This window comes from Colwellia sp. E150_009, assembly GCF_053543955.1.
On the sequence record NZ_JBHFOM010000012.1, the window covers coordinates 57672 to 115342 of the forward strand.

The window sequence follows — 57671 nt, forward strand, 5'->3', positions numbered from 1 at the left end:
CCGAACCATTAAAGAAGATATTACAGCGGCATTCTTTCAACTTGATCTTTCAGGTGAATTAGGTGGGCGTCCATATAATATCTCTGCAGGCCTACGTTTTGAAAGTACAGACATTACCTCTTCAGCAAATGTTGCACTACCTAATGCTGTAGCATGGGAAGGTAACCAAGACTTTAACGTACGTTTTGGTGAGGGTATGCAAAATTTTTCAGAAAGCTCTAGTTATGACCACATCTTACCAAGCTTTGACTTTGATATTGAGGTTATTGATAACGTTGTAACGCGTTTTTCTTACAGCAAAACCATTGCTCGACCAACCTATGATCAATTAAGTGCAGCAGCAGCAGATGTGAGTGGACCTTCTGGCCCAACAACATTAGCTGGTGTTCAATTAGGTACAGCCTCAAACGGCAATCCAGCTTTAGTACCACTTGAGTCAGACAATATTGATTTATCAGCAGAATGGTATTTTGCTGATACAAGCTATGTTTCCGTAGGTTACTATGAAAAGCGTGTCAATAACTTTGCTGGACGTGAGCCAATTGTAGAAAATGTTTATGGTTTACGCGATGCAACTGCAGGCCCTCGTGCTCAAGCCGCAATAGCAGCTTTAACAGCATTAGGGGAAGAAATAACAGATACCAACTTATTTGCCATGGTTGCAGCAACGGAAAACAACGTAGATTACTACTCAATTCCTGCTGAGCAATTTGAAGTAGATTACGATGTGTTACCTAACAGTGATGATCCTTTAATGGACTTTACCGTAACGAAATTTGTAAACAATAAAGAAGCTAAAATTAACGGTTTTGAACTTGCTATACAACACTTCTTTGGGGAGTCTGGCTTTGGTTTTCAAGCTAATTATACCACTGTTTCGGGTGATGTAGGTTTTGATAATAATGCTGATCCAAAAGTAACCCAATTTGCACTTATAGGGTTAAGTGATACAGCCAACCTTGTTCTCATGTATGAAAAAGATGATTTTCAAGCGCGTGTTGCCTACAACTGGCGTGATGACTTTTTAAATTCACAAGCGAAATATATTAATGAACCAGCTTATACTGAAGCTTATGCACAAATTGACTTTAATGTGGCATATCAAGTTAATGAGCAATTATCAGTATTTTTAGAGGGCATTAATATCACAGGTGAAGACACTCGTATTCATGGCCGTACCTCTGTGCAATTATGGAATTTAGCAGACCAAGAAGCACGTTATGCTTTAGGGGCTCGTTATACTTTTTAAGTATAATTAGATAGACAACCTCCTTGATAAATGCTGTGCACACGCACAGCATTTATCATTTTACCTATAAATTCATACGCAATTAATTAGTTTCCTTAGTAAAAATACTGATAAGGGTAAATTATGAATAATAAAATACAGAATATTGTTATTGCTGGCGGTGGAACAGCTGGCTGGATGGCGGCGGCCGCTTTCTCAAAGCTACTCGGTAAAAATTTGAATATTACCTTAGTTGAATCAGATGAAATTGCCACGATAGGTGTGGGTGAAGCCACTATTCCTCCCATAAGAACATTTCATAAGTTACTCGGTATTGACGAACAAGAATTAATGCGGATTACAAATGCCACTTTTAAACTCGGAGTCGGCTTTGAAAACTGGGGGCAAGAAGGTAAAAACTACATTCACTCATTTGGCGCCACAGGAAAAGAATGCTGGGCAGGTGAATTTCATCACTTTTGGTTACATGGTTTACGCAATGGTATTAATGCTGACTTTGGTGATTATTGCTACGAACTGCAGGCCGCAAAAGCACAAAAGTTTGCCTTATCAAAGAATACACCAATCAATTATGCGTATCACCTTGATGCCACTATCTATGCTAAATATTTACGAGAATTTAGTGAAAATCTTGGCGTAACCCGCATTGAAGGTAAAATTCAACAGGTAAGCAAAGATCATAAATCAGGTAACATTAGTTCGCTTACCTTGATATCAGGACAAGTTATTGACGGCGATTTCTTTATTGATTGCACTGGGTTTAGAGGGCTTTTAATTGAGCAAGCTCTGCATACAGGGTTCGATGATTGGTCGCATTGGTTGCCTTGCGATAGTGCCATTGCAGTGCAAACCAAAACAATATCTGATCCAATTCCTTATACACGTTCAATTGCCCATAAAAATGGCTGGCAGTGGAAAATCCCTCTACAAAATCGTGTTGGTAACGGCTTAGTATTCTGCAGTAAGTATTGCAGTGACGAAGAGGCTCTTGATACGTTAACAAAAAATATTGAAGGTGACATACTGACAGAGCCTCGAGTCATTAAATTTAACACAGGTAGACGCCGTAAGGGTTGGAACAAAAATTGTGTCGCTTTAGGTTTATCTGCTGGCTTTATTGAACCACTTGAGTCAACAAGTATTCATTTAATTATGTCAGGCATTATCAGATTATTACGTTTATTCCCGTTTGATGGCATCTATCAATCAGCTATCGATGAATATAATACCAAGCTTGATTCAGAATTAAATGCCGTTCGCGATTTTATTATATTGCATTATAAAGCGACGCAGCGAGAGGACAGTGATTTTTGGTTACATTGTAAGAATATGGAAATTCCTCCTTCTCTTGCACATAAGATACAATTATTTAAAGAAACAGGACGAGTATTTTTAGACGATGGTGATATTTTCCGTGTTGATTCATGGACTCAGGTCATGCTGGGTCAAGGCATTATGCCAACACAGTACCATAAAATTGCAGATATCATGAACGAGAAAGAGCTAAATCACTTTATGAGTAGCTTAAAAGCATCTATTGCTAATGCGGTAGAAAAGCTACCAAGTCATGCCGACTTCATACAACAATATTGCAAATCATAGCTTCCGGCATGCTTTTTAATATCTGAAATTTACGCCATTATTAACTCTCAAAGGTGAGAGCTAATAATGGCGTTTCGCTCAATAAAAACAATGGCACCAACAGTTTAGTGTTGCAGAGTTCACGCTATTAGGTTTTATAACAACACCTGAAAAATCAATAATTAAAGATTCAATTGACGATAAAACAAAGGAGCTTTTTACTTTAGTAATATCTACGCCACTTTTTTCGAAACACTGTAAATCTATGTTCAACGTCTGCCATTCATCCTTTTTTAATTAAGCATTGCATGTTTATCGTGAGTAGGAAAAGAGCCAAAACCATACTTACACATATCATCAACGGTAATATCACGAATTTCAGGTTGAATCATTTGTGCTACCTTTTGTTCTAACGTCATAGTTGCAAGTAACTTTGCTATCTTGCTTTCAATGCTTGCATCCTTTTTTACCGCTATCTCGAACTTTGGCCAAACATCAATAGTAGATTGCACTCTAGAGTCACTCTCAGTTGCATTAATGCTAATCAAGGTTTGAACTGAGTTTTTGTCATAACGAACCTCATTACAGCCCAAAGTTACCATTGAGAAAGAAAAACACAATAACCCTGTATTGATTGTTTTATTGAGGCTATTTTTAGCATTTAGTTGAATTAAATGATTATATTTTATTATTTGACTTCTTATCGTTTCATTATTAACTGGAGGATTAACTAAAAATGCGGCTAGTTTTTAACTTTACTGCCTATCAAGCCGTAATAAGTGATAAATAGATAACATAAAATAGGTAAGAAAAAAGAATGCTGAATGCCAATATTGTCAGCCAAAAAACCTTGAAAAATTGGAATGATTGCACCACCGACAATCGCTAAACATAAAATCCCCGCTCCTTGACTGGTATGTTTTCCTAAGCCATTAATGGCAAGGCTAAAGATAGTTGGGAACATAATTGAATTACACAATCCCACCACTAAAATGGCAATCATAGCAACACTGCCTGAAGATAAAGTAGCCACTAAAATTAACAAGCAAGCAACTGTTGCATTAAAAGATAATAATTTACCCGCATCAACCTTCTGCATAACAACAGCACCAATAAATCGTCCAGTCATCGCGCCGCCCCAATAATATGCAATATATTTTGCAGCCTCAGATTCTGCTAAACCCGCAATGGATGGTTCAGCAAAAAAACTGACTATAAAACTACCAATAGAGACTTCAGCTCCAACATAAACAAAAATACCAATAGCCCCCAACACTAAATGGCTATACCCCCAAGCACTACCTAGATTAATCTTATTATCGTTATGATGAATATCAGTTTCCTCTATATTAGGGAGTTTTAATCTGGCAAAAATTACGGCTAGTACAACGAGCATTGCAGCTAAATATATATATGGAAGTTGTACAGCTTCAGCAGAAGCTTGAACAGACATTGACTCTGCTGCATGATTCAAAATTAAAAACGCACCGAAAAAAGGCGCAATTGTTGTTCCTAATGAATTAAATGCTTGTGTCATGGTTAAACGTGATGAAGCAGTTTTTGCTTCACCCAATATGCTGACATAAGGATTAGCAGACACTTGCAATAAAGTAATGCCGCTAGCTAGAATAAACAACGCCATTAAAAATATAGGGTAACTATGCAAAGCTGCGGCAGGATAAAAACATAAACAGCCTAGTGCCGCAATAGACAAACCAATAACAATACCTTTTTGGTAACCCAGTTTTTTGACCATAACACCAGCAGGTAAAGACACTAGAAAGTAAGCACCAAAAAAACAAAATTGCACTAACATGGCTTGACTGTACGATAAATCAAACACACCTTTTAAATGAGGAATTAATATATCATTTAAACAAGTAATAAAACCCCACATAAAAAACAATGACGTTAAAGACGTCAATGCAAAACGGTAATTCCCCTGCGCTTGATTATTTGCTAATCGCTCGATGGTGCCTGAACTTGAATGTATTGCCATATGAGCCTCTTTACGTTTATTTTATTACTAATTTAATACGCTATACCTACATGCTTGATTAATCAGCACAGCTTAGTAGCTATTTATGCCCCATAGCAGCGAATTAAAACAGCTGAAATGAAAAACTGATGAAATTAGTTGACCTAGGTTAGAGAAAACACTAACCTTAACAATGTAAGCGCTTACATATCTATATTAAAGACTATCTTACCTCTTTAATCAACATTTATTGAAAGCGCTTTTAATAAATAATTAAAACAAGTTTTAAGTAATAGGTATATTCAATGACAGCCAAACTTTCTTTGCCCCAAAACTCTACTATGCTAAAAGATAATTTCATTTATGGCGTCGCCACTGCCTCATTTCAAATTGAAGGTGGGGCAAAAACTAGATTACCCTGCATTTGGGACACTTTTTGTAATACTCCGAATAAAGTTGTTGATGGCTCCCATGGATTAATTGCCTGTGATCACTATCATTTATGGAAAGAAGATATTGCATTAATCGAATCATTAGGTGTTGATGCTTATCGTTTATCTATTTCATGGCCAAGAGTTATGACACAATCAGGAACCCTGAATCCTGATGGCGTTAACTTTTACATCAACATTCTTGATGAACTAAAAAGCAAAAACATTAAAGCTTTTGTCACCCTGTATCACTGGGATCTTCCCCAACACTTAGAAGATAAAGGTGGCTGGTTAAACAGAGAAACTGCCTACAAATTCCAAGACTACGTAAACCTAATCACCCAAGCTTTTGGTAATCGTGTATACTCTTATGCAACACTAAATGAACCCTTTTGCAGCTCATTTTTAGGGTATGAAATAGGTATTCATGCCCCTGGAAAAGTTGGGGAAGAATATGGCAGAAAAGCAGCTCATCACCTATTACTCGCCCATGGTTTAGCAATGAAAGTACTTGCAAAAAATAGCCCTAATACTAAAAATGGCATAGTACTAAACTTCACACCTTGCTATCCTTCATCAGATTCACCAGCAGACAAAGTTGCTAGCGATTTTGCAGATAATTATTTTAACCAATGGTATATTAAGCCAATTTTTGACGGCGCCTACCCTAACATATTAGCTCAATTACCTGCAGAACATCACCCTGAAATACAAGAGGGTGATATGGAAATAATATCCCACCCCATTGATTTTTTAGGTATTAATTTTTACACTCGAGCCATCTACAAAGCAGATAGTGAAGCCCGATTTGTTCAAATCCCCCCCCCTGAACCACGTACAGATATTGGCTGGGAAATATACCCTAAAGCTTTCAGTGAATTACTTGTTTCATTAAATGAAAAATATACATTACCCCCTATTTATATTACCGAAAATGGTGCTGCAACCGACGACAAACTTATTGATGGTGTTGTTAATGACAATGTTCGCATAGAATATTATCAACAGCACCTTAATGCCGTTAATGACGCAATAGAACAAGGCGTTAATATAAAAGGCTATTTTGCTTGGAGTTTAATGGACAACTTTGAATGGGCGGAAGGTTATTTAAAACGCTTCGGTATTGTTTATGTTGATTATGAAAGCCAAGTTAGAACAATAAAAAATAGTGGCCACGCCTATAAAGCATTAATTAGCAATCGATAGCATTAGCCGATAATACAGTTAAATAACGAAGATTTTAATATCAAAAATTAAGATGGGAAACACAATGAATAAACTACCTTTTTATGAAAAAGTGGGGTATGCCATGGGGGATGCTGCCGCCAATTTAGTATGGCGCGGTGCCTTAGCTTATTTAGCTGTTTTTTATACTGATACTTTTGGTTTAACTGCAGCTGCCGCCGCCATGCTGTTTTTAGTGGTACGTTTATCTGATGGTGTTACCGATATAATCATGGGAATGATAGCTGATAGAACCAATACACCTTGGGGTAAGTTTCGTCCTTGGGTTCTATGGTCAACCCCTTTTTTAGCGCTGTTTATGGTACTTTGTTTTACAACGCCTGAACTTAGTTACAGCAGTAAACTCGTCTACGCTTATATTACTTACATAGGTTTAACACTCGCATACACTCTAAATAATGTACCTTACTCGGCTTTAATGGGAGTTATAACCCCTTGTGACACTGAGCGTACTAGCTTATCTGGTTTTCGTTTTGCTGGTGCATTTGCAGGAGGTTTGTTGGTTATGGGTTTTTTACCCGACCTAGTTGCCTACTTTGGCCAAGGTGATGATGCTCAAGGCTACCAGTACACTATGTATCTCTTTGCTGCTTTGCTCACAGTGCTAATGTTAATTACTTTCTTCACAACAAAAGAACGCGTTATTCCAACAATTGATGAAACAACCACATTGAAGTCAGATCTAATCGATTTGAGTAAAAATTTGCCCTTTATTATTTTACCTTTGCTAGCTGCCACCTTGTTTTTCTATTACCGCAATTTATATAGTGGGCTATTTTTCTTTGCCATAGCATTTTTTATGTGGCTACTTATCAAACGATTAACAAATACAGCAACGAATCAAGAAAGTAATCAAAAAAACAATGGCATTAGTGGTACTCAACAAGACATGCTGGACTTACTTACTAATAAACCTTGGTTAATACTATTGGGCATGGGTTTTTTAACCATGATGTTCAATGGTATAAAATATGGTGTTATCGCTTATTATTTTAAATACCAAGTAGGTGATGAGCTAATGGCAGGTAAATATTTTATCGCTTTACTATTAGTGTCAATTTTGGGTGCATTATGCACGGGATATTTATCTAAAAAAATGGGAAAACCAAACCTATTTATTGTCTCGTTATTATGTAGCGGCTTATTAACTGTCGGTTTTTATTGGGTTCCGTCTGGAAACATTCCAGCTATTTTTATTTTAGGTTGCTCTGCTGAATTTTTTGCCGCTATGATGCCAACTTTATTCTTTAGCATGCTAGGAGATTCTGCAGATTATTCAGAATGGAAAAATGGTCGACGAGCGACTGGCTTGATATATTCGGCTGGCACTTTTGTTCAAAAAACGGGAGGTGGTTTTGCAGGTGCGCTTGTTTTAGTTGTACTAGCCAATTACGGTTATAACGGTATGGATAAAAGTACCATTGAAGGTGCGTTACCAGGCATGCAACTACTCATGAGTTGGATCCCTGCTGCCTTTGCCTTTGCTGGTGCAACACTCATGGTATTTTATCCTCTGTCGAGCCATAAAAATCAACAAATTAGTAACGCTTTAAACCAAAGACGTACACCAATAGGTGGAAATTAACCCACTATTGAATAATATCATTTAGTTTTCATACTATCGATAATCAACTAGTTTAGTAAAACTAAATTATGATAAAATGATGGTTTGTCTGACGTTATAATCTATTCAAATAATGGGATAACGGCTCGCACACTACAGGATAAATATGGCAACAATTTATGAGGTATCAAGTTTGGCTGGTGTTTCACTAGCAACCGTTTCACGCGTTATTAACAACAATGCGCGTGTTAGTGACAAAACACGTCAAAAAGTTGAAAAAGCCATGGATGAACTAGGCTACCGTCCTAACTCAATCGCGCAGTCATTAGCTTCAAATTGTACAAATAGTGTTGGTATTTTAGTTTCTGAATTACATGGTCCTTTCTTCGGTCAAATGATGGCTGGTATTGAAGCTGAGTTAAGAGCTGCAGGAAAACACGTTATTATTACCCCTGGGCATAGTGAAGAAGATAAAGAAAAAGAAGGCATTGATTTTCTAATCTCTCGTAATTGTGATGCTTTAATAATACATGTTGAAGGTTTAACTGATGAGTATTTGATTGAGTTAAGTAAAGGTAAAACGCCTATTTACTTTATGAGCCGAATAATTCCAGCCTTAAAAGAAAATTGTATTTATCTTGATAATGAACTAGGTGGCTATCTTGCAACAAAAGCCCTTATTGAGCATGGACATACCAATATAGCCTATATTGGTGGCCCTCAATTTAAACCTGATTCACAAAACAGATTAACAGGACACAAACGGGCATTATCTGAGTACAAAATACCTTTCAATGATGCCCTCTATTTTGAAGGTGACTTTAAAGAAACAGGTGGTAAAAAAGGCTTTAAATACTTCTTAAATAAAAAAATTCATTTTACTGCACTCGTATGTGCCAACGATGAAATGGCATCAGGAGCAATGACTTATGCCCGTGAGCATGATTTTTCATTGCCTGAAGATCTATCAACAATAGGCTTTGATAACATTATTTTTTCTCGTCATATCTACCCTAAACTAACCACGATAAATAACCCAGTTGACGAAATGGGGAAAATGGCAGCCAAATTGGTATTAAAAAATGTTTATCGTCATGAAGATTTGATTATTAATCACTCTTTTGATCCTGCGCTTATCGAACGAGACTCTATTGCTTATTTAGCAAAGTAATCACTAAACATAGATTATCTAGATGATTTAATTGAATACTTCTTAATAATAAGCTCAATAAATACTAATAATGCCCCCAAGGTAAAACCAACGACAAGATCGATAGAAAGTGGGGTAATAGCCGTGAGAATATTGCCAATAACAGGTGCCTCTGCCGTAAATTCAGAGGCCATTGTAATAAAATCATGTAGGCTGTGCACACCATGAGTAATTAATGAACCACCGACCAACCACATAGCTACGGTACCAGCAACAGCAAGAAACTTCATTAGTTTAGGGGCAAAACCAATCATAAATTGACCTAAACCACGCTTAAACTTACCCCCTACTGATAAGGACTTATCTTTTATAAGCGCTAAACCGCCATCGTCAATTTTCACTATACCTGCAACTAAACCATACACTCCAACAGTCATAACAACAGCAATAAAAGCTAATACAGGAATTTGCGTTGTGATTTCCTTATCTGAAATAGTGCCTAGCGCAATAATAATGATTTCTGCCGATAAAATAAAATCAGTTCTAATTGCCCCGTTTATCTTGTCTTTTTCAAATTGCTGTAAATCAACCGTAGGATCTTGTAATGCTGATTTCAACAGCTGTTTATGATGCTCAACCGCCGCTTTATCAGTAAAGTTATGCCACACTTTCTCAAAACCTTCATAACACAAATAAGCCCCTCCAAGCATGAGTAATGGCATAATGACAATTGGTAGAAAATAACTAAGTAATAAAGCAATAGGCACCAAAATAGCTTTATTTATCATTGAACCTTTAAAAACGGCCCATACAACGGGTAGCTCTCTATCGGCACGTATACCTCCCGAGAGCTGCTCTGCATTGACCGCAAGATCATCACCGAGAACACCCGCTGTTTTTTTTGCTGCAACTTTCGATAACACCGCTATATCATCAAGTAACATCGCAATATCATCGAGTAAGGTAAGTAAACTAGCACCAGCCATAATGAGCCTTTAATAAAAAATTAGTAACAGTATCATCATATTTTTCTCGATATTATTCAATAACCTTTGTCATTCAAATAATACATTTCAAAACAGGCACTAAGAAAACCTCTATAAAATGAAATTTTATTCAACTTTTATTATGTGTAGTAGCACACAATGTTGTTATGTTATAACATAACAACATTGTCAGATTGAAATAGTGAATACATAGCATGGTTATGCAAAAATTACCTGTCACGGTACTATCGGGCTTTTTAGGCGCAGGAAAAACAACTGTCTTAAGTCATATCCTTAACAACCGCCAGGGGCAAAAAGTCGCTGTCATTGTTAATGACATGAGCGAATTAAATATTGATGCTTCATTGGTAAAAAGTGAAGTATCCCTCAACCGCAGTGATGAAAAGCTAGTTGAAATGAGTAATGGCTGTATATGTTGCACGTTACGTGAAGATCTCTTACTGGAAGTAAATAAGCTAGCAAAAGAGGGGCGATTTGATTACCTCGTCATTGAATCTACAGGAATTTCTGAGCCTTTACCTGTGGCTGAAACGTTCACATTCGCTGATGAGAATGGCATTTCATTATCAGATATTGCCACGTTAGATACGATGGTAACTGTTGTTGATGCAGTAAATTTCTTGAAAGATTACGATGAAGCACAATATTTACAAGACGCAGGCGAGTCACTTGGTGATGAAGATGAACGTAGCGTAGCAGATTTATTAATAGACCAAGTAGAATTTGCAGATGTACTCCTTATTAGTAAAACAGATTTAGTTAAAGCCGCCGATATAGAGCGACTTAACGCTATTCTTAAAGTACTTAATACACACGCTAAAATTATTCCTATATCGTCAGGTAAAGTAGATATTAATTCAGTATTAAATACAGGGTTATTTAATTTTGAACGTGCACAGCAAGCGCCAGGCTGGCTTAAAGAGATGCGAGGTGAACATATACCTGAAACTGAAGAATATGGTATTGGCAGCTTTAATTACGTTGCACGCAGACCTTTTAACCCTGAAAAGTTTTATCAGTTTCTTCATAACACGGAACAATTTGGTAAACTGATTCGATCAAAAGGTTATTTTTGGTTAGCGTCTCGTCCTCAATTTTGCGGTCAATGGAGCCAAGCGGGCGGAATAGCACATTACGGTTTTGCGGGGATGTTTTGGAAATCTATTCCTAAAGATAACTGGCCGACTGATCAAGCTTCTCTTGATGAAATAAATAAACAATGGGTTGAGCCTTTCGGCGATATGCGTCAAGAACTCGTGTTTATTGGTCAACAACTCGACAAAAAACGAATGACGATGGCACTAGATCAATGCTTGCTCTGTGAAGATGATCTATTAAGAGGAAAAAGCCACTGGGCAACCTTAAAGGATCCTTTTCCTGCATGGGAGGAAAACGCATGAGTACGTCCACTGTGGATGATATTGCTATCAATAAAAAAACAAAATGTTTCCGAGGTAACGACTCTACGTTCCATTGAAGGAACAACGCCAGATATTTTGAAAAACATTTATACCAGAAAGCACCAACGAAGTACTCTGTGGTGCTTTTGGTGATTCCAACAGTATGCTGCCGTTGCCATCATTCTCAACAAGCGATGTTTTGATAATACCCGACACCCAATAGGGATCATAGAGTGATTCAAGCTTTACCCCCTTAGCGTAATTCACGAAAATAGTTTGATTTGGCGGCGGCGGAGGTAAATGAATACAAGCCCCATAATACGGCACCATAAAAAACTGAATAACTTTTTGTTCATCGTCAAATTCAAGGGGAACAATAAAGGCTGGAATGCGTATTGGTGCATTATTAACTATTGATGTAACACGGGTAGATATCAGCGCTTGTTGATATCGATCCTCATCTACTTGGTTAATTTCATTTTTAAATTTATTACTAAGTTCATCTTCAGCAGAGCCATCAACAATTTTATCAAGATAACTAGATGGATTTAACAACACATCTAAGATTTCTTTTGCACTAAACACTCTTACATAACCTACGAATATCACACTATTCTTTTCAACGTTAATCAGTATTCTCGCCTGAAAACAAAAAACCTGCCGAAGCAGGTTTTTATATTTAAGCGTTAAGTAGCAAATACCATTTATGCGCAGAGTAAATTGTTTAATTCAAGGCGCTTTATTTACGACGTTTAGTGTTTCTTAAACGAGTAATAAAGTAACGATGAAGTAGACGATTTAATCAAGCATAAATTACATCATACCGCCCATGCCACCCATACCGCCCATATCAGGCATAGCAGGAGCAGGTGATTCTTTAACTGGCAGATCTGTAATCATACATTCAGTTGTTAACATTAAGCCCGCAACAGACGCTGCAAATTGTAATGCTGAACGTGTTACTTTAGTTGGATCAAGAATACCCATTTCTAACATATCACCAAAAGTACTGTTACCCGCATTGTAACCATAGTTACCTTTACCGTTACGTACTTCATTTAGTACAACAGAAGCTTCATCACCCGAGTTAGTAGCAATTTGACGTAATGGAGCAGACATTGCTCGAATGGCAACATTAATACCGTGTGTTTGATCTTCGTTGATACCTTCAAGATCTTTGATTGCTTCAGCAGCGCGTACTAAAGCTACACCACCACCTGCTACAACGCCTTCTTCTACAGCCGCGCGTGTTGCATGCAATGCATCTTCTACGCGTGCTTTTTTCTCTTTCATTTCAACTTCTGTAGCAGCACCAACTTTAATTACCGCAACACCGCCTGCCAGTTTAGCTAAACGCTCTTGCAGCTTTTCTGTATCGTAATCTGACGAAGACTCTTCAATTTGACCACGAATTTGTGCAACACGTGCTTGAATATCGGCTTCTTCACCAATACCGTCAATAATAGTCGTTGTATCTTTTGAAATAATGACACGTTTGGCTTGACCTAAATCTTCTAACGTTGCTTTTTCAAGCTCCATACCAATTTCTTCAGAAATTACAGTACCAGCAGTTAAGGTTGCAACATCTTGCAGCATTGCTTTACGACGATCACCAAAACCAGGTGCTTTAACAGCCGCAACTTTTACGATACCGCGCATATTGTTAACAACTAATGTAGCTAACGCTTCGCCTTCAACATCTTCAGCAATAATTAACAGTGGTTTACCCGCTTTAGCCACGCCTTCTAATGTTGTTAATAATTCACGGATATTAGAGATTTTTTTATCAACTAAAAGGATAAAAGGGTTTTCTAATTCAACTGTGCCATTTTCTTGGCTATTGATAAAATAAGGAGATAAATAACCACGGTCGAATTGCATACCTTCAACAACATCTAATTCATCAATTAAAGCTTGTCCTTCTTCAACGGTAATAACCCCTTCAGTGCCCACTTTATCCATTGCTGTTGCAATGATTTTACCTACAGTTTCATCAGAGTTAGCTGAGATTGTTCCCACTTGCTCAATCGCTTTGTTATCAGTAACAGGTGAAGATGATTCTTTTAACGCAGCCACAGCAGCAATTACTGCTTTGTCTATACCACGTTTAAGATCCATTGGGTTCATACCCGCAGCAATAGATTTTAAGCCTTCATTAACAATAGCTTGCGCTAAAACCGTGGCAGTTGTTGTACCGTCACCTGCTTCATCATTGGCTTTAGAAGCAACTTCTTTCACCATTTGTGCGCCCATGTTTTCAAATTTATCTTCTAATTCAATTTCTTTCGCAACACTAACGCCATCTTTAGTGATTGTTGGACCACCAAAAGATTTGTCTAAAACAACGTTACGTCCTTTAGGTCCTAAGGTCACTTTTACAGCATCAGCTAATACGTTAACGCCTTTAAGCATTTTTACTCGAGCGTCGTTACCAAATAATACGTCTTTTGCAGCCATTATATTTTTCCTATTTTGTTAAATTGTGATGGAGCTATGCTCAACATCAAATAAAATATTAAATTCTTGAGATTACTCTACAATTGCTAAGATGTCAGACTCACTTAAAATAAGTACTTCTTCGCCATCAATTTTCTCTGTTTTAACGCCGTAGCCTTCAGAAAAAATGACTTGGTCACCCACTTTCACGTCTAATGCGCGCACTTCACCATTTTCTAAGATGCGACCATTACCAACGGCAATGACTTCACCACGTGTTGATTTTTCTGCAGCGCTACCAGTTAGCACAATGCCACCAGCTGATTTAGATTCAACTTCTTTACGTTTTACAATAACGCGATCATGTAATGGACGAATACTCATATATTTTCTCCTGAGAGTTATTAGTGATAACAAATATGTTTGTGTGTAATTAAATGGGGTTAAAAAAACACTTCACAAGTCTTTAATGTGTTTTTTTGATGATTTACTTTGTGATTAATCTTTTCGCTTAAAATCACCTTCAATGGTTTCACCTTGATGGTGATTTTCATGAGAAATCTCTTTGTTATGATGAAAAGCACTATTTTTGTCAATATAGTCATCTACCTCATGTTCATAAACGTGACCATTTTCTTGCGTAAATGTAGATGAATGAAAATGCGCACTTGCGCCAAAAGCATTACCTTGGCTGGTTTTTATATGTTTTTGTACTGACTGCGCTAAGGTATGACGTACAGCGGGTACAAGCAACAATAATCCGAAAATATCCGTAACAAAGCCCGGCGTAACTAACAAGACTCCCGCTACTAATAGCATTAACCCTGTTACAATTTCACTTGAGGGCATTTCTCCTTGTGCCATCTTAGTTTGTACTGACTGTAACGTAGCTATACCTTGTTGACGCACATATTTAGCCCCCAACCAAGCACTCACAATAACAATAGCAATGGTTGGCCAAGCACCAATCAGCTCTCCAACTTGCATTAATACAGTGATTTCAATAATGGGGATGATAACAAATAGTGCAAATAATAGGCGAAACATAAATACTCCTGTTTTCTTTGTAAGATATATTGGGCTTAACAGGTCATTTTCAAGGATTGAACATTTTTAGCTTACATATTACTAGCCTTGTTAAGTTTTTTTTAAGAGAATAACATTAAATTATTACTGTGAGATATATTATGAATTCTCAACTGGTATTAACAACTTGCCCAGATGATCAAATAGCCAAAGTCATTGCAGAGTATTTAGTTAAAGAAAAGCTAGCAGCTTGTGTCAATATATTACCTAATATAACGTCAATTTATTATTGGCAAAATGAAGTACAATATGACAGTGAAGTTCAACTATTAATAAAGACAACGAGTAATAAATTTAAACAATTAAATGCTCGCATTAATGAATTACATCCCTATGATGTAGTGGAGGTGATCGCTTTGAATATCCAGCAAGGCGATAATCACTATTTAAACTGGATCCGTGAATATTTAAAGTAGACTTAATGAAAAAATCATCATCACTTTCAAGTTTCTCGCAAGCTTTATTTTTTGCTTTAGTTATCATACTAGGTTGTTTTCAATCTACTACTAGCAAGGCGCAGCAATCTATTTTTGACACATCAAGCGCTTCTCTTTTTAGTAATGATGACGAATTTTTAAAAGTTGATCAGGCATTTATTTTTAATTTTGATCAAGCAAAAAATCAACTCAATATCAATTTTGAAATAAATGAAGGTTATTACCTGTATCGCCATCAATTTAAATTTACCAGTGACAACGCTCGCATATCACCTGTTGATTTACCGCAAGGGATAGATCATGAAGATGAATTTTTTGGTGTTCAACAGATTTATACAAAAAACTTAAATCTTACGATTAATATTGAAGAAGCGTCTGAAAATGATGTGATTACAGTGCGCTATCAAGGCTGTGCTGATAAAGGGCTATGTTACCCACCGACTAAAAAGAAAATATCATTAACCCAAGTAATTACTCAAGTTAACGAAAATAATAGCACTGGAGCTATTTTATCCGCTTTACAAAATGAACAAAACGTATCAACAACAAGTAAAACGACAGCACCGCAAGCCAGTGAACAACACCAATTAGCTGAAATGTTAAAGCAAGACAGTTTATTGCTAACTTTAATTGCGTTTTTTGTGGGGGGATTGTTACTCTCTTTCACCCCGTGTGTGTTCCCAATGTACCCTATTTTAACAGGCATTATTGTTGGGGCTGGTAACCAACAGGCAAAGAGTCTGACCACCAAAAAAGCCTTCACATTATCTTTTTTCTACGTACAAGGTATGGCAGTTACTTACACTTTATTAGGTATTGTTGTTGCCCTTGCAGGTGCACAATTTCAAGCAATATTCCAACACCCCTTTGTACTAATAGCGCTCAGTATCTTATTTATTTTTTTAGCCTTATCAATGTTTGGGGTGTTCAATTTAGCACTACCAGCAAGCTGGCAAAATAAATTAAATAACTTAAGTAATAAACAAAAAGGCGGTTCTATTACGGGTGTTATTATGATGGGGGTTATTTCAGGCCTAGTTGCCTCACCTTGCACAACCGCACCGTTAACGGGAGCCTTATTGTATATTTCTCAAACTGGTGATGTGGTATTAGGTGCTTCAGCATTATATGCTTTAAGTTTAGGTATGGGACTTCCTTTATTAGTTTTAGGTAGTTCTGGCGGTAAATTATTACCCAAAGCAGGTGCATGGATGAATATCATCAAAAACATCTTCGGCTTGTTACTACTTGCTGTACCTATCTTTTTGCTAGAGCGCTTTATACCTGAACTAGCCAGTAAGACTTTATGGACACTTTTATTATTAGGCTCAGCAAGCTATCTTTATGTTGCCAACCAAAGTACGGCTACCAACGCAACAACGAGTAAGATGAAAAGTTTCGGTTTTGGTTTGCGGTCATTACTCATTTTTTTAATGATGTTTTTTGGTGCAAACATGAGTTATCAATTACTTGTCGCTAACAATATTATTGCCAGTGACAATAAACAAAATATCACTCAAACCGCATCAGTTGCAGAAATAAACCAACATTTTAAACATGTAACTACGCTAACAGAATTACAATCTGCTATTGTTCAAGCCAATAGCCAAGGAAAAACTGTAATGTTAGATTTATACGCTGATTGGTGTGTTGCCTGTAAAGAGTTTGAACAATACACCTTCCCTGATAAAAATGTACAAGAAGCGCTTGCTAACACTATTTTATTACAGATAGATTTAACAAATACAGGAACAAAACAAAATATTGAACTAATGGATTACTATAGTGTATTTGGTTTACCGTCTATTTTATTTTTTGATTTACAGGGAAATGAGCTAAGTCAACAACGTGTTACTGGTTTTATGGAAGCAACAAAATTTAGTGCTCATATTAACAGCATATTTTAATTAAATATGTTTTTTGATGATCTTGTTATTGGTGATACAAAAGCACTAATACCGATTTCATTAATTAGGTGATCTACTTTATACGCAGGAAAAACAGCCAAATACAAGGCATTTATTTTAATAACTAGTTGTTCTAATTATTAAATAAATAACGCCGTAGTTGGTTGTTTTAACCAGTAGAAATGATCACATAGTTAGTGAGATTGATATAATAGCAATATCATTAAATATTAATACGTTCATGCTATTAAGTAAAATTATTCGCTTTTATCAACCTGAGTTTTCCAATACCCGTCATAAATATGCGTTTTAATAAACTCATTCAATTCTATTTCGGGTATTGGCTTAGAGAAATAATAACCTTGAATGATATCGCAATTATTTTCCGTTAAACTTCGCAATTGTGCCGCTGTTTCAACGCCTTCAGCCACAACCATTAAATCTAAATTTTTCACCATGGCAATCGTTGACATAATAATTTGATAATCAGCATGGTTTTCCAACATACCAAAAACGAAGCTTTTATCAATTTTAATCACATCAATTGGCATTTTCTTAATATAAGCTAATGACGAATAACCCGTACCAAAATCATCAATGGCAAAACTAAAGCCCATAGATTTTAAGCTGTCCATCATAGAAATAGTATGGTCAATATCTTTCACTAATATTTGTTCTGTTAGCTCTAATTCAAATATGTCGGCTGATAAAGAAAACTTGTCTAATAAACTTTGTAAGTAACTGGGTAGGTTTACATCAACAAACTGCCCTGCTGATAAATTGATGGCAATCATGGTATCTTCTAAGCCTTGCTTTCTGATCATTATCGCTAACTCAAAACAACGATGAATAATCCAATAGCCTAACTCAATCATATGTTGGGAGTTTTCTAAAATAGGAATAAAATCTTCTGGTGAAATCATACCCCGTTCAGGGTGATGCCAACGTAGCAATGCCTCAAAACCATATATCTTTTTATCTTTTGCTCGTAATTGTGGTTGTAAACTTAAACTAAATTGCTGTTTAGCAAGCGCTTGACGAACTTCACCTTCAAGCATTACACGATGAGCAACACGTTGATACATTTCTTGGTGGTATACATGAAATTGGCTACCACCATTGTCTTTGGCTTCGTACATAGCTATATCAGCATGAGAAATCAAATCTTCAGCATGCTCTTCACAAGACTCAGTGTAAGAAATACCTATACTTGTAGAAACATAAAAAATACTCGAACCTAACCTTATCGGTTCTTTAAATTGCGTTAATAGTTGATCGGCCACCACCACCGCTTCATTTACAGATTTTAAATTCCCTAAAATCACTACAAATTCGTCACCACCAAAACGACAGGCTAAATCAATTTTACCTACACTTAAGCGTACACGCTCAGCAGCTTGAATTAACAGTTTATCGCCTTCGGTATGGCCATTACTGTCATTAACCTTTTTAAAATCATCCAGATCTAAAAATAATACTGCAACCCCGCCTGGGTACCTGCGAATATTAGCAATCGACTTACGTAATTGATAATTTAACATATTGCGATTAGGCAACCCCGTTAACAGATCATACATGGCTATATTTTCTAACTCTTTCGTTTTCTGCTCAACTTCAATATTGAGTTGCTCTAATTCATAGCTAAGATCTAAAGCTGAGTGCGTTAATACGTCCAATTCATCAGAAAACAACAATGGCCTTTTTAATCTTACTTCACGAAATTTATCAAACTTTTTATTGGCCAATAAGGGAAGTGCCCCAGATAAACGTAGTAACCGGTTAGTAAATGGACGAGCAACTAAATAAACAAATAAACCTAAAATAAAAAAGATACCACTAAGCGAAATTAAAAATTGTTTTACATAATGTGCATTTTTTTTCTCAAACGAGGTTACATCGTCAATTAAAGACAAATAAAATGCGCGTTTACTATTTTGTGCTAACGGTAACAAATTGACCAAATAACTATTGTCGGCTAAATCTATTTGTAGCCCCTGCGCAAGTACTCGCACTAAATCAGTTTCTTTATTTTCATCAAGTAATGCTTGTGCTAACTCCATATTTGATGCCGAAATAATGTTTGTTTCAAACTCAGATTGATTAGACTCTAGAGGAATGCTAATCACAGCCACCTCGCTATTTAACGAAGTATTGATTGCGTATAGCATATCAACAAGACTAGCACTCATGGTGATAACGACTACATTGCCTTGGTTATTCAATAGCGGAACGCTTAATAATAACTGGCATTGTAACTGACATTGAATTTTATGATTAGGACGTTGATATTTTATCACTTGGTCAATATTTTCTTGCACTGACAAGGGCATAATAGACGTAACAAAGAGGAGTTTTTTATTGGCATCAACTAGCCAAACATTCTCCACATTTAAGTTAAATTGCAACCCATCAAATTGGTTAGCAAGTTGATCAGCAAAAACAGCAAAGTTATCTTGCTGAGAAAATTTAGTGATTTCAGCAAAAGACTCAAGCCAAACATTCAATTTTGAACGTAAAATATCACTGTGTAAGGCAAATTGAGCTTGTGCTTGAGCTAGTGTTTCTTGGTGGAATTGTTTATATTCATCTTGTAAACGCGATAGGGATAATGCAGAAAAACCTATAGCCAAAAGCAATAGTGTTGAAAATATCAACAACAATAACTTTGTTGGGACACTAATAAATTTTTTTGCCATCAGTTAATTCCCTATTAAAACCAATACATTAATTGCACAGCCCATAGCTGCCAATTTTTACTATTATTCACCGTGGGGTTTGGCAAAACTACAGGGGTAAGCCTACCTGTACCTTGAAACCAGTGATATTCAAATCTTACTCTAAAATTACTCGATAAATCATACGATAAACCAATTGTTGTATCATCATGATATGCAAAATAAGCAGGAACTAAGCCATTAGTTTCCTGTTCCATTTTATTACCATTTTTATCATTTTTATCACTAGCAAAAGTTTCATAGCGCATTAACAAGGTTAGCTCATGATTGAGCTTATATCGAGATTGTACATACCAACGATGACTAATTGGATTTTTTAAGAAGGTTGGTGTAAAAAAACCTTTTGTTGTAAATCTACTTTCATGAAACTCACCACTAAACTCCCATTGTTCGCCTTCATATAAAGTATTTATACTCGTGGTTTGAAAGGAAAAGCTGCCATCAAAAAACAAATCTTGTGCTTTATTAGCGCGATAAGTAAAGTCAGAGTCTAGATAAGAAACACCAAATCGCCACGGTGAAAATAAAGGTTGCCAATAAAAACTGGCTTGAGCTTCAAAATCTTGCTTAACGGTCCCTTGGGATTGCTTGCTTAAAATGATGTCGGCCTGTTTACTCGAGATAGGATTAGACCCATAACTAAAATTAAAGTCAAAATTACCATAATCATCATCGCTTCGGCTAATTTTGATGGCAGCACCATCGGCACCCACAGCAATATCTCTAAAACCATCAAAATAGATAGATTGCGGTAAAATAATACTAGGGCGCGCAAAAGGAACGTCTCTAGAGCTAGAATACAACCAATGATTATTTTTAAAACGACCTAAGTAAATGTTTGTACGCCAGTTATTGTCTGTATAAGCTAACCAATCAATTAACGCATAATCAATACGGGTTCCTTCCGCATAGCGGTTACCACCATTTAAGTAAACAACTTGTCCAGCCAAACGGAAATTTGAGCTCACTTGATACGACGCATTTATACCCAGTTCTGTTAATTCCGAAGATATTTCACCGTCATCATTAACAAAATTACTACCATCAACATCAATTAACCCTTGAGCAATAAAGCCATGATAGTGTAGCTTTTGCTCTGCAGCCTCAACATTTGCAACAACAAGAAAAAGTATCGCAATTAAAATTAAGTTACAAAACAAGCGTTTCATTTTATTTTTCAATTTGAATAACATTTACGCCCTCCGCATCCTTGATACTTTCAACATAACCAATTGCTCCTGGCGTTTTTCTTACCGCATTCATCAATTCTTCTGGTGTATTTACTGTAATTGGCGCAACGCCTAAGCCAGAATAAGTTAACTTATTCCAAATACGATCAAGTTGATAAGGAAACATTTGTAATCGATCTTTAGTAAAGCGTAAATGAAGACTATGTTGTCGGGGTAATACATAAGCCGTAATTCGAACACCATCAGCCCACTGAGTTTGTCGCATCGTATAAATACGTCGCAATTGTGAAGTGGTAAATTTAGATTCACTGACAGACGGGTGTACAATTACATCAACAGCATAAGCCTTTAAAAAAATACAACCGAAAAATATTAGTAAACATAAAGAATTAAGTGTTTTGATGATACAGTCCTTTTTACACTTAGCTATAAGTGAATATTGCTTGAACATTTACCAACTACTAGAGCAATTTAATAAGTTTGGTAATGAACATTAATAGTAAAAAACCAAGTCAAACGATAATTGACAATAAAAAGGAACATCAAAGTCGGATAGCTAACACAACCTTAGTTTTAAATTATTAAATGCATCAAGAATTTTTATATTTATTTACTTGGGAAATTCTTTCTACGTTAACAATAAACCCTACCTCCAATTATTTTACCAATTTACCTTATCTATTTAGAATATGGAATTCCTTTAAAAACAACACATTGAATAACACTTATTAAAACCAGTGTAGTAAATAATGATAAAAAAAACCACTATTTAAATAAAAACAAAGAGATTAGACCAGTAGTGTGTTGCTAAATGCTGCGAAAACACGTTAATAATCGTCAAAAATAAAAACTTTCTTTTTATAAAAAATTTTCGTGTACTCATGCTAAACAATCAACTTTAACACTGTGTTTTAAAACCAATACATCAATTGCATAGCCCATAATTGCCAATTTTTACTATTATTCACTTCGGGGTTTGGCAAAACCACAGGGGTAAGCCTGCCTGTACCTTGAAGCCAATGATATTCAAATCTTAACCTAAAATTACTTGAAAAATCATAAGATAAACCAATCGTTGTATCTTTTTGATATGCAAAATAAGCAGGCACCGTACCGTTTGTTTGTTGTTCTAATTTTTTACCGTCTTTGTCATTTTTGTCACTATAAAAACGTTCGTACCTTGCAAGTAAAGTTAATTCTCTATTTATCTTATATCTTGACTGTACATACATCCCTTGACCAGTAGGCTCACTGTTAAATGTAGGTACATAAAATCCTTCGGTACTAAATACTTCTTGGAATACTTCTCCACTAAACTCCCAACTCTCTCCCTCATACAACGCATTAACAGTGTAAAATTGGAAAGAGAAATCAGCATCAAAAAACCGATCACCCAAGCTATTTTCCTGATACTTAAACACTGTATCCAAATATGAGACACCAAATCGCCACGATGAAAATGTTGGTTGCCAATAAAGACTAATTTGTATATCAGAGTCTTGTTTTACATCGCCTTTTGCATCTGTACTTAAAATTATATCAGCCTGTTTATCCGAAATTGGAGAAGTACCATAACTAAAGTTAAAGTCAAAATTGCCATAATAATCATCACTTCGGCTAATTTTGATGGCAGCGCCATCAGCACCCACGGCAATGTCTCTAAAACCATCAAAATAAACGGATTGCGGTAAAATAATACTAGGACGAGCAAAAGGAATATCTCTAGAGCTAGAGTACAACCAGTGGTTATTTTTAAAACGGCCAAGAAATAAATTTGCTTGCCAATTTGAATTCTTATAAACCGACCAATCTAACAGTGCATAGTCCACCCTTAGCCCTTCTGCAAATCGATTCCCACCATTTAAGTAAACAATTTGTCCTGCCAAACGTAAATTAGCACTTAATTGATATGAGCCATTGATACCCAACTCAGTTAATTTTGACGATACCTCACCGTTATCATTAACAAAATTACTGCCGTTAACATCAATCACCCCTTGAGCAATAAAGCCATGATAATGAAGATCTTGCTCTGCTGCTTCAATATTAACAACAACAAAAGAAAGCAATGCACTTAACACATAAAGCAAGTTTTCAATTGTTTTACTTTTCAATTTGCACAACATTTACAGCCTCCATATCTTTAGTATTTTCGACATAACCAATTGCTCCTGGCGTTTTCCTTATCGCACTGATAAGTTCTTCTGGTGTATTGACTGTAATGGGTGCAACCCCCAACCCAGAATAAGTTAGTTTATTCCAAATACGGTCAAGTTGATAAGGAAACATTTGTAACTTATCTTTAGTAAAACGTAGGTGAATACTATGCTGACGAGGTAAAACATAAGCTGTAATTCGAAGACCATTAGCCCACTGAGTTTGTCGCATGGTATATATCCGCCGTAATTGCGAAGTAGTGAGCTTAAACTCCTTAACAGACGGATGCACTATAATATCAACAGCATAAGCCTTTGAAAAAGCACAACCAAAAAATAAAAATACTAATAAACATAAATAAGTAAATGTTTTGATAATACAGTCCTTTTAAACTTAGCAATAACTAAAACCAGTTTTGCTTAAGCATTTATCAACGACTAAATGAAGATTTTTAATGAACGTAGGAATTAATTGTAGCTGCCTACAGAAACTTATCTTGTTGATAAAATTATACAATATCAGGTTTTCTAAAACCAGTACAACCCTCATTTCTAAATTATGAACGAAACTCTGCTTATTAAAAAATTTTCTATGTTTATCTTTTATATATTCATAATAAATTTTAACGCAACCGATCTCCAAAACTACACAAAATTATTACAAGGAGCACTAAATTAAATAATAACGTTTAACCGTTTGTATACTACATGGTGAATTTGAATAATTAAAAAAAACACAAAAGAGGTTAGACCAGTATTTTGCTGCTATATTCTGCGAAAACACTATAATATTCGTCAATAATAAAAAAATTACTTTTTTTATTCACAACATTATTTTTTTATGTAATCATTGGCTCCAGTTGCACTTTAAAGGTATTTTTGACGAAAATGAGCACAAAGTTTGAAATTTTAATGTTAAATGGTCCAAATTTAAACATGTTAGGTAAACGTGAGCCTACAATTTATGGTGCACAGACCTTAGACGAAATTGTTGCTTTGTTAGCAGCACAAGCTGATGAAAAAGGAATAAAGCTTTCTCACATACAATCAAATGCTGAACACCAGCTTATTGAAGCAATTCACAAAGCTTATCAGAAAGTTGATTTTATTATCATTAACCCTGCAGCATTTACGCACACGAGTGTCGCAATTCGTGATGCCTTATTGTCAGTAGATATACCTTTTATAGAAGTCCATTTATCAAACGTTCATGCAAGAGAAAAGTTTAGGCATCATTCTTACTTTTCTGATATTGCCAAAGGCGTCATTTGTGGTTTAGGCATTGATGGCTATAGTTTTGCACTGCAATCAGCGCAGTCATGGCTTCAAAAGAACAAAACAAAATAATACTATACACATTATTAACCAACATAATGGTTAGTTTACAATAACTAACTTCATATTAATAAACGTAAATTAAAAAATAAGGTAACTTAATGGATATTCGTAAGATAAAAAAACTTATCGAGCTAGTAGAAGAATCTGGGATCAATGAATTAGAAATATCAGAAGGAGAAGAATCTGTACGTATTAGCCGTGGAGTACAAACAACAGTTGCCGCGCCAGTAGTACAAGCAGCTCCGCCTGCGCCTGCGCCAGTAGCTCCAGTAAGCTCAGCCCCCGCTAAAGAAGCCGCACCAGAAATAACTGGTCACATAGTACGCTCTCCTATGGTTGGTACTTTTTACGCCTCAGCTTCTCCTGAAGCACCTGCATTTACCGAAGTTGGCCAACATGTTAATGCTGGTGACACATTATGCATTATTGAAGCCATGAAAATGATGAATCAAATAGAAGCTGATAAATCAGGGGTTATTAAAGAGATTCTTGCGCACAATGAAGACGCTATAGAATTTGATCAACCGCTATTCATCATTGAATAAGCCCAACCAAAAAGGGTCATTCCATGTTAGATAAAGTTGTTATCGCCAACCGTGGCGAAATTGCCTTAAGAATACTACGTGCCTGTAAAGAGCTTGGTATTAAAACTGTTGCTGTATATTCCACTGCTGATAAAAATCTAAAGCATGTATTGTTGGCCGACGAAACCATTTGCATTGGTAAAGCCCCAGCACCAGACAGCTATTTAAATATTCCAACAATTATTACAGCAGCTGAAATTACAAATGCTGTTGCGATCCATCCTGGCTATGGTTTTTTAGCTGAAAATGCTGACTTTGCAGAGCAAGTTGAAAAATCTGGCTTTGCTTTTATTGGTCCTAAAGCAGAAAGTATCCGCTTAATGGGTGATAAAGTTTCCGCAATTAATGCCATGAAAGCAGCAGGTGTACCATGCGTACCGGGTTCTGATGGACCATTAAACGATGATGAAGCGGTAAACAAAGCGCATGCAAAGCGTATTGGTTACCCTGTTATAATCAAAGCTGCTGGTGGTGGTGGTGGCCGAGGTATGCGTGTTGTCCGCACGGAAGAAGAATTAATTGAATCAATACAATTAACTAAACGTGAAGCGGGTACTATTTTTAAAAATGATATGGTTTACATGGAAAAGTTCCTTGAAAACCCACGACATATCGAAATTCAAATCATTGCTGATGGTCAGGGTGCCGCGATTCATTTAGGTGAGCGAGATTGTTCTATGCAACGTCGCCATCAAAAGGTTGTTGAAGAAGCACCAGCCCCAGGTATAACACCTGAAATGCGCGCAAAAATTGGTGAACGATGCTGTAATGCCTGTATTGAAATTAACTATCGTGGCGCAGGCACCTTTGAATTCTTATATGAAAAAGGTGAATTCTATTTCATAGAAATGAATACACGCATTCAAGTAGAGCACCCTGTGTCTGAAATGATCACAGGCGTTGATTTAATCAAAGAGCAACTTCGCATCGCCGCTGGTCAACCGTTATCTTATACTCAAGAAGATATTAAAATTTCAGGTCATTCAATTGAATGTCGAATTAATGCAGAAGACCCTCGTACTTTTATTCCTTCACCAGGTAAGATTACTCGCTTCCATCCCCCCGGTGGTTTAGGTGTTCGTTGGGACTCACACATTTATGCTGATTATTCTGTGCCGCCAAATTATGATTCTATGATTGGTAAATTAATCACCTGGGGTGATAACCGCGATGTTGCTATTGCACGTATGCGTAATGCACTTTCAGAACTTGTGATTGATGGAATAAAAACTAACATTACCTTACACCAAGACATATTAAATGATCATGGTTTTGTTAACGGTGGTGCCAACATTCATTACTTAGAGAAAAAACTAGCCGACTTTGAATGAAATTAATTTAAGCAGGCACTAATCAAAAGCTCTGCATTGACAGGGCTTTTTTTCATCCTAATTTAAAGTAAACTATTCATCAATTTAGCCTGTAAACGAGACACGTATGACTAACCAACTAGAAAAACCCATACCACCTTCTGATGACGACTGCTGCGGTGGTGGCGCATGTAATCCTTGTGTTTGGGATCACTATTATGCTGAATTGCAAAAATGGCGCATTCAACAAGCCAAAATAAAAGAACAAGAACAAGAACAAGAATAATATAACATAAAGTCGCTTGCTCCAATTGAGCTAACTTATAGATTCAATCTTAGATTACTTTGGTTCCTTAGGTTCTGTGATTACAATCCTAACGGGTTCTGAATGGCTTCCTGCATAACTCATCGTAACATCAAATGTGCCTGTAAATAAGCCATGAGGAAGATACGATAAAAGATCAATGTTGAAATAACCACCTGTCAATACGCCTTCAAGATCTTCTCTGCTATTTACTGGTGCGTCATCAGGTGGTGCCACATCGGGCTCGTCATCGCTGTTGTCTTCATTATCCTGAACAACCCCAGTGTAATATATGTCTGAGTCAATCAAGTCCACCCTTATTGATAAAGGCGCACCATCCATTATGGCCAGCACAGAGATTAAATAATAACCGCATACAGGAATAACCAACGTTTCACCAAGAACAGGAATAATTCTCTCTGGCGCGTTAATAACAACACCGTGCCACGGAGAGCGAGGTACTGATGGTGAACATACAGATTGTTGACGTGTACCAACTTCTATTTCATTATATAATTCAGGAACATAGTCCATCTTATTACCCTCTTAAACTTAAAACCCTGCATTAATATCTAATTTTTTCACTACCTTTTCGCAATTAGCGCAATAAGCATTTTTCTGATTAACCGCGCCAAAAATCACACAAGTTGACGCAGTCAAATTGGCAGTTCCTTGGTAATTACTCAGACCAGGCGAACAACCATTAAAACAATGATTGCCTGCATGTCCTTTATTTTCATAGTGTGTTGCATGCTTATCTGGACTAATACCAGTGCCGGCAGCAACCATTCCAAGTTTATGGCCTATTTCGTGTATTATAGTGCACTCTTGCTTAGCATTAGGTTGATCTCGCCACCATGCTCGCGTACATACACATGTTTGATTAGCCCCTCCAAGGGCTAGCCCTCCTCTCATTCGATCAACAACATTCACCTTTACAACAATTCTGCCAACGCCAACAGCCATCCCAGTAACATCAACCTTAACTTTATTCCAAAAGTCACCGCTACCATCAGCACTTACTTTAGCTTCAGGAATCACTTCAACGCCACCACCATTGCGATGAAATTCTGCTGATACAAACCATGATTCAGAACCAACAAGATCATGCCATAAATATCGTGTGTCTACTGTATATGGTGACAATAAACCAGCAGCAATGACAGGGATAATAGCATCAGCCTTTCCTGGCCCAACATTTATATTGTCTTTACTTATATCAACCCCTGAATTTTTCACAGCAAGGTGGTCAGTATAGGCAACAACTAACAAATATTTATTCTTTTCTTTCGCCTCTGCATCTGCATCGATTGCCGCAACAATATTAGACGATAACATGGTAGAGTCTGCTCTATTTCCAATATTTTCTTGTCGTGGAATTTCCAAAGCACTTAGCTTTGACGGTTCAAAGTGATGTTTTTTATATTCTGTATCAACAGGAGCTGTTGAAGAAAGAACCGACGTTAAATTCTTCATTTTTGCTTCAACATAATAGAACTTACGTTTTGTTTTTAAAATACCCGTTTTGACTTTCTTTCCTTTGCTGTCTACCGCCTCTACTTTAAATTTATAACCACCACCAGCAACTAATTTAACCGCATTTTTTATCACTTTTGTTCCATCAGAATCTGTTGTGCCATTCACTATCGTTTCTGTATATTTAAAGTGTGAATTTCTTGCTTTCTCAGTAGCAGTATACTCGTCCGTTCCGCTTGGTTTAAGTAATGTTAACTTAAAAGAATGAGCACCAGGCTTATCAAACTTCACCTTCAAACTAGGTTTCATTCCTAACCAATCTTTATGCTTTACATCAACGCCATCAACCCACTTATCTTCTACAGGTAAGTTAACCCACTGAGTACCTGAAGCTTCCTCTTTATCATTTACCCACCATGCAACAGAAACAATATTCGCATCCTTCAAAGGACAGGGTTGAACAGCACTATCAGCTTTCGCTGACTGTGATGCATCTTTAGTTTTAGATGCCTTATTAGGCTTAGAACATAACCCCATAATTAGTCCTTTTTCTGCTCGGTAGCTAAGGCTCTAGCGGAAGTGATAATTTTAGATAAGTAGTTATTGGCAGCATTTAATAACATTTCATAACGTGCATTTTGTTCATGTTCAACAGAAAGTGCCTGAGTGTCTTTTTTTAACGCACCTATAATCAACTGATCATGATAAAAATTTAGACCTGCTATAAATGCCATTAACACATAACTCAGCTGTGATGCTGGCTGTAAAAATTTATCTTCGATTGCTCTACTTACGGCTTCCCTAATAAAATCTATATGTACTTTTTCGGAGTGTGTTTTATATTTTTCAGGAAACACCAAATTAAATGCATTAATTATTTCATGTATATTAAGTGAGTTATACCCTAATGCTTTTGCGGATTCTAACCAAGACTTAAGCCTTGATACAGCTAAAAACAAATGGCTAGCATCTTTACCTCTGACGATATCTAGGTACGCCCAAGTATTGTCATATAATGTATCAAGTCGATGAATATTGTCACTAATATCTTTATCATAAAGTGGCAAACACAATTCTGCATACAAGGGGTTTTGATGGAAGTTACGGCCTAATAATACGGTATGGTCTATAAATGATTGAATTGCTGCTTGCTCACTTATAGCAAAATAATTTGCAGTTTCAATTGCTTCATCAATAAAAACCAATAAATTAGCATCATCTAAATGCTCACTCTGTACGGGGAAATATGAGCGGATATGCTCTTTAAGTTGTGTTTTGAATGTAATTAAAATACCCGCTGACATTTTAGCCATTTGTTCTCTACTAATCTTCAGCATTTCATATTTCCTTATTGTGGGTAATTAGGATAGTAAACGATGTATCTTATGTATTCAACGAAATCTAATATTGGCTTCAGCCATAAAGTAAGCGAACTTCAAAAGGAAATTTACCATCGTCTTTAATCTATTGTTATGACTGTTGAGCACAATCACAATGGGCTTTGCTGAACAGCTACAAGTGACCATAGTATTATTATAAACCCAAGCCTATTATTTTGACAAAGATCCATTTAATAAGTCTATATTATTGTTTATAATTATAACTCGACTAATTAAGGATGATTAATAATGAAAGATTTCCCTCCTGCAGTACTGGTTGAAACTTGGTTACACGTTATGAATTGCAGAAATAAAAACATATCTCGTCAAAAACATGCCATATATCAAAAGATAAAAGCCTATTTTGGTACAATAGAATTAGCACAATTATATGTTGAACAAAGTAAAGATGAAGAAATAGAGATTCATTTTTTGTGAGATACAATCAACCTCTCTATTTCTACTGATGCTCACATTATTCTGTAGAAAAAACTACTCTACAGCCATTGGCATAGCTTCAATATTGACAATTTCACTACGATTCAACGTTATTTTAAAACGCTGTAAGTGTTCACCCGTTTTGTCTACACACCGAAGAATAAGGTTAATTTGATAGCGACGTTCAACTGCTTGGCTCGATATTTTTTGTCCATCTAAGCTATACAAACGACCCGCACCTTTTTTCAAAAAACGAACAAATGGTGTTAAGTTAAAAAATATTTGTTGTTGAATTTCATCATACCCTGGTAAAAATTCCTTAACGATGACTTTATTATCACAGCGAAAATGAAACAAACGTGCTGCTTGCTTATTTTGTTGCCGACGTTTTTGAAATAAGTCGTTGACCGATTTGGGCAAATCTTTTGGAGTGATATATTCTAACCACAAAATTTGGCTCAAAATACGCTTTTGATTAACACTGTGTCTAAATATATTTTGCCACTTAGGTCTACCTTTTTGAATTTTACGCCAAATTAGGTTTGTTACATCTTCTTTAAATATTTCTCGTAAACCATAAATTAAACCTAAAAAAGCAATCAATGCCAAGGTGACCTCAGTGAAACTAGAGCGCGCATTAAGCACAAGTACCATGACAAAAGCCATAATCACCGCTGTAACACCACCTCTTACTAGCCGTTTTAAATTTAGATCTAAATATCGTGTTTGTTTTTGAAAAACGACACCGTATTCAATTAAACGCTGTAATAATCGCATTTTATTCGTTATACGGTTAGGGTCTTCAAGTGTTACTTGCGAGTTATAATTACACTCAATACGATAATTATTTTCTTCACGGCAAAAAGCTAATAAAAATTCTCGTTCCGTAGTAAATTCGCTGCTTTTGGGCCCTTTAGACAGCAACTTTAAAAATGACTGTTCTATATGCCAACTCAAGTAATTATCTGCATTTTCAAAAAAAGAACTAAGCTTAGTGTCTGAGGGGGTATAGCGTCGTAGTTTTTTCACTAATCCCGCTATCTGGTCTGCCAATTCGATAGCCGCAGGATAAAACTCTTCTGCCGTTTTTAATTTTAAGGTTTGTTTTATATCTGCATCCAATGCGATTTTTAATTGATACGAGTATAAATTTAAATTTAGCCGATAGTCACTTTGTCCGTTTTGATCTTCCTCTTCAAAACGTTGACTGATAAAACGGCTTCGTACCAAAGGAAGATGCAATTGCGCAGAGTAATAAGCACTATGGCTTTTTATATTGCTATAAAAGTAATCTTCAGCATTTAATGTGCTTGGGCTGATGCCCATTTCAACAGGCAATGAAAAGTAAAGATCAACTCGTTGCAGCTCTTGAGGCAACAATTGATGGCTTATTTTAATCGATAAATTCTCATCTTGAGATAATTTGACTTTTTTCACGCCTTAATACTTCGCCCTACATAATATGGTTAATTTTTTCCTCTATTTACAATATACTAACCTTATTACTTCAAATAAAGCAAAAGGCTCTCTATTCAACCATTAACAATATATTAATAGTTGAATTTGAACACTTTATGATATTAGACGTTTTTCTCTGCCTTATTGGTTAGTTTCTCAGATATTTTATACACCACCACAAAGAATAAAGGTACACAATGTTACAACTTCAACTACCTCATAGTTACACCATTATACTTTATTCAATGGTGCAAGGTACTAGCGTAACTCATTGACTTTAAATTTTGATAAATATTCTACGTTGGTACAATAATAAAGAAACAAACCAAAACAAAATAACATGAAATAAAGCAAATAAAAATGACGCTAAGGTTGGTTCTGCTACTAATTTAAATTGTTCATATAACCACCGATACAAACTACTATTTCCAACAGAAACATTTAAATAAACAGTTACAAATAAAAATGATAAAATGTAAACAAATAAAGGGTTTGTGCCATAAATAAGTAATGGTGAAGCTAACTTTTCTTGCCCCTTTACATCAATTAACCACACAAAAAAAGCTAATAACAAACAAGCAAACCCAGTAGTGTAAATAACGTAAGAACTTGTCCATAACGATTTATTAATAGGCAAAATAAAGCTCCATAACACCGCAAATCCTACAGCAAGGCCGCCAATAATCATAAGCTTAAGAACACTAGTGCTTTTATTTTTTATCGTAGTTAAATACCGCGTTAATTCAAAACCTAACAGCATATTTACGACAGCAGATAGAGTACTAAGCAATCCTTCAGGTTCAAAGCGTATACCATGCATACTATACATATGGTTTGCACCTAATATGGCAAGATCAATTTGGCGTATAATATTACCTTCAATCGTTAACCCTGTTTCTCCTACACTCAGCAATACTCCCCAATAAACAAGTAAAATAACTACCGATACAATAAAAACACCACGGCGATTTAATAACATAACAAGACTAGCCGCTATGACATAAGCTATACCAATACGCTGTAAAACGCCCATAATACGCCATTCTTCCATTGGGCTGTCAAAGGGAATAACATTAAGCATAAAACCGATTAAAAACAGGATAACACCACGTTTCAAAATCCTTAATAATTGCGCAAAAGACGCTGAAAAGTAACTCTTTTTAAAAGAGAAAAACATTGCAGAACCTATGATAAATAAAAAGAAAGGAAAGACTAAATCCGTTGGCGTAGCGCCATGCCAGCTCGCATGTAATAGGGGGGCATAAACATGCGCCCAAGTACCTGGCGTATTAACCAAAATCATCAAAGCAATCGTTATACCTCTAAATGCATCTAGGGCAAGGTATCGAGTCATAAGTAAAATCCAAAATATCTAAATAAATGTTAAAAATATTAATCACAAAAAAAATGACAGCGCTATCATTAACTAATGTAATGCATTATTAAATACTTTGCTAATGTTTTAACTGAAATTTTAAGCAATCTAATAGCTAATTTTTTAGGTGAAGATTTTTCAAACTCTCCCTTACCCTATAGACGATGATGGTTACTGTGTTAAACTGAATGAAAATTCATAACGCTAACGGCCATGTCTACCGAAAAATTACTCTATCAAGCTCAACAAGTCTGTCAAAAAAAAGGGGCTCGTTTAACTAAAACCCGAGAGCAGGTTTTCTTACTCCTTGCTCAACATCAAGGTGCGGTTGGTGCCTATGACTTATTAGATAAACTCAAAATATTAGATCCAGCGGCCAAACCTGCCACCATATATCGAGCTCTAGATTTTTTATCTAAACAAGGCTTTGTTCACAAGATTGAGTCCATTAATGCTTTTGTTATGTGTCATCACTTTGGTGATTGCAACCACCCTGTGCAATTACTTATTTGTGACCAATGCGGCCGAGTAGAAGAAATACAATCAAACAATTTTGATTTAGCTTTACGATCTATGGCTGATGCTACTGGATTTACGATTAGCCATCAAATAGTTGAAGCTCATGGAAGTTGTAGCGCCTGTAAATAAGCGCTACTTTTTGATAAAAATACTTATTTTAGAAATCAAATCTTTGTTTTTTGAACTCATTAAATTTGGTCGCAACATTTTCGTTTGCTAAATTTAATTTCATAATAGCTTTAGGGTTAACCAAAAACCATCCTAAAGTCACATCAACTCTATCTCCTTTTTGAATAGCAAAGTCATACTCAACCGTTCTTTTTTCGTTCGCCTTAATCATCGTATTGGTTATTTCTGTTTTTGCTGCCCATGGCATGGCAGGCTTACCATCAGTTCCGATAACCCTTTTAAAATATTGATCTTTAAATTGTGTTACTTTTCCTGCCCTTGTTACTTGTACTTTAAGTACAGCTAAGCGAAGAGGGTGAAGCAACATTGCGTGAGAGCTTTGGTTATCAATATTCACTTTGAAATATTTTATTTCTCTCAATATTGAAATATCAACATATTGACTTAACATATCAGAATAAAAGTGTGATCCTGGAAAACCATGAAAAACGTGTTCTTTAGTTTCTTTAAATGCTGTCACACTCCCCTTCACTTTAGGCATATGACAACTAACACAATTTGCCCCATCCATTTCATTATCTATATTTGTAGAGCAAACATTAAGGCCATATTTATTCTTTTTATGTGAATGACATCCAACACAAACATTACCATTTTTTATATGTTTATTTTCTGTTTTTATGGTTCCATGATAGGGAGAGTCCATAGCATCTTCTAGTGTTCCAAAATATTTTTTAGGTGTTTCGCTCATTATATTTATATTAGACTGTTCCGCTAGTTTAATACTTTCTATTCGATGACAATATGCACAGCTAATACCTTCTTGATGCGTTGCATTATTAGCTTGTGGCAACGCTTTTTTACCTTTCCCTAACATTTGGTCTAAATTATTTGCTGCTGGGGTGTGGCATTTACCGCACGAATACTGTTCAAATTTTAGGTTTTTAGGGTGCTTATTCCACACTGAGGCATGTATAGGATCTTTTTGAGGTGTAGAATTTGCGTGCATAGAGCGACTAAATTCATCATATATTTGGGTATGGCATGCTTGGCACTCTTTATTCGGTGCATATTTGCCTACAACATTGTTGGCATAAGTAACCGAAGAAAAAAACAACAATAACGATAAAATATATTTCATTTGATAGCCTTATTAATTGTAATCACATATAGTAGAAAAAACTAAATTAACTTATTCTAATATACAAGGGTACAATCTACAACAGCATTATCAATTTTTACGTCGCATAACTTTATCTATATTATTTAATCTTAAATAATCACCCATTAATCGCAAAAAAACCTATCGTATATTCACAGTTGCAGGTTAAACGTGATATAAAGTTCGGCTAAGAATTCACAATTCACCTTGTATACAAAATTATCATTCATTTATAATTGGACGGCTATGAAATATTCATTCTCAAAAATACTCATTTGCTTAACTATTGCTTATAGCAGTACTTTATACACAACAAATGCACTCGCTAAAAATACGACTACTAGCGACAAATTTCGCCAACTAGAAGAAATTTTACCCACACCAAATGTCTACCGTACAGCATCAGGTGCACCAGGACACAAATATTGGCAACAACAAGTTGACTATACTATTGATATTCAACTTGATGATAAAACACAACAACTAACAGGTGTTGAAACATTAAAATATCAAAATAATTCGCCTGATACGTTACGCTATATCTGGCTACAACTTGATCAAAATAAATTAAAGCGCAACTCTGATGCTAAATTAGCTGCAGCCACTGACCAATTAAAAAAAGTAACCTTCAATAGTGTGCGCAATATGATTGAAACACCAAAGTTTGATGGCGGTTATAACATTACTAAAGTCACGAATCGTCATGACAAACCATTAAATTTTGTTATTAATGGCACCATGTTACGTGTTGATTTACCTGAGCCACTTAAATCTGGTGAAGATACTCAGTTTAACGTTGAGTGGAATTATCAACTGCACGAACAAAAGGTATTGGGTGGTCGTTCAGGCTATGAATACTTTAAAGAAGATGATAACTATCTATATGAAGTAGCAAGCTGGTTTCCCCGCGCTGTTGCCTATTACGATACTATGGGCTGGCAAAATAAACAATTCTTAGGTCGTGGTGAATTTACCTTAGAATTTGGTGACTACGATGTAAAAATTACAGTTCCAAGCGACCATATAGTCGCGGCTACAGGTGAACTACAAAATCCAAAAGAAGTCTTAACTAAAACGCAGCGTAAACGTTTAAGCGAAGCTAAAAAAGCTAAAAAACCAGTACTTATTGTTACTATTGATGAAGCGTTAGAAAATGAAAAATCTCGCTCTACAAAAAATAAAACATGGCACTTTAAAGCTAAAAATGTTCGTGATTTTGCCTTTGCTTCCAGTAGAAAATTCATCTGGGATGCGCAAGGTTACCAACACGGTGGTAGCAATACTATGGCTATGTCGTTCTACCCTAATGAAGGTAATCCATTATGGGAAAAATACTCAACTGAAGCCATCATTCATACCATGGAGCAATACAGCAAATACACTTTTGACTATCCGTACCCAGTCTCTATTTCAGTTAATGGCCCTGTAGGTGGTATGGAATATCCCATGATTACCTTTAATGGTCCTCGTCCTACTCTAGATAAAAAAACGGGTGAAAAAACTTATTCACGTCGCACCAAATATGGCTTAGTTGGAGTTATTATTCATGAAGTAGGCCACAATTATTTTCCAATGATAGTGAATTCTGATGAACGTCAATGGACATGGATGGACGAAGGTTTGAACACCTTTTTACAATTTTTGGCTGAACAAGCGTGGGAAGAAGGATATCCTTCACGTCGCGGAGATGCTGCTAATATTACGAGTTATATGAAAAGTACTAATCAAGTACCTATCATGACTAACTCTGAATCTATTTTACAATTTGGCAATAATGCCTATGGTAAACCAGCAACAGCGCTCAATATTTTACGTGAAACCATCATGGGGCGTGAATTATTCGATTTTGCTTTTAAAGAGTACGCACAACGCTGGAAGTTCAAGCGCCCTACTCCTGCTGATTTTTTCCGCACTATGGAAGATGCCTCAGCAGTTGATTTAGACTGGTTCTTCCGTGGTTGGTTCTATACTACTGATCATGTTGATATTGCCCTTGGTGACATACACCTTTATACCGCAGATAGTCAAAACCCTGATACAGAAGAAGCTTGGTTACGTGCCTTGGAAAATGAGAAACCAGAATTCATTACTCGCCTAATGAATAAAGGCCAAAGAGTTCGTACCCAAGACAAACCCGAATTATTAGATTTCTATAACGAACACGATAAATTCACAGCAACCAATGCGGCAAGAAACAAATATAACGCAAACAATAAAAAACTTGAGCAATGGGAAAAAGATTTGTTACTCACGCAAAGTAATTTTTATTTGATTGATTTTGAAAATAAAGGCGGATTAGTAATGCCTATTATTTTAGACATTACCTACGCTGACGGCAGCACTGAGCATATGAAAATACCCGCTGAAATCTGGCGTAAAAACTCAGCAAAAACATCGAAGTTACTTATTCGTGATAAAGAAATAACCGCACTAGCAGTTGATGCTAAATGGGAAACAGCCGATGTTAATGTAAATAACAATTACTGGCCAGCAAAACCAATTAAATCACGATTTGAGCTATACAAGCGTAAAAAAGAAGATATGATGCGAGATTACAATAAAAAATTGAAATCTGCAGATGAAGAAAGTGAAAACGCTGACAACTAATGCTTAAAATGTCATGTTCTTTATTGAAGAAGCTCCCCATGAATAAAATGCTATTGTGCATTTTATTCATGGGTTATGCCCATATAACTATTGCCCACACCTATTTCTTTGGTGTTACTGAACTTAATCTCAATACAAAAACTAAACATATTGAAGTGATTCACCAACTAACTGCTCATGACATAGAGAATGCCATTGCTGAAATCGAGCAAGTTCATTTTTCAACCGAGCATCCTCACTATGACCAATTAATTCAAAAATACATTGAGAAACACTTTATTTTATTACGAGAAAACAACATTATTAAAATGAATTGGATTGGCTTCGAAGTTAAAAGAGGTCAGCTTTTTGCCTATCAAGAAAGTGCATCTGAAAACGTTTTAACTAATTTAGTAATAAAAAATTCAATACTTGTCGATACTTATGAAAAACAAATAAACACGGTGAACTATCAAAGCTTAAACACAGAAAAAGCAATTCAAGGTAGTTTAACTTTTGACCAATTACACAAAGTGGCAATTATTAATTGAAATGAATAAAATATTAATAAAAAAATTAACATGGTTTGATTTACATTTGCTGCAGAAGTGGGCAAAATCAAGCTATTAACAATAGCTAAAGCTCGGAAAATTTAATGAGAGTAGAGTTCATCAACCCATTTTTATCATCAATGCTTAACGTTATGTCTACCATGGCGCAAATGGAATTAACTCCTGAAAAACCTAAATTAAAAACAACCGAAGTATCAATGGGAGATGTTTCAGGTTTAATAGGTATGGTTAGCCCACAAACCAAAGGTTCCTTATCAATTACCTTTGATGAATCGTTAGCATTAGCAACGATGAAAGGCATGGTGGGCGAAGCCCCTGATGAGATAAATGATGAAATCACCGACTTAGTAGGTGAAATCACTAACATGGTGACTGGCGGCGCAAAACGTATGCTCAGTGAAAAAGGAATTGAATTTGATATGGCAACCCCTATTGTTGTCTCAGGAAAAAATCATACAATTCACCATAAATCAGATGGTCCTGTTGTGGTTTTAGCGCTTAAGGGAGAAAAAGGCAAAGCCTATATAGAATTTTCTTTTGGGGAATAAATAACCGGTCAGTTGCCAGACATTTTTCAATTTTCCAAAGTATCATTAATAAAAAGCACTATGTTGTCATAGTGCTTTTTTATTATCCGTATTTAAGGTAATGCATTAACTATTTAACACTCTAAACTGCTTCGCTGCTTGCACCATATTTTCAAGTGCTGATTTTGTCTCATCCCACCCTCTTGTTTTTAAGCCACAATCAGGATTAACCCATAACCTTTCAATAGGAATATAACGTTGCGCTTTTTCTAACAAGTTAACCATCCATTCAACACTTGGGATATTGGGCGTGTGAATATCATAAACACCAGGGCCTAAATCATTTGGGTAGGCTTGCTGTTCAAAAGCGTCAAGTAATGCCATATTTGAGCGTGACGTTTCTACAGTTAACACATCAGCATCAAGTGCAATAATAGCGGGTAAAATATCATTAAACTCTGAATAACACATGTGAGTATGAATTTGTGTTTTAGAGGGTGCTTTAGCAGCCGATAAACAAAATGATGCTGTTGCCCAATTTAAATAATACTGCCATTGGCTTTTTTTAACGGGCATTCCTTCACGAATAGCAGGTTCATCTATTTGTATAATTTGTGTGCCATTACTAATAAGATCTTCAACTTCATCACTAATAGCCAATGCAATTTGCTTAGCAACTTCTGCTCGTGGTAAATCATCACGTACAAATGACCAAGCTAAAATGGTTACAGGGCCTGTCAACATAGCTTTTACAGGTTTTTCTGTAAGAGACTGAGCATAACCTATCCACTCAAGTGTCATGGCTTTTTTGCGACTAATATCACCAAAGATAATTGGAGGCTTAACACAACGTGAACCATAGCTTTGTACCCAAGCAAATTGAGTAAAAGCAATGCCCTCAAGTAACTCCCCAAAATATTCCACCATATCATTTCGTTCGGCTTCACCATGTACTAAGACGTCTAGACCAATATTTTCTTGGCGTTCAATGGTATCTTTAATTTCAGCTTTTATTAGTGTTTCATATTCATTATCACTAATTTCTTGACGACGCCATTTAGCACGAACTTCTCTAATGTCACCTGTTTGAGGGAAAGACCCTATTGTTGTAGTTGGTAAAATAGGTAGGTTTAACTCCACTTTTTGTACTTGCTTACGCTGTGCAAAAGCATCTTTACGATGGTAATCTTGTGTTGTTAATGACGCAACTCTCTGTTTAACATTTGGATTATTAATACGGGTAGAAATACATCGCGCTAGTGCAGCATTTGAGTATTGTGTTATTTCATCACTATTTTGATCTATTAATGCCTGTTTTAATAAACTCAGCTCCTGACACTTTTGTGTGGCAAATGCTAGCCAAGAAGTGAATTCTTTATCAAGTTTCTTTTCTTGGGTTAAGTCAACTGGCGAATGTAGTAAAGAACAAGAAGGCGCTAACCATAATCTGTCACCTATTGAACGATAAATTGGCAGCACTTTTTGGTAAACAGAGACTAAATCAGATTTCCAAACATTTCGACCATTAATCACACCTAAAGAAATTACCCACTCATCTGGTACACATTCAATAATAGTATTTATATTTGTTTTTTCAGAAAGAGTATCTAGGTGAATACCATCAAAAGGCAAATCTTTTATTAATTCAATATGATGGTCGATAGAGGCAAAATAAGTTGTTAATAACAGTTTTAATGTCCCCTTATTAAGGGTTTGATAAGCTTGACTAAATGCTTTTTGCCATTGACTGTCTAACTCTAAACCTAACACAGGCTCATCAATTTGTATCCACTCAACACCTGCAGTAGACAACTGATCTAAAACTTGTTGATAACGTACTAACAACGCAGACAATAACGTTAATTTGTCTACATCATTGGTAACACTTAAATGTAAGTAGGTAATAGGGCCAATCAACACAACCTTACGATTGTCCGAAACTTGTTGAGCATCATTAAACTGTTCTAATAGATTCTTTACATCAATTTCGACATCTGATTTATTTACTAAATTTGCTGAAAGCTCAGGTACAATATAATGATAATTAGTATTAAACCATTTAGTCATATCACTTGCTGCACATTGGCACCCTGAAGGGGCTTTTCCCCGTGCAATACGAAACTCTAAATCAAGCGTATTCGCATCCTTTGTATGGCTAGTAAAACGTGTTGGCGTTAAACCAAGTAACAAAGTAGTATTTAGTACATGATCATAATGTGCAAAATCTCCTACAGGTAATAAATCGATACCAGCTTCTTGCTGAATAGCCCAATTAATATGACGGCGCTCTTTACTTTGTGCCAAAAACTCTTTTTGGTTGATATCGCCTCGCCAATAACTTTCTAAAGAAAATTTTAATTCTCGCTTTGCGCCAATGCGCGGAAACCCTAACGTATGAATTTGCATAACCTGCTCCAATTGCATTTGTAATTTAACCATAGTGATAAAATTGCTGCCTAAAATAAGCAATTATTTTTATAGACGTCTAGACGTTTGAATGGTTATACTTTAAAAAAAGCACGAAATAAGCACAAGCGCAAATTATTCAACAAGGATATGAAAAAAATTCATTATGTTCGAAATTAAACACCTAAAAACACTGTCAACATTAGCTGCGACAGGTAATATAAGAAAAACAGCCGAAAAACTATTTGTTAGCCAGTCTGCTCTTTCTCATCAAATCAAGGATCTAGAGCAACGCTTAAACACTCCCTTGTTTATACGAAATACTTCGCCCGTACAATTTACTGCCCAAGGAAATATGTTACTGACATTAGCGAACACTATTTTGCCTAAAATAAAAGAGACAATGAGCGAATTAAAATGTAAGAACGAAACAACAATACAGTTGAAAATTGCGATTGCTTGCCATGCTTGTTTTCAATGGCTTTTACCTGTAACCGAACAATTTTCAAAACAATATCCTGCATTAAAAATTGAATTTTTGGAACAAGTATTCCCAGCTCAAAATCATGACGAGTTCGCAGACAATATTGATATATTATTCACTGATGAAAAAAAAGAGAATGACAACTTTAGCTACCATGAGTTAGGCGCTTTTGAAGTGGTTGCCGTATTAGCAAATCGCGATACTATTGATTCTGCCGGTTTAATAAATAAAGAATTTTTAGAAGCAGACGATTTTAGCAAACAAGTATTACTGACTTACCCTGTAAAGTCTGATCAATTAGACATTTTTAAATTATTTCTTCATAAAGAGTCTAACAGAGCTGACGCACATAAACATAACAAACATCAAGGCATCACAATAAAACAGGTCGCAAATAGTCACATGATTTTACAAATGGTTGCTGCTAACATGGGTATTGCAGTGTTGCCAATATGGTTAGTAAGTAGCCTAAGCAAACAGTCATTAGTACAAACTAAACGCATTGGCAAGGCAGGTATTTATAAAACGCTTTATGCGCGCTATAACACGCACAACGTGAAAGTTGATATAATCAAACAGTTAATACCACAAACTATTGCTGCATTTAGCCATTTAAACATAAATAATAGTAAACACTAATAACCTGAAAACAGGAAATGCTCGATCATGTGGCAGCAAACTGAAATAAAGTTAAGTCCAAAAAAAAGAAATTTTCATCTTATAACAGATGAAATCATTAAACATTTAACAAACATTAAGCAAATAAAATGCGGCATTTTGCATTTATTTATCAAACACTCCTCAGCTTCATTAACCATTAATGAAAATGCTGATCCAACCGTTCGTAGTGATATGGAAAAGCATTTTAATGTTATAGCCCCAGAACGAGCGCCTTATTATCAACATATCTACGAAGGCGATGACGACATGCCTGCGCATATTAAATCGAGCTTACTTGGTTCTAGTATTAGTATACCTATCACCAATGGGCAGCTCAATTTAGGTATTTGGCAAGGAATATACTTAGGAGAGCATAGAGATCACGCTGGTAGCCGCACAATTGTTGCAACGATTCATGGTGAATAAAGCGGCATACCACTGTGCGTAATACAACCACAACTAATCTTCTTCTAAAACATGCGGGCCAGCATAATTATCAAAGCGTGAATATTTACCTTGAAAGGTTAACGGTACGCGACCAATTGGTCCATTACGTTGTTTACCGATTATAATTTCTGCCATACCTTTAAATTCACTATCATCATGATAAACCTCATCACGATAAATAAACATAATTAAATCGGCATCTTGCTCTATTGAACCAGATTCACGTAAATCTGAGTTGATGGGGCGTTTATCACTTCGTTGCTCCAAACCACGGTTTAACTGAGACAAAGCAACAACAGGCACTTGTAATTCTTTTGCTAACGCTTTTAGTGAGCGAGAGATTTCAGCAATTTCTAAAGTACGATTATCTGAAAATTGTGGCGCACGCATTAATTGCAAATAATCAATCATGATCATCGAAATCCCCCCATGATCACGATGAATACGTCGTGCTCTAGAGCGAACCTCGGTTGGCGTCAACCCTGCTGCATCATCAATATACATTTTACCATTTTCAATGAGTAGGCCCATGGTAGACGACAAACGAGCCCAATCTTCATCATCAAGCTGACCTGTTCTAATTTTAGTTTGATCAATACGCCCTAACGAGGCAAGCATCCGCATCATAATTTGGTCTGCGGGCATCTCTAAACTAAAGATTAACGCGGGTTTGTCTTGAGTCATGGCGGCATGTTCTGCTAGGTTCATCGCAAAGGTTGTTTTACCCATCGACGGACGAGCTGCAACAATAATCAAATCAGATTTTTGTAAGCCTGCAGTCATTTTATCTAAATCTGCAAAGCCACTAGGCACACCAGTTACACCGCCTGTATCAGTGGAACAAAGCTTTTCAATTCTATCAACTGTTTTTTCTAATACCGAATGAAGGCTTTCAGGCCCCTCTGATTTATTCGCGCGCTTTTCTGCAATAGCAAATACTTTGGTTTCAGCAAAATCAAGTAATTCTGCGCTGCTTCTACCCTGCGTGTCATAACCTGCTTCTGCAAGCTCATTCGCAACACTGATCATTTCACGCGTTACGGCACGTTCACGTACAATATCAGCATAAGCAGTGATGTTTGCCGCACTCGGCGTATTTTTCATCATCTCAGCGAGATAAACAAAACCACCTGCGTCATCTAATTTTTGATCATTTTCTAAAGCTTCTGACAGAGTAATTAAGTCAACAGGCTCCCCCAACTCTATTAAGGCAGCGATAGTTTCAAAAATAAGACGATGAGAACGGCTATAAAAATCAGCAGCAACTGTTTTTTCTGCCACCCGATCCCAAGTTTCATTATCAAGTAACAAACCACCGAGTACTGACTGCTCAGCTTCTAAGGAGTGCGGAGGTGTTTTTAATTCATCAATTTGCTTGTCTTTGATAAACTGCGTTTCTTTGGCAAATTTACCAGGCTTTCTATCTGCCATTTTTGAACCTTAATTTTAAACATTTTGAGAGGTTTTTCTAAGAGGAGTAATGTAGCAGAAACACAGATAAAAATAGAGTATTAAAAAAATAAAAATCAGGGAGTCACTCCTGATTTTGTGTTTTTTGCTACAAAGGCAATAGGTACATATTACCCAGTGTTATTTAACAGTAATATCGCCACTGACAGTATTAACACTTACCGAACTGTTTGCATTACCCGTTTGAAAATAAAGCTTTTCGCTAGAACCATATTTAGCTTTTTCTGCTTCTTTAGCGGTTAGTTTGTTAGTTAAATCACCGCCCGCATTAGCTTTTAAACGAAAATCTGCTGCCACATCATCTTGAAAGTCAAGTGTTACTGCGCCACTCACACTTGACGCTTTAACTATACCGTTTCGCTGCAAAAATAAGCTAATTTTTGCATCACCACTTACCTCAGAAATATTTAATTCATCAACTTTAGTTAACTGCAATTTAATATTTCCTGAAACATTATTAACAAAAACTTCACTCGCGTCAGATTTAGACATAATGTCGCCACTCACAACTTTTAATTGTAAACGCCCTGAAGAGTTTTCATCTTTTATATCACCACTAACCGTAGACAAATTAATCTTTCCTTGTAACGATTTTGCTTTGATACTCCCACTAACACTACTTAATTCGATATGTTCAGCAAGATTTTTAGCATTAATATCACCGCTAATCGTTTTAACCGACACATTGTTAGTTAAGTTTTCAAGTTCAACATCACTGGACATACTTTCAAAGTTCATACGAAGATCCGCTGGCATATGTATAGTTAATATAGAGCCTTTAGTTCTTCTGCGATCATTTTTAGGTATGTCAACTTTAATGTTAATAGAACGCGCCACTTGTTCAAAAACAAGTTTTTTTGCTTTATCATCAAGCTCACCTTTCACTGTAACCCATTCTTTATCCCAGCCAACAATAATGACCTTACCACTTAAATTTTCAATAGTAACAGTATTCACCCCATCACTTTTTATTGTTTCGTCTACCTTCTTACCTGCCATAGTGACAGGAATAAAAAGTAAACTAGTAAAAATCAATGCTGCCATTATGTATTTATTAACACTATTCATAAAAACCTCTGTACCCTATTTTACAAAACTTTCAGCTTTGTCTTTAAACTTTATTTTTAATACGTTTTACTATTCAGCAATGGTTAAATTGTTTGCCATTGAATATTTTGATCAATCATATACGGATATAATTGTTGCAATAAATTCAATTCTTGTTGTTGTGTAAAGCGCAGTAAGTTTAGTAAATCAATATTATTTTCATCATTCAGCAAAGCTTTTTCAATTGTTTTACGCGCCTGCGCTAACACCTCAAATTGGGCTTGCATATTGGCAGACAAATGAGACAAGTCTGGTTGCCCATAACTCACAAGCAACGCTTGTTTTTGCTGTTGAAAGCTCATTTGCATTGTTTCTATTAATTGTTCAGCGTTCGATGGTAAAACGTTTTCATTACTTACTACTAAAGGTTCTGTTATTTGTGGTGTTGGGGAAAAAGTGACCCAAGTAACTAAAACTGCAGCAATAAATGACGCTGCCCAAGCCATAGGTACAAAATGACTTTTTTTATTAACAGCAGCACTCTGCTGTTTCTTGTCTTGAATAGCATGTTCAATCCCTTGCCATAAATCTCGCTGTGGCTCTATCTCTTTAGGTAATTTATCTACATAAGATAATAGTGCTTTATCTGAAATGTGTTTATTCATCATTTACTCCTAACAATAGCTCACCACTTAAAGACTCTTTTAATAAAGCTTTCGCTCTATGATATTGTGATTTACTAGAGCCTACAGCTATATTTAACATGTTAGCTATCTCTTCATGGCGATAACCTTCCACTGCAAATAACACAAATACTACTCGCGCTCGCGCAGGCAATTTCGCTATATTCTTGTCTAAGGCTTCAAGTATTGAGGAATCATCTAACGGTACTGAAATTTCGTCTGGCAACGTATGCTTTGCTTGCTCTTCAATACTAAAAATGCGTTGCAGCCAATTTTTCTGCTTACGTAAATAACTCAATACAACGTTACTTGCTACACTATGAAGCCATGTACTAAATTTGCTTTCGCCGCGAAAATTATTTATTTTTTGCCACAGCACCACAAAAACTTCTTGGCAAACATCTTCAGCACTTTCTTTATCTGCAAGCATCCGCCAACACAACGCATAAATTTTTCGATAATGCATTGCATAAAGTTGATGAAATGCAGCTTGCGAGCCATTCTTCGCCTGAGTAATCCACTCTTGCTCCTGAGTGTTAACAAATAATTTTTGAGCATTAATTATCTTGGGGTTATTCAAAAAATAATTTCTCTTAATGTTTGTTGTATAGTTAGATGCAAGAAATCAATAAAGGGTTTAAAGCTGAATTTTTTATTTTATGCTTTACTCTTCAAAGTAAAGTATTTATAGACATAAAAATTACACCTTAGACTATGAACTAATTCCTTTAGGTAACGTTAATTTCAGTGACTATGTTATGTAATACTCTTACTGCTGATTCTATAAGTACATTATCTGATGATTTAGGGTAAATAACATAGGCTGGAAGTTGAAATGAGGGGGCCGATTCAACAGGAAATAAACGTTCTTGGTTAATCAGTTCCAACACCAGTCTACGAGGAAAGTAGCCAGATCCCCCCATATTGAGGATATGTTGTAAACCTAACCAACCAATGCCAACAGTTAAACGCGGGCTGCTTAATTCAGGTAGGCTAGCTGTTAATTGTGAAAGAAATTCAGGTCCCCAATTTACATGAACATAGGTATTAGGGTTAGCCAATCCTAGTGCTACTTTTTGAGTACTCACAAGAATCAACTCTTCATCTAATAACCAGTCTACTTTAAGTGTAGGGCGATGTTGCGGCGTATACATAATACCAATATCAAGCCTACCATCAATCAAGTTTTGCATTAAACCTTCTTCAATGCCGCTTTCTGCTCTTATTTGCATATTGGGTTGTTCAATACTTATTTTTTCAAGCCAACGCAGTAATAACCCGTCCCAAAGCCCAAAACGTCCCCCAACTGTAAGCACACCATCATAAGCAGGCGCAAAACCAATATCATGACGAGCACGTTCCATTGTTTGTACCAGATTAACAGCATAACGTAGAAAACGTCTTCCTGAAGGGGTAAGCGTAGCACCCGATTTGTTTCGTATAATTAACTGACAGCCCATGTAGTCTTCTAACGAGCGTATTCTACGACTAATAGCCGTTTGTGTTAGGTGAAGACTTTGCGCAGCAGCAGTAAAGCTGCCCGTATCAACTATTTTGATGAAAGTCCGCGCAAATTCAATATCCAAGATAAACCTTTTTAAAATAACGTAAAATTAAGTACTTTTAATACTATCACTGATATAGCGCGACTCGAACAAATTTATCAAGGCAATTAATACCAATATAACATGATTATTTGTCATACTATCTGTGATTATTTTTCATTTGTGTAATGTATGATTCAGGCTTAAGCTTATCAGGTAAACGCTTTATTATAAAAATCAATTAGTCATTTAAACAGACTAGCACTTCTACTTTGGGTTAAGAAACTCATCAGTTAGCTGGTTTACTAGAGGTTACTATGGTCATTCCTTATTATTTAAAAATGTTATATACGTCAAACACCGCTTGGGAGGAAATTGATCAGTCGGTAGTAAAAACCCTATTTTATATGGTGTTACCATTATCATTACTACCACCAGTAATGATCCTCTATGCTGGGTTTGAATACGGTGAAAGTTTTTTTACCGCAGCTAATGAAGTAGTTTGGATTTCAAGCGCTGCTGTGTTTTTAGTTGCAGAACTTATTACCGTAATGTTGATGGCATGGGCTATTAAAAATATTGCTGCTTCTCGAGGAATTGAAACCGACTACAGAAATACACTCACGGTAACATCTTTTTCAGCTGTTCCTATGTGGCTGTCTTCATTTGCACTATTTCTTCCAAACCCATTATTTGTCATTAGTATGGTACTTTTAGGTTTGTTAACCTCAATATGCCTAAACTACTACGGAACAAAAAATTTACTACATATGCATGAAGAATTAGAAGTAGCATCTATTACTCATACTACGATTTCTCTGGGTGTAGTAGCTTGGGTATTTTTAGTAACGCTAATTGTTATTCCACTTTTGTGGTAGTTTTTCCTCTTAATAAGCTCACCACCAAAAAATCGTGATGTTTTAGCTCCATACAAACAGCCCAATTTCCATGCCCAGCTTGCTGGGTTTTCACCTGCTTATTTCGCATGGTTATGACAACTGGAATTGTTTCACTTACCGCACATTGATTAGTAAATACAACCTATTTTTGAAAAATTAGTGGTAAAAATAAAATCAAAAAAAAAGCTTCTGATTCTCAGAAGCTTTTTCAAAAAAACAAGATTAGAGTGTACAAAATGACTGTCTAATCATTGCTCTTTTTCTGTCTGATGCTACTTTACTTTTTAGAAAGCGCGCCAAAACGTTTGTTGAATTTATCAACACGACCACCTGTCTCAGCAGCTTTCTGCTTACCAGTATAGAATGGGTGACATTCAGAACATACGTCTAAATGAATATCTTTACCAGCAGTTGAACGAGTTGTAATAACATTGCCACAAGAACAAGTTGCTTTAAACTCAACATAATTAGGATGAATTCCGTCTTTCATGGGGACCTCTATATCTCTTTCGAGAAATTGGGCGTATCGCCACTTAGCCGCTTAGTTGAATCAACTTAAAAACGCTAAGCACCATACGGTGTAAAATTAATGGGGGCGAATAATAAATGATCACCGCATTAACTGCAAGCTAAAGCAGGTAAAAACACATGAAAAAAAGACTTATTAATTATTCATGTGTTTTACGTTAAGATAAAGCATAACTCGCTTTCATCATCATTCAATATAAGCCGTGTCCAAACAATATGTACAAGTAGCCGTACCCGTTCCTATGCGGCAGCTATTTACTTACCAAGTGCCCATAGAAATGCAATATCCCGCGATAAAAATTGGCGAGCGCATAGCTGTGTCGTTTGGCTCAAGAAAGGTCATTGCAATTGTTATAGCAATTGACAATGAATGCGTTATTGAATCAAAAATAAAACCTATTTGCCAACGCCTAAACGACAGTTTTCACTTAAGTGATTCCTTAGTCAGCTTTTTAAAACTATGTGCTGATTATTATCACCACCCTATTGGTGATGTATTACAACAAGCCTTACCTAAATTATTAAGACAGGTAAAAAAAGTAAACTTGCAACCGCCTATGGTTTGGCAAAGTCAAAAAATTACATTGGATACGCAAAAGCAGTCTTTAAATCAAATTAAAACAAAGGCACCAAAACAACTTGCTCTTTATCAGTTAATTACTAAGAATCGAGGCATTAGTTGGGCTGAATTACGCACGTTGGGCTATAGTAAATCACAGTTAAATGCGCTGATAACAAAAGTTCTGATAGAGGAGGTGAAACAAGAGCCTTCATTATTTTCATGGCACAGTGAAAAATTATCAGAGAAAAACAAACAGGTATTATCAACCGAACAAGCGCTTATTGTTTCAGTCATAGGTCAATCACTTGAACGATTTTCTTGCCATTTAATTGATGGCGTAACAGGCAGTGGTAAAACAGAAGTGTATCTTCAAGCCATGGAAAATGTTTTGGCGAAGAATCAACAAGTATTGGTCATAGTACCTGAAATAGGTTTAACCCCACAAACACTATTACGGTTTGAACAACGTTTTAGTGTACCTATTTGTCTACACCATTCAAACCTTAATGATACTGAGCGTTTAGACACTTGGCTGAGTGCACAACAAGGTAGTGCAGCTATCATCATTGGCACACGTTCTGCAGTTTTCTCACCACTTCATAAACTCGGTATGATTATTGTTGATGAAGAACACGACAACTCATTAAAACAACAAGACGGTTTTCGTTATCACGGTAGAGATATTGCCATTTTACGTGCAAGACAGCTTAATATACCAATAATTCTGGGTAGCGCTACGCCAAGCTTTGAATCGCTCCAAAATGCATTATCAAGTAAGTATCAGTATCATCAATTACGTCAGCGCGCTGGGGCCAGTAATACAGCAAAAATGGCATTAATTGATGTGGCTAAACAACAAATGGAGTTTGGTTTATCGGGGAGTTTAAAGCACGAAATTAAGCAAACATTAGCGCGCGGTGAGCAAGCGCTTATATTCCTAAATCGACGTGGTTACGCCCCTGCAATTAATTGCCAAGAATGTCATTGGATTTGTGATTGCCAACGTTGTGATAAACCCTATACATTTCATCAAAAGCAACAATTATTAATATGTCATCATTGCGGTAGCCAAAAGCGAATACCAAAACAATGCCCTAGCTGTGGTAGCGTTCGTATTGCGCCAATTGGCCAAGGAACAGAACAATTAGAACAGCGTATTAGTGAAATTTTTCCAGACGTCAGTGTGATAAGAATAGATCGCGACAGTACTCGAAAAAAAGGCGAGCTCACTAAATTATTACAAGAAATAACCGCAAAAAAACATCAATTATTAATTGGCACGCAAATGCTTGCCAAAGGCCACCATTTTCCTGATGTAACTTTAGTTGCAGTGCTTGATGGAGATGGCGCATTATTCAGTTTTGATTTTCGTGCCAGTGAACAAATGGCACAATTGTTAATTCAAGTAGCTGGCCGTGCTGGCCGTGCTAGCAAACCAGGTAAAGTATTAATACAAACCAATTACCCTGACCATCCGTTATTACAAGATTTAGTCCATAATGGTTACCAACATTTTGCCAAACAAGCCTTACTTGAACGCAAACAAGCTATGTTACCGCCTTTTACTTATCAAGCCTTGTTTCGCGCAGAAGCAAATTACCCGAGTTATCCTGAAAAATTCTTACGGGCTTTAACTGAAATTACAGTAGAAAATTGCCAATATGCAGGGCCTACCCCTGCAGCCATGGAGAAAAAAGCTGGCAAATTTCGCTACCATTTAATCTTACAAGCAAAATCGAGAAAAGCGCTGCATCTTGCGGTATTACAATTACTTACTATAATTCCCGCCAATGAGTGGTTGAGTAAAGTTCGCTGGAGTGTTGATATCGATCCTGTTGATTTAAGCTGGTAATTTATTCTTTTTAAATCAAATCACCGATAAAGGTATTCCGTATATACTTGTAATTAGAAATCACTTAAGTATAAAATACCTAACACTCTTCACGACTTCCCTGTAGTTCATGTCAAACCAAGATTATGTTTCCCGAACACCTTCGAAAAAGAAAAAAAATAGCCCTTACAAAAAGAAATCGGCCGAACCAACCCGAGTATTGTCAATAAAAACTAAAATAATTGGTGTGCTTGCTATTTTATTAATCGTTGGGTTCTCATACGGTTTATGGTTTTTAAAAACAAGTTCACTAACTAAAGATCCAATTCAAGCAAATGAGCAACCTATTACGAAAAAAGAACAAAATCTTCCTGCTCCACCTAAAGAAAAATGGACTTACGTAGAAAATTTAAAAACTAAAAAAGTTGAAGTGGGTCAATATGAAATAAAACAAAATGGCCCGTATAAAATGCAATGTGGCTCTTTTAAAACCCGTCCTCAAGCAGAATCACTCAAAGCTAAAATGGCATTTGTTGGTATTGAAAGTCAAATTCAGACAGCCCAAGGCAAAAACAATATGTGGTATAAAGTTGTTTTAGGGCCTTATGAACGAAAACGTGCCGCAGAAGAAGATAAGCACAAATTACGCAACAACAAAATTAATGGCTGTCAAATTTGGCTATGGAAATAATTCCAATAGAATTAGGATAAAATTAATTCTATCCTTGAAAAATCAGTAATAATCCCAACTTTATCTACAACAAAATGTATTTATTGAGATTGGAGTTAATGTGACAACTATCGTTTCAGTTAGACGCAACGGCAAAGTTGCTATTGGTGGTGATGGCCAAGTATCGCTGGGTAATACTGTTATGAAAGGTAATGCTAAAAAAGTACGCCGTTTATACAACAACAAGGTACTCGCTGGCTTTGCTGGCGGAACAGCTGACGCTTTTACCTTATTTGAACGCTTTGAAAGCAAACTTGAACAGCACCAAGGCCATTTAACAAAAGCCGCCGTAGAACTTGCGAAAGATTGGCGTAGTGATCGAGCCCTACGAAAGCTTGAAGCATTACTTGCTGTGGCAGATGAAACAGCCTCTTTAATTATTACGGGTAATGGTGATGTAGTTCAGCCTGAACATGACTTGATTGCTATTGGCAGTGGTGGAAACTTTGCTCAATCAGCTGCAACAGCACTTTTAGAAAATACCGATTTAAGCGCTAGAGAGATCGTTGAAAAATCCTTAACTATCGCTGGTAACATTTGTGTATTTACCAATCATTCTCAAACGATAGATGAACTGTAAGTTTTATGTTTGATCACTTTTTACGCTTTATATTTTTGAAACATATTATTGTCTTGTTGATAAATCAAAACGACATGAGGAATAAACAATGTCAGATATGACTCCCCGCGAAATTGTCCATGAATTAGATAGCCACATTATTGGTCAAGGTGACGCTAAACGTGCTGTCGCTATTGCTTTACGAAACCGCTGGCGTCGTATGCAATTAGACGAAGCCTTACGTAATGAAGTCACGCCAAAAAATATTTTAATGATCGGCCCAACTGGGGTTGGTAAAACTGAAATTGCTCGCCGCTTAGCTAAGTTAGCTCGTGCACCTTTCATTAAAGTAGAAGCGACAAAATTCACCGAAGTGGGTTATGTTGGTAAAGAAGTTGAAACCATTATTCGCGATCTTGCTGATATGGCAATAAAAATGGTTAAAGAAGACGAAATGAATCGTGTGCAGCATTTAGCAGAAGAAGCTGCCGAAGAACGCATTTTAGACGTATTGCTGCCACCTGCTCGAGATGGTTTTGGTAACGTAGAAACAAAAGAAGAAGAAAGTAGCACTACTCGTCAAGTATTTCGTAAAAAACTACGCGAAGGAAAATTAGACGACAAAGAAATAGAACTCGATTTAGCTGCCCCACAAGTGGGAGTTGAAATTATGGCGCCTCCAGGCATGGAAGACATGACTTCACAGTTACAAAGCATGTTTCAAAATATGTCGAGCGATAAAACTAAAAAACGCAAGTTAACCATTAAAGACGCGTTTAAAGCATTAAAAGAAGAAGAAGCAGCCAAAATTGTTAACCACGATGACATAAAACAAAAAGCGATTTATGCTGTGGAACAAAACGGTATTGTATTTATTGATGAGATAGACAAAATTTGTAAACGTGCCGACAGCAACAGTGGTGGTGATGTATCGCGTGAAGGCGTACAGCGTGATTTACTGCCTTTAATTGAAGGTTCTACTGTAAGCACTAAGCATGGCATGATTAAAACAGATCATATTCTGTTTGTTGCCTCTGGTGCCTTTCAAATGGCAAAACCATCTGATTTAATTCCTGAATTACAAGGTCGTTTACCTATTCGGGTTGAGTTAAAGGCATTGTCGACAGAAGACTTTGTGAGAATACTAACCGAACCTTTTGCTTCACTAACTGAGCAGTATATAGCTTTATTAGCAACAGAAGGCGTTAATGTGAAGTTTAGTGATGATGGTATTCAAGCAATTGCAAGTGCTGCTTGGCAAGTGAATGAAACAACAGAAAATATAGGTGCTCGCCGTTTGCATACCATGATGGAGAGACTCACTGAAGATTTGTCTTTTCATGCCGACAAACGTGCAGGTGAAGAAGTTATCATTGATAAAGCTTATGTTGTTAAAACTTTAGATGATGTGGTGAAAAACGAAGATCTAAGTCGTTTTATTCTTTAAATTTACTTTACGATATAATCGTCTTAACAGGTTATTTATGCGTATTAAATGTTTTAACATCAATAGTAATAAAAAAAGTATCACCATAGATTTTATTAATGGCGACACTGCCTGTTTAGATTTTGAGTATTTGCGTGTTTTCTCCCCCAACGTACAGAAGTCAACAAAACAACAAACTTTAGTAACCCATAAAAAACAGGTGTTACTCAATACAATAGAAAATGTGGGTAAACACGGTTTTCGCTTTATTTTTGATGATCAACACAGTGCAATATATACCACCGAATATATTGTACTGTTAATCAAAGAGCAAGAACAACGTTGGCAGTATTACTTAACCGAATTGAAAGCTTCTGGCCACTCTAGAGAAGCCATGATTAATATAACTCAACTGTAAATAGTTAGTCCCCTCTACACCAGAAAATGTAGGGTTATGGATTATCAACACACGATTGATTATTAAGCGTTTACAGTGCGTAAAACAAGGGCTGGGCATATTAACCTTCTGAAAAATGCTCAAATTATGAACACAACTTACTTATTAACCTGAACTCGGTTTAGGATATAGTTAACAAATTGAAATAATAGTAAAAATTATTTTAATATATCTCTAGCTTGATAGTTTTTTAAATTCAAAGCAAATTTCACGTCAATAACTGGCCTATTGCAAGTAAATTTAACGCAGAGATAAGGAAAAATAGCTGCTAGAAAAACATTTGGTAAGCCGAGCTCAGGTTTATTACAATCCAAAGCGTTTTGTAATAATATTTTAGACAAAATCGCAAATGCTGACTATATTTGGCTGTGTTGTATTTCAATGTTGATGAACTATACTTAATGCAGAAAAACTTAACAATGGCAGACGTAACATGGCTTATAAACAGTTTCAAAACACCCTAAATAACCTTTCACACTTAAAAATACTTTCTCAACCAATAAAGCCATATGGAGCCTTTTTAAGGCATCTTAAAACATTACTTAATAATTGAAACTGCAACTGCATTTATAAAATACCATAACAAATTAAGGAAGTAATGAAATGCTCTTTCGTGATAAAAAATTATTAGCAAGAATTGATTTACTCGAAAAACAACTGGATAGCTTTCATCGTATACATGATGGTTTAAAAAAAGAGATGATTTATTTTTCTTTAAACACTAAAGGAGAGTTTATAGAGGTGTCAACACAGTTTTTAGAAAAGCTAGGCTATTCTGAAAGCAGAATTTTAAAGCAAAACATTCGAGATTATATTGTTAAATCATCCTTAGATAAAAATCACTGCAAAATGATGTTTGACGCTATTTATGCTGCTCAGCATTGGCATGGAGCTATTCAGCTTCTATCAAATGATAATCGTGAAATATGGCTCAGGGCGATAATTCAACCAAAGTATATATCAGAAACTAACAGTGTAGAGCTAGTTATATATTCTAGTGAACTCACACAAACAATTTCTAGATCCAGAGAGCAAGGAGATATGTTAGACGCATTAAACCGATCATCCGCCGTTATAGAGTTTAATCTTGAAGGTATAATACTCGATGCGAATGAGAACTTTCTTAAAACAATGAAGTATTCGAAAGAGCAAATTATCGGAAAGCACCATAAGATTTTTTGTGATCCCAAAGAAGTTGAAACACAAAAGTATCGAGATTTTTGGCAGAAACTCAGTACAGGAAAACATGTTTCGGATAGATTCCAACGCTTTGATAGCCAGAATAATTCCGTTTGGTTGGAAGCATCATATAACCCAATTCATAATAATGAAGGTCAGTTATATAAAGTAGCTAAATTTGCAACTGTCATTACCGATGAAATGGATAGGCAATTGGCAATATCTGAAACCTCTGACATTGCCTATGATATCTCGAAAAAAACAGATAAAGACACCTTGACAGGTATTGAAGTAATAAAATCTACTATTCAAACTATGAATGAATTATCCCAAGAAATGGGGAGTGCTAGTCAAGGAATATTAGAACTAAGCACACAATCACGAAAAATATCTGAATTAGTTGAGAGTATACGTGGTATTGCAGATCAAACGAATCTTTTAGCGCTAAACGCTGCAATTGAGGCAGCAAGAGCTGGGGAACAAGGAAGAGGCTTTGCCGTTGTTGCTGATGAAGTAAGGCAACTTGCCTCTAGAACCAGTAAGGCGACAGAAGAAATAATTGATGTTGTATCTGAAAATAAACAGCTGACGGATAAAGCTGTATTACTTATTGACGAAAGTATGAATAAGGCAGTAAAAGCTTTAGAACTGTCAAATGATGCTGGAAGTGTAATGAATGAAATACAAATAGGAGCAAGAGAAGTAGTTGATGCTATTGGTAAGTTTAATAGTAATTTATAACCAATAAACTAGAAAGCTAATCGTCTAGACCACTGCGTCTAGACGCTTACACATGAATGGTAAAAATTAAGGAATATAAAACACGATGAAACAGTAAAGAATAATACCAATTTGATTAAATTTCTTCCCAACTCAGAGCTTCATTAGCGAGCTTAGAACAAGGAAAATTGATTAAACATAGTTACTCTATATTTCTTCAATTTTGCGATGTTATCAGTTTGCTAATGAGCTCCCAAAGGGCGAGTTTAAAAGGCTTATATGCGGCGTTATTGATTTTGACAAGGGAATGACCATTCTCTTCAATCAATGCCTTGCCTCTAAGCCTTTTAATTCTCGCTGAGTGGGAAAGAACTTAATCAACTTGGTATAAATAACAGGCAAAAAAAGTTCATATTTTTACGTCTTAACTTCCTGTGTTTTGCGATCGAGTAATTGCTTGTGAACCCTCCACTAAAAAATCACGATTTATTAACTATTGACGCCATACTCGTTTGTTATACGGAAATTTCCTGCCTGCCGACTTTATGAGCAAAACCACCTACTCTAACCTTAATAATTCCCTGTTCGCTCGACTCAACAGACGCAGTAATTCTCGAAATACACTCCATTGCCCGACCTTGCTCGAAAATAAACTATTCGAATGTTTATTAGGAAGATACTTGGTTAAATAACATGCTAATGCACCACTCGCACTCCCAGTCGCTGACTCCTCGGGAATACCAAACAATGGAGCGAAGTTACGACAACTTGCTGTAACCATGCTTGTTTTTTCACATAACTCAAAAGCATGAATACCAATAACATCATGCCTTTTACAGAATCTACTGGTTAGATTTTCATTCACTTGAATTTTATCGAGATACCCATATGGGACTGGGACAATAATATCAGATAAACCTGTTGAAATAACCTCAATCGGTAACCGAGTCGATTCAAGTACTTTCGAGTCTAGTCCGACTAACCCCGATATAACTTCATAACTAAACTGTCCACGGTATTCTGGTAGCTTCTGATCCATGACTATAAGACCATTTGCCTTTATGGTTACGACAAGTAAACCTGCTTTAGTCCTTTGGAGGTATTTACCTTCAGTTATGATTCCGTCTTGATGCATTGTCGAAAACGCAGCTAATGTGGCATGTCCACAGAAATCAACTTCACCTGCTATGGTGAAAAAAGTCACCCCAAAATCGGCTTCGTTATCTCGAGACACAAATGCAGTTTCCGAATAACCAACAACTTGTGCTATTTGTAATTTTTCTTCGTTCGACAAATGATCAGCGTCAAGCACAACACCTGCAGGATTTCC

General features: G+C 36.1%; 51 protein-coding genes and 2 pseudogenes (2 of these 53 cut by a window edge). 26 read left to right on the forward strand and 27 right to left on the reverse strand.

Features of this window, described 5'->3' with window-relative positions:
- A protein-coding gene (locus tag ACE1OF_RS07710) for a TonB-dependent receptor (RefSeq protein WP_448893704.1) crosses the window boundary here: on the forward strand, nucleotides 1-1249 show its 3' end. 1730 nt of this gene lie to the left of the window's left edge; the window shows 1249 of its 2979 coding nt (coding positions 1731-2979); its start codon lies beyond the left edge, outside the window; the stop codon is at nucleotides 1247-1249.
- A 123-nt stretch (nucleotides 1250-1372) separates the two neighbouring features.
- Nucleotides 1373-2851, forward strand: coding sequence for a tryptophan halogenase family protein (locus ACE1OF_RS07715; protein ID WP_448893705.1), 1479 nt, complete (start codon nucleotides 1373-1375; stop codon nucleotides 2849-2851).
- Between the two features lie 78 nt (nucleotides 2852-2929).
- On the opposite strand, the pseudogene ACE1OF_RS07720 reads toward ACE1OF_RS07715, so the two are convergent.
- The 3 genes and pseudogenes from ACE1OF_RS07720 to ACE1OF_RS07730 all read right to left on the reverse strand — a co-directional run.
- Nucleotides 2930-3112: pseudogene (locus ACE1OF_RS07720) on the reverse strand (putative glycoside hydrolase); the annotation flags it as partial.
- A gap of 23 nt (nucleotides 3113-3135) precedes the next feature.
- Nucleotides 3136-3432: pseudogene (locus ACE1OF_RS07725) on the reverse strand (glycoside hydrolase family 3 protein); the annotation flags it as partial.
- Nucleotides 3433-3572: 140 nt separating this feature from the next.
- Nucleotides 3573-4829: a sugar MFS transporter gene (locus ACE1OF_RS07730; RefSeq protein WP_448893706.1), complete on the reverse strand. Its 1257-nt coding sequence runs from the start codon at nucleotides 4827-4829 to the stop codon at nucleotides 3573-3575.
- Nucleotides 4830-5113: 284 nt separating this feature from the next.
- On the opposite strand from ACE1OF_RS07730, the gene ACE1OF_RS07735 reads away from it, so the two are divergent.
- From ACE1OF_RS07735 to ACE1OF_RS07745, 3 genes are all read left to right on the forward strand, one after another.
- Nucleotides 5114-6445, forward strand: a complete 1332-nt coding sequence (locus ACE1OF_RS07735; RefSeq protein ID WP_448893707.1) for a GH1 family beta-glucosidase — start codon at nucleotides 5114-5116, stop codon at nucleotides 6443-6445.
- A gap of 64 nt (nucleotides 6446-6509) precedes the next feature.
- Nucleotides 6510-8069, forward strand: a complete 1560-nt coding sequence (locus ACE1OF_RS07740; protein WP_448893708.1) for an MFS transporter — start codon at nucleotides 6510-6512, stop codon at nucleotides 8067-8069.
- A 145-nt stretch (nucleotides 8070-8214) separates the two neighbouring features.
- On the forward strand, nucleotides 8215-9219 hold the full coding sequence (locus tag ACE1OF_RS07745) for a LacI family DNA-binding transcriptional regulator (protein WP_448893709.1): 1005 nt from the start codon (nucleotides 8215-8217) through the stop codon (nucleotides 9217-9219).
- 14 nt (nucleotides 9220-9233) lie between these two features.
- Here ACE1OF_RS07745 and ACE1OF_RS07750 read toward each other — a convergent pair whose 3' ends face one another.
- Nucleotides 9234-10184 carry a DUF808 domain-containing protein gene (locus ACE1OF_RS07750; RefSeq protein ID WP_448893710.1) on the reverse strand — a complete coding sequence of 317 codons (951 nt, stop codon included), beginning with the start codon at nucleotides 10182-10184 and terminating at the stop codon, nucleotides 9234-9236.
- Between the two features lie 215 nt (nucleotides 10185-10399).
- On the opposite strand from ACE1OF_RS07750, the gene zigA reads away from it, so the two are divergent.
- Entirely contained in the window at nucleotides 10400-11605 is a 1206-nt protein-coding gene (gene zigA / locus ACE1OF_RS07755) for a zinc metallochaperone GTPase ZigA (RefSeq protein ID WP_448893711.1), read from the forward strand.
- Nucleotides 11606-11668: 63 nt separating this feature from the next.
- Here the strand turns inward: zigA and ACE1OF_RS07760 are convergent, their stop codons facing one another.
- From ACE1OF_RS07760 to ACE1OF_RS07775, 4 genes are all read right to left on the reverse strand, one after another.
- Nucleotides 11669-12190 (reverse strand): DUF3299 domain-containing protein, encoded by a 522-nt coding sequence (locus tag ACE1OF_RS07760; protein WP_448893712.1) that lies wholly within the window; start codon nucleotides 12188-12190, stop codon nucleotides 11669-11671.
- A gap of 228 nt (nucleotides 12191-12418) precedes the next feature.
- Nucleotides 12419-14062, reverse strand: a complete 1644-nt coding sequence (groL, locus tag ACE1OF_RS07765) for a chaperonin GroEL (RefSeq protein WP_448893713.1) — start codon at nucleotides 14060-14062, stop codon at nucleotides 12419-12421.
- Between the two features lie 72 nt (nucleotides 14063-14134).
- Nucleotides 14135-14425 (reverse strand): co-chaperone GroES, encoded by a 291-nt coding sequence (locus tag ACE1OF_RS07770; protein WP_448893714.1) that lies wholly within the window; start codon nucleotides 14423-14425, stop codon nucleotides 14135-14137.
- 114 nt (nucleotides 14426-14539) lie between these two features.
- Nucleotides 14540-15088 carry an FxsA family protein gene (locus ACE1OF_RS07775; protein ID WP_448893715.1) on the reverse strand — a complete coding sequence of 183 codons (549 nt, stop codon included), beginning with the start codon at nucleotides 15086-15088 and terminating at the stop codon, nucleotides 14540-14542.
- Between the two features lie 140 nt (nucleotides 15089-15228).
- Here ACE1OF_RS07775 and cutA point away from each other — a divergent pair, with 140 nt between their 5' ends.
- Both cutA and ACE1OF_RS07785 read left to right on the forward strand, forming a co-directional pair.
- Complete coding sequence (cutA, locus tag ACE1OF_RS07780) at nucleotides 15229-15543, forward strand: divalent-cation tolerance protein CutA (RefSeq protein WP_448893716.1); 315 nt, start codon at nucleotides 15229-15231, stop codon at nucleotides 15541-15543.
- A gap of 5 nt (nucleotides 15544-15548) precedes the next feature.
- Nucleotides 15549-17471, forward strand: a complete 1923-nt coding sequence (locus ACE1OF_RS07785; RefSeq protein ID WP_448893717.1) for a protein-disulfide reductase DsbD — start codon at nucleotides 15549-15551, stop codon at nucleotides 17469-17471.
- 257 nt (nucleotides 17472-17728) lie between these two features.
- On the opposite strand, the gene ACE1OF_RS07790 is transcribed toward ACE1OF_RS07785, so the two are convergent.
- The 5 genes from ACE1OF_RS07790 to ACE1OF_RS07810 form a co-directional block, all read right to left on the reverse strand.
- Nucleotides 17729-20167, reverse strand: a complete 2439-nt coding sequence (locus ACE1OF_RS07790; protein WP_448893718.1) for an EAL domain-containing protein — start codon at nucleotides 20165-20167, stop codon at nucleotides 17729-17731.
- Between the two features lie 14 nt (nucleotides 20168-20181).
- On the reverse strand, nucleotides 20182-21399 hold the full coding sequence (locus ACE1OF_RS07795; protein ID WP_448893719.1) for a hypothetical protein: 1218 nt from the start codon (nucleotides 21397-21399) through the stop codon (nucleotides 20182-20184).
- Nucleotides 21377-21847, reverse strand: coding sequence for a hypothetical protein (locus ACE1OF_RS07800; RefSeq protein ID WP_448893720.1), 471 nt, complete (start codon nucleotides 21845-21847; stop codon nucleotides 21377-21379). The genes ACE1OF_RS07795 and ACE1OF_RS07800 overlap by 23 nt, the downstream gene beginning before the upstream one ends.
- 460 nt (nucleotides 21848-22307) lie before the next feature.
- Nucleotides 22308-23522, reverse strand: coding sequence for a hypothetical protein (locus ACE1OF_RS07805; RefSeq protein WP_448893721.1), 1215 nt, complete (start codon nucleotides 23520-23522; stop codon nucleotides 22308-22310).
- Entirely contained in the window at nucleotides 23500-23784 is a 285-nt protein-coding gene (locus ACE1OF_RS07810; RefSeq protein WP_448893722.1) for a hypothetical protein, read from the reverse strand. The genes ACE1OF_RS07805 and ACE1OF_RS07810 overlap by 23 nt, the downstream gene beginning before the upstream one ends.
- A 656-nt stretch (nucleotides 23785-24440) precedes the next feature.
- Between ACE1OF_RS07810 and aroQ the strand changes: the two genes are divergently transcribed.
- The 4 genes from aroQ (at nucleotide 24441) to ACE1OF_RS07830 (ending at nucleotide 27070) form a co-directional block, all read left to right on the forward strand.
- Nucleotides 24441-24899: a type II 3-dehydroquinate dehydratase gene (gene aroQ / locus ACE1OF_RS07815; protein ID WP_448893723.1), complete on the forward strand. Its 459-nt coding sequence runs from the start codon at nucleotides 24441-24443 to the stop codon at nucleotides 24897-24899.
- 89 nt (nucleotides 24900-24988) lie between these two features.
- The gene (gene accB, locus ACE1OF_RS07820; protein WP_448893725.1) at nucleotides 24989-25435 is read left to right on the forward strand and encodes an acetyl-CoA carboxylase biotin carboxyl carrier protein; all 447 of its coding nucleotides are present in this window, start codon (nucleotides 24989-24991) and stop codon (nucleotides 25433-25435) included.
- A gap of 23 nt (nucleotides 25436-25458) precedes the next feature.
- The gene (accC, locus tag ACE1OF_RS07825; RefSeq protein ID WP_448893726.1) at nucleotides 25459-26805 is read left to right on the forward strand and encodes an acetyl-CoA carboxylase biotin carboxylase subunit; all 1347 of its coding nucleotides are present in this window, start codon (nucleotides 25459-25461) and stop codon (nucleotides 26803-26805) included.
- A gap of 106 nt (nucleotides 26806-26911) precedes the next feature.
- The gene (locus ACE1OF_RS07830; protein WP_448893727.1) at nucleotides 26912-27070 is read left to right on the forward strand and encodes an oxidoreductase-like domain-containing protein; all 159 of its coding nucleotides are present in this window, start codon (nucleotides 26912-26914) and stop codon (nucleotides 27068-27070) included.
- Between the two features lie 54 nt (nucleotides 27071-27124).
- Here ACE1OF_RS07830 and ACE1OF_RS07835 read toward each other — a convergent pair whose 3' ends face one another.
- Genes ACE1OF_RS07835 through ACE1OF_RS07845 form a run of 3 tightly spaced genes read right to left on the reverse strand, consistent with a single transcriptional unit; the run spans nucleotide 27125 to nucleotide 29901 of the window.
- The gene (locus ACE1OF_RS07835) at nucleotides 27125-27622 is read right to left on the reverse strand and encodes a hypothetical protein (RefSeq protein ID WP_448893728.1); all 498 of its coding nucleotides are present in this window, start codon (nucleotides 27620-27622) and stop codon (nucleotides 27125-27127) included.
- An 18-nt stretch (nucleotides 27623-27640) separates the two neighbouring features.
- Entirely contained in the window at nucleotides 27641-29101 is a 1461-nt protein-coding gene (locus ACE1OF_RS07840; protein ID WP_448893729.1) for a hypothetical protein, read from the reverse strand.
- Nucleotides 29102-29103: 2 nt separating this feature from the next.
- Nucleotides 29104-29901: a hypothetical protein gene (locus ACE1OF_RS07845; RefSeq protein ID WP_448893730.1), complete on the reverse strand. Its 798-nt coding sequence runs from the start codon at nucleotides 29899-29901 to the stop codon at nucleotides 29104-29106.
- A gap of 291 nt (nucleotides 29902-30192) precedes the next feature.
- On the opposite strand from ACE1OF_RS07845, the gene ACE1OF_RS07850 reads away from it, so the two are divergent.
- Nucleotides 30193-30381 carry a hypothetical protein gene (locus ACE1OF_RS07850; RefSeq protein WP_448893731.1) on the forward strand — a complete coding sequence of 63 codons (189 nt, stop codon included), beginning with the start codon at nucleotides 30193-30195 and terminating at the stop codon, nucleotides 30379-30381.
- Between the two features lie 54 nt (nucleotides 30382-30435).
- On the opposite strand, the gene ACE1OF_RS07855 is transcribed toward ACE1OF_RS07850, so the two are convergent.
- Together ACE1OF_RS07855 and ACE1OF_RS07860 are read right to left on the reverse strand one after the other, a co-directional pair.
- On the reverse strand, nucleotides 30436-31818 hold the full coding sequence (locus tag ACE1OF_RS07855) for a hypothetical protein (RefSeq protein WP_448893732.1): 1383 nt from the start codon (nucleotides 31816-31818) through the stop codon (nucleotides 30436-30438).
- A 298-nt stretch (nucleotides 31819-32116) separates the two neighbouring features.
- Nucleotides 32117-33193 (reverse strand): acyltransferase family protein, encoded by a 1077-nt coding sequence (locus tag ACE1OF_RS07860; protein ID WP_448893733.1) that lies wholly within the window; start codon nucleotides 33191-33193, stop codon nucleotides 32117-32119.
- A 234-nt stretch (nucleotides 33194-33427) separates the two neighbouring features.
- Between ACE1OF_RS07860 and zur the strand changes: the two genes are divergently transcribed.
- Nucleotides 33428-33862 (forward strand): zinc uptake transcriptional repressor Zur, encoded by a 435-nt coding sequence (gene zur, locus ACE1OF_RS07865; RefSeq protein WP_448893734.1) that lies wholly within the window; start codon nucleotides 33428-33430, stop codon nucleotides 33860-33862.
- A gap of 28 nt (nucleotides 33863-33890) precedes the next feature.
- Here zur and ACE1OF_RS07870 read toward each other — a convergent pair whose 3' ends face one another.
- Nucleotides 33891-35003, reverse strand: a complete 1113-nt coding sequence (locus ACE1OF_RS07870; protein ID WP_448893735.1) for a multiheme c-type cytochrome — start codon at nucleotides 35001-35003, stop codon at nucleotides 33891-33893.
- 267 nt (nucleotides 35004-35270) lie between these two features.
- On the opposite strand from ACE1OF_RS07870, the gene ACE1OF_RS07875 reads away from it, so the two are divergent.
- The 3 genes from ACE1OF_RS07875 to ACE1OF_RS07885 all read left to right on the forward strand — a co-directional run bounded on the left by ACE1OF_RS07875 (nucleotide 35271) and on the right by ACE1OF_RS07885 (nucleotide 38730).
- Nucleotides 35271-37631 (forward strand): M1 family metallopeptidase, encoded by a 2361-nt coding sequence (locus ACE1OF_RS07875; RefSeq protein WP_448893736.1) that lies wholly within the window; start codon nucleotides 35271-35273, stop codon nucleotides 37629-37631.
- A 38-nt stretch (nucleotides 37632-37669) separates the two neighbouring features.
- On the forward strand, nucleotides 37670-38161 hold the full coding sequence (locus tag ACE1OF_RS07880; RefSeq protein WP_448893737.1) for a DUF6702 family protein: 492 nt from the start codon (nucleotides 37670-37672) through the stop codon (nucleotides 38159-38161).
- A gap of 104 nt (nucleotides 38162-38265) precedes the next feature.
- On the forward strand, nucleotides 38266-38730 hold the full coding sequence (locus ACE1OF_RS07885; RefSeq protein ID WP_448893738.1) for a chemotaxis protein CheX: 465 nt from the start codon (nucleotides 38266-38268) through the stop codon (nucleotides 38728-38730).
- 105 nt (nucleotides 38731-38835) lie between these two features.
- Here ACE1OF_RS07885 and metE read toward each other — a convergent pair whose 3' ends face one another.
- On the reverse strand, nucleotides 38836-41115 hold the full coding sequence (gene metE, locus ACE1OF_RS07890; protein WP_448893739.1) for a 5-methyltetrahydropteroyltriglutamate--homocysteine S-methyltransferase: 2280 nt from the start codon (nucleotides 41113-41115) through the stop codon (nucleotides 38836-38838).
- A 166-nt stretch (nucleotides 41116-41281) separates the two neighbouring features.
- Here metE and ACE1OF_RS07895 point away from each other — a divergent pair, with 166 nt between their 5' ends.
- Both ACE1OF_RS07895 and ACE1OF_RS07900 read left to right on the forward strand, forming a co-directional pair.
- A complete protein-coding gene (locus ACE1OF_RS07895; RefSeq protein ID WP_448893740.1) occupies nucleotides 41282-42238 on the forward strand; it encodes a LysR family transcriptional regulator in 957 nt (318 codons plus the stop codon).
- Between the two features lie 24 nt (nucleotides 42239-42262).
- Nucleotides 42263-42685 (forward strand): secondary thiamine-phosphate synthase enzyme YjbQ, encoded by a 423-nt coding sequence (locus tag ACE1OF_RS07900; protein ID WP_448893755.1) that lies wholly within the window; start codon nucleotides 42263-42265, stop codon nucleotides 42683-42685.
- Nucleotides 42686-42718: 33 nt separating this feature from the next.
- On the opposite strand, the gene dnaB is transcribed toward ACE1OF_RS07900, so the two are convergent.
- The 5 genes from dnaB to ACE1OF_RS07925 form a co-directional block, all read right to left on the reverse strand.
- Nucleotides 42719-44137, reverse strand: a complete 1419-nt coding sequence (dnaB, locus tag ACE1OF_RS07905; protein WP_448893741.1) for a replicative DNA helicase — start codon at nucleotides 44135-44137, stop codon at nucleotides 42719-42721.
- Nucleotides 44138-44296: 159 nt separating this feature from the next.
- The gene (locus ACE1OF_RS07910; protein WP_448893742.1) at nucleotides 44297-45244 is read right to left on the reverse strand and encodes a DUF4097 family beta strand repeat-containing protein; all 948 of its coding nucleotides are present in this window, start codon (nucleotides 45242-45244) and stop codon (nucleotides 44297-44299) included.
- Nucleotides 45245-45327: 83 nt separating this feature from the next.
- On the reverse strand, nucleotides 45328-45888 hold the full coding sequence (locus ACE1OF_RS07915; RefSeq protein ID WP_448893743.1) for a hypothetical protein: 561 nt from the start codon (nucleotides 45886-45888) through the stop codon (nucleotides 45328-45330).
- Nucleotides 45881-46486, reverse strand: a complete 606-nt coding sequence (locus tag ACE1OF_RS07920) for an RNA polymerase sigma factor (RefSeq protein ID WP_448893744.1) — start codon at nucleotides 46484-46486, stop codon at nucleotides 45881-45883. The genes ACE1OF_RS07915 and ACE1OF_RS07920 overlap by 8 nt, the downstream gene beginning before the upstream one ends.
- 148 nt (nucleotides 46487-46634) lie before the next feature.
- Nucleotides 46635-47492 (reverse strand): LysR family transcriptional regulator, encoded by an 858-nt coding sequence (locus ACE1OF_RS07925; RefSeq protein ID WP_448893745.1) that lies wholly within the window; start codon nucleotides 47490-47492, stop codon nucleotides 46635-46637.
- A gap of 275 nt (nucleotides 47493-47767) precedes the next feature.
- Between ACE1OF_RS07925 and ACE1OF_RS07930 the strand changes: the two genes are divergently transcribed.
- Complete coding sequence (locus ACE1OF_RS07930) at nucleotides 47768-48328, forward strand: YIP1 family protein (protein WP_448893746.1); 561 nt, start codon at nucleotides 47768-47770, stop codon at nucleotides 48326-48328.
- A gap of 298 nt (nucleotides 48329-48626) precedes the next feature.
- Here ACE1OF_RS07930 and rpmE read toward each other — a convergent pair whose 3' ends face one another.
- A complete protein-coding gene (gene rpmE, locus ACE1OF_RS07935) occupies nucleotides 48627-48839 on the reverse strand; it encodes a 50S ribosomal protein L31 (RefSeq protein ID WP_448893747.1) in 213 nt (70 codons plus the stop codon).
- 241 nt (nucleotides 48840-49080) lie between these two features.
- On the opposite strand from rpmE, the gene priA reads away from it, so the two are divergent.
- The 6 genes from priA to ACE1OF_RS07965 all read left to right on the forward strand — a co-directional run bounded on the left by priA (nucleotide 49081) and on the right by ACE1OF_RS07965 (nucleotide 56362).
- Complete coding sequence (priA, locus tag ACE1OF_RS07940; RefSeq protein ID WP_448893748.1) at nucleotides 49081-51291, forward strand: primosomal protein N'; 2211 nt, start codon at nucleotides 49081-49083, stop codon at nucleotides 51289-51291.
- A 109-nt stretch (nucleotides 51292-51400) separates the two neighbouring features.
- A complete protein-coding gene (locus ACE1OF_RS07945; protein WP_448893749.1) occupies nucleotides 51401-51961 on the forward strand; it encodes an SPOR domain-containing protein in 561 nt (186 codons plus the stop codon).
- A 100-nt stretch (nucleotides 51962-52061) separates the two neighbouring features.
- Nucleotides 52062-52580 carry an ATP-dependent protease subunit HslV gene (hslV, locus tag ACE1OF_RS07950; protein ID WP_448893750.1) on the forward strand — a complete coding sequence of 173 codons (519 nt, stop codon included), beginning with the start codon at nucleotides 52062-52064 and terminating at the stop codon, nucleotides 52578-52580.
- Between the two features lie 88 nt (nucleotides 52581-52668).
- On the forward strand, nucleotides 52669-54006 hold the full coding sequence (gene hslU, locus ACE1OF_RS07955; RefSeq protein WP_448893751.1) for an HslU--HslV peptidase ATPase subunit: 1338 nt from the start codon (nucleotides 52669-52671) through the stop codon (nucleotides 54004-54006).
- A 37-nt stretch (nucleotides 54007-54043) separates the two neighbouring features.
- On the forward strand, nucleotides 54044-54403 hold the full coding sequence (locus ACE1OF_RS07960) for a gamma-butyrobetaine hydroxylase-like domain-containing protein (protein WP_448893752.1): 360 nt from the start codon (nucleotides 54044-54046) through the stop codon (nucleotides 54401-54403).
- 642 nt (nucleotides 54404-55045) lie between these two features.
- A complete protein-coding gene (locus ACE1OF_RS07965; protein ID WP_448893753.1) occupies nucleotides 55046-56362 on the forward strand; it encodes a methyl-accepting chemotaxis protein in 1317 nt (438 codons plus the stop codon).
- A gap of 538 nt (nucleotides 56363-56900) precedes the next feature.
- On the opposite strand, the gene ACE1OF_RS07970 is transcribed toward ACE1OF_RS07965, so the two are convergent.
- Nucleotides 56901-57671, reverse strand: the 3' portion of a protein-coding gene (locus ACE1OF_RS07970; protein ID WP_448893754.1) for a PhzF family phenazine biosynthesis protein. The gene runs 60 nt beyond the window's last position; only the last 771 of its 831 coding nucleotides appear in the window; its start codon lies beyond the right edge, outside the window — the gene reads right to left on this strand; it ends in the stop codon at nucleotides 56901-56903.

Excerpts from the sequence above, each read along its gene's own strand:
- ACE1OF_RS07715 (WP_448893705.1), top strand. The coding sequence starts at position 1,373 with ATGAATAATAAAATACAGAATATTGTTATTGCTGGCGGTGGAACAGCT.
- ACE1OF_RS07730 (WP_448893706.1), bottom strand. The coding sequence starts at position 4,829 with ATGGCAATACATTCAAGTTCAGGCACCATCGAGCGATTAGCAAATAAT.
- ACE1OF_RS07735 (WP_448893707.1), top strand. The coding sequence starts at position 5,114 with ATGACAGCCAAACTTTCTTTGCCCCAAAACTCTACTATGCTAAAAGAT.
- ACE1OF_RS07740 (WP_448893708.1), top strand. The coding sequence starts at position 6,510 with ATGAATAAACTACCTTTTTATGAAAAAGTGGGGTATGCCATGGGGGAT.
- ACE1OF_RS07745 (WP_448893709.1), top strand. The coding sequence starts at position 8,215 with ATGGCAACAATTTATGAGGTATCAAGTTTGGCTGGTGTTTCACTAGCA.
- ACE1OF_RS07750 (WP_448893710.1), bottom strand. The coding sequence starts at position 10,184 with ATGGCTGGTGCTAGTTTACTTACCTTACTCGATGATATTGCGATGTTA.
- zigA (WP_448893711.1), top strand. The coding sequence starts at position 10,400 with ATGGTTATGCAAAAATTACCTGTCACGGTACTATCGGGCTTTTTAGGC.
- groL (WP_448893713.1), bottom strand. The coding sequence starts at position 14,062 with ATGGCTGCAAAAGACGTATTATTTGGTAACGACGCTCGAGTAAAAATG.
- ACE1OF_RS07770 (WP_448893714.1), bottom strand. The coding sequence starts at position 14,425 with ATGAGTATTCGTCCATTACATGATCGCGTTATTGTAAAACGTAAAGAA.
- ACE1OF_RS07775 (WP_448893715.1), bottom strand. The coding sequence starts at position 15,088 with ATGTTTCGCCTATTATTTGCACTATTTGTTATCATCCCCATTATTGAA.
- cutA (WP_448893716.1), top strand. The coding sequence starts at position 15,229 with ATGAATTCTCAACTGGTATTAACAACTTGCCCAGATGATCAAATAGCC.
- ACE1OF_RS07785 (WP_448893717.1), top strand. The coding sequence starts at position 15,549 with ATGAAAAAATCATCATCACTTTCAAGTTTCTCGCAAGCTTTATTTTTT.
- ACE1OF_RS07790 (WP_448893718.1), bottom strand. The coding sequence starts at position 20,167 with ATGGCAAAAAAATTTATTAGTGTCCCAACAAAGTTATTGTTGTTGATA.
- ACE1OF_RS07795 (WP_448893719.1), bottom strand. The coding sequence starts at position 21,399 with ATGTTATTCAAATTGAAAAATAAAATGAAACGCTTGTTTTGTAACTTA.
- ACE1OF_RS07800 (WP_448893720.1), bottom strand. The coding sequence starts at position 21,847 with ATGTTCAAGCAATATTCACTTATAGCTAAGTGTAAAAAGGACTGTATC.
- ACE1OF_RS07805 (WP_448893721.1), bottom strand. The coding sequence starts at position 23,522 with ATGTTGTGCAAATTGAAAAGTAAAACAATTGAAAACTTGCTTTATGTG.
- ACE1OF_RS07810 (WP_448893722.1), bottom strand. The coding sequence starts at position 23,784 with ATGCGACAAACTCAGTGGGCTAATGGTCTTCGAATTACAGCTTATGTT.
- aroQ (WP_448893723.1), top strand. The coding sequence starts at position 24,441 with ATGAGCACAAAGTTTGAAATTTTAATGTTAAATGGTCCAAATTTAAAC.
- accB (WP_448893725.1), top strand. The coding sequence starts at position 24,989 with ATGGATATTCGTAAGATAAAAAAACTTATCGAGCTAGTAGAAGAATCT.
- accC (WP_448893726.1), top strand. The coding sequence starts at position 25,459 with ATGTTAGATAAAGTTGTTATCGCCAACCGTGGCGAAATTGCCTTAAGA.
- ACE1OF_RS07830 (WP_448893727.1), top strand. The coding sequence starts at position 26,912 with ATGACTAACCAACTAGAAAAACCCATACCACCTTCTGATGACGACTGC.
- ACE1OF_RS07835 (WP_448893728.1), bottom strand. The coding sequence starts at position 27,622 with ATGGACTATGTTCCTGAATTATATAATGAAATAGAAGTTGGTACACGT.
- ACE1OF_RS07840 (WP_448893729.1), bottom strand. The coding sequence starts at position 29,101 with ATGGGGTTATGTTCTAAGCCTAATAAGGCATCTAAAACTAAAGATGCA.
- ACE1OF_RS07845 (WP_448893730.1), bottom strand. The coding sequence starts at position 29,901 with ATGCTGAAGATTAGTAGAGAACAAATGGCTAAAATGTCAGCGGGTATT.
- ACE1OF_RS07850 (WP_448893731.1), top strand. The coding sequence starts at position 30,193 with ATGAAAGATTTCCCTCCTGCAGTACTGGTTGAAACTTGGTTACACGTT.
- ACE1OF_RS07860 (WP_448893733.1), bottom strand. The coding sequence starts at position 33,193 with ATGACTCGATACCTTGCCCTAGATGCATTTAGAGGTATAACGATTGCT.
- zur (WP_448893734.1), top strand. The coding sequence starts at position 33,428 with ATGTCTACCGAAAAATTACTCTATCAAGCTCAACAAGTCTGTCAAAAA.
- ACE1OF_RS07870 (WP_448893735.1), bottom strand. The coding sequence starts at position 35,003 with ATGAAATATATTTTATCGTTATTGTTGTTTTTTTCTTCGGTTACTTAT.
- ACE1OF_RS07875 (WP_448893736.1), top strand. The coding sequence starts at position 35,271 with ATGAAATATTCATTCTCAAAAATACTCATTTGCTTAACTATTGCTTAT.
- ACE1OF_RS07880 (WP_448893737.1), top strand. The coding sequence starts at position 37,670 with ATGAATAAAATGCTATTGTGCATTTTATTCATGGGTTATGCCCATATA.
- ACE1OF_RS07885 (WP_448893738.1), top strand. The coding sequence starts at position 38,266 with ATGAGAGTAGAGTTCATCAACCCATTTTTATCATCAATGCTTAACGTT.
- metE (WP_448893739.1), bottom strand. The coding sequence starts at position 41,115 with ATGCAAATTCATACGTTAGGGTTTCCGCGCATTGGCGCAAAGCGAGAA.
- ACE1OF_RS07895 (WP_448893740.1), top strand. The coding sequence starts at position 41,282 with ATGTTCGAAATTAAACACCTAAAAACACTGTCAACATTAGCTGCGACA.
- dnaB (WP_448893741.1), bottom strand. The coding sequence starts at position 44,137 with ATGGCAGATAGAAAGCCTGGTAAATTTGCCAAAGAAACGCAGTTTATC.
- ACE1OF_RS07910 (WP_448893742.1), bottom strand. The coding sequence starts at position 45,244 with ATGAATAGTGTTAATAAATACATAATGGCAGCATTGATTTTTACTAGT.
- ACE1OF_RS07915 (WP_448893743.1), bottom strand. The coding sequence starts at position 45,888 with ATGAATAAACACATTTCAGATAAAGCACTATTATCTTATGTAGATAAA.
- ACE1OF_RS07930 (WP_448893746.1), top strand. The coding sequence starts at position 47,768 with ATGGTCATTCCTTATTATTTAAAAATGTTATATACGTCAAACACCGCT.
- rpmE (WP_448893747.1), bottom strand. The coding sequence starts at position 48,839 with ATGAAAGACGGAATTCATCCTAATTATGTTGAGTTTAAAGCAACTTGT.
- ACE1OF_RS07945 (WP_448893749.1), top strand. The coding sequence starts at position 51,401 with ATGTCAAACCAAGATTATGTTTCCCGAACACCTTCGAAAAAGAAAAAA.
- hslU (WP_448893751.1), top strand. The coding sequence starts at position 52,669 with ATGTCAGATATGACTCCCCGCGAAATTGTCCATGAATTAGATAGCCAC.
- ACE1OF_RS07960 (WP_448893752.1), top strand. The coding sequence starts at position 54,044 with ATGCGTATTAAATGTTTTAACATCAATAGTAATAAAAAAAGTATCACC.
- ACE1OF_RS07965 (WP_448893753.1), top strand. The coding sequence starts at position 55,046 with ATGCTCTTTCGTGATAAAAAATTATTAGCAAGAATTGATTTACTCGAA.